The following is a 56634-nucleotide window of genomic DNA, read 5'->3' as shown; positions in this document are numbered from 1 at the left end:
CCTCGCTGACGAACCGGCACACGGCCCGCTCGGGCCCGGCCGACTACGTCGGGTTCGAGAACTACGGGCATCTGTTCAGTGAAGACCGGTTCCTCAACTCGCTGAAGAACCTCGGCGTGCTCACGGTGGCGTTCATCGTGGGCACGCTGATCTTCGGCTTGATCTGGGCACTGCTGCTGGAGAAGGGCGTGCCCGGGGAGTCGATCTTCCGGTCCGTGTTCCTGTTTCCGATGGCGATCTCGATGATCGCCTCCGGTGTGGTCTGGGGCTGGTTGCTGAATCCGTCCACCGGCGACGACGCGCGCGGCCTGAACCGGCTGTTCGCGATCCTGCACCTGAACTTCCTGGAGAATCCGTGGTGGACCGCGGGCAGCCGGTGGACGACGATGATGTCCATCGCGTTACCGGCGGTCTGGCAGATGTCCGGGTACATCATGGCGCTGTTCCTGGCCGGCTTCCGCGGCATCCCGCCGGAGCTGCGGGAGGCGGCCCGGGTGGACGGCGCGTCGGAGTTCAAGCTCTATCGGCACGTCCTGTTCCCGCAGCTGTCGCCGATCGCCTTGTCGGCCCTGATCATCCTCGGCCACATCTCGCTGAAGCTGTTCGACCTGATCTACGCGATCACCGGGCCGAACCAGTTCCGCACCGAGGTGCCGGCCATCCTGATGTGGAACACCCTGTTGCGCAGTGATCAGGCCAAGGCGGCCGCGATAGCGATCGTGATGCTCGCGGTCGTCGCCGTACTGGTCATCCCGTACCTCGCGCTGACCGTCCGGCAGGAGGAGAAGCGATGACCGCCGTCGAGGCACCGGCCGCGACCGGCAAGGCCGCTGCGGCGATCAGCCAGAAGCAGCCGCGCAGCAGGCTCAGCGAAGGGACGACCCGGCGGAGCCGGACCATCCGGTACATCCTGCTGCTGCTCTTCCTGCTGTTCGTGCTCACGCCGGTATATGTCGTCCTGATCACCAGCTTCAAGACCTCCAGCGACACCACCGCCGCCGCGCAGTGGTCGTTGCCGCAGACCTGGACGCTGGAGCCGTGGCGCAAGGCCTGGGACGTGCTGCAGCCGTACATGATCCGCTCGCTGTCGCTGGCGATCCCGGCCGCGATCATCTCCTCGATGATCGGGTCCGTGAACGGGTTCGTGCTGGCCCGCTGGCGGTTCCCGGGCGCGAACCTCGTCTTCGCGTTCATCCTGTTCGGGATGTTCATCCCCTACCAAGCGGTGATGCTGCCGCTGCGGACGACGTTCCAGGAGCTCGACGTCACCCGGGGCGTGCCGACGCTGATCGTCGCGCACTGCATCTACGGCATCCCGATTTGCACGCTGATCTTCCGCAACTACTACGCCACCATTGTGCCGGAGGAGATCATCGAGTCGGCCAGGGTGGACGGAGCCGGGCTGGTCCAGACCTACGCCCGGATCATCCTGCCGATCTCGATCTCCGGGTTCGTGGTGACGCTGATCTGGCAGTTCACCTCGGTCTGGAACGATTTCCTGTTCGCGCTGTTCCTGACCCAGCAGAACAACGGCCCGGTGACCCTGGGCCTGGCCGCGCTGTCCGGCGGTCAGAAGGTCGACTACGCGGCCAGCATGGCCGGCGCGCTGATCACCTCGTTCCCGACCCTGATCGTCTACATCCTGCTGGGCCGCTGGTTCATCGGCGGTCTGATGGCCGGAGCACTGAAGGGCTGATGTTTGCCGACTGCGGCCCGTGCCTTGATTGCACGGGCCGCGGTCAATTGGTGACGGCGTGTCTCATAACTTGTCCACAGGACGCGCGCAGGGCCCTGCGGGGGAGTGCGGCCGGACGGTAATCTCGCCAAGGTGACCAAGTCACCACGAGGGCGGGACGGACGACGCAGCCATCTCCGGCTGGTCGATTCGACCCCAGCACCGAACCACGGACCCACGGCGGGTGTCGATGTCGACACCACGCCGAGTGGCGCTGTGCTGGAAACCTTGCAGGAAACGCTGGCCATGGACCTGGCCGCCGCGCCCCGGGCGCTGTACCCGGTGATCGCGGAGGCCTCGGTCGCGCGGTCGGCCGCGATGCTCGCGGACCAGCTCTGGCCGGCCGGGCGCCCGGACGAGATCGGTGAGGTGGAGCGGTTCTTCTGGGCCGACGCCGCCCGCGTGCTCGGCGAGCGCCGCGACCCGGAATCCTTTGTCCTGCTGACCAGTCTGGCCCGTACGGTCGGCCCGGCCGGGCGGCTGCCGTTGCAGCGCGCTCATCTGTCCCGGCTGCGAACCGAGGCCGACGTGCCGGAGTGGGTGACCCGGATCGCCGGATTCCGCCTCACCAGCGCCATCGTGTCGGAGGACATCACCGGCGACGGGCTGAGCGTCGTACTGGATTACGACGACGAGCAGCATCCGCACACGGTGGTCGTCTTCATCGACAACAACCTCGGCGCGATCGTCAAGGACGTGTTCGTCGGACCGCCGGTGGACCGGGTGCTCGAGGCGTACCAGCGCGGTGGGCGGGTGACGATCCGGACGGTCCGGCCGCCGACCGCGGCGGGCATCATCCTGCAGGCGCTCGGCGAGACCAACGACTACGACGATCCGCCGGTGACCGAGGACTTCGAGTTCTTCTCCGCGCTGCTGGTGAACCGGCTGACGCAGCTGCCGGAACGCCCGATCCGGCCGCCGATCCGGCCGTTGCTGTCGCCGAAGCAGCGCGAGCAACTGGTCGACGAGTTCCTCGAGTCGACCTACGCCGTTGGCCTGTCCGACGACGCGGCGGACATCGTGCGGCTGTGGATCGACCATGCCGTCGACCACACTGTCGGTGGTCCGCTCCGGGTGAGCGCCGTACTGGTGGAGCTGTTCCTGGCACACTGGTTGCCGCGCAAGGTGCTTGCTGACAGCACCTATTTCGCGGCGGTGCCGGTGGTGGTGAAGTCGTGGCTGGAGTTCGCGGGGGAGCGGACGCAGCTCGCCCTCGACGCGATCGACGAGGCGGTCGACGCCGTGGATGTGTGGACGCCGGCGCTGGAAGCGTCCGCGATGATCGACCCGATCGGCTCGCGACCCGGCGAACGCGTCTTCCTCGACGAGACCAGCAACGACCTCGAAGATGCCTACCGAGCTCTCTCCGGGTTGGGTTCACCGCCACAACCCGACCTGCACGGCCTGGACAAGTCCCAAGCCGCCACGCTGTCGGTGCTGGCTCCGCACGCCTGGCTGATGGCCGGCGAAACCCTGGGCAACGCGTACGCTCCCGACGCCTTCGACATCGCCGAACGCCTGGTCCGCGACGCTCCCGACCTGCTCGCCAAGGCCCGCCTCTCCACCTGGCCCCGAGCCATCGTCTGGCTCCTGGCCCACCGCCACCGCCTGGTAGGCCCCGGCGAACCCCTGACTCCCTACGCCCTGGCCACCGACCTCTCCTCTTCCCCCGCCACCCTCCGCAAAACCGCCAAACTCCTCACCGACACCCTGATCCTTCCCCGCTGAATCCCAGCTGCTGATCCCTGCCGCTTGCCGGGTTGAGTGGCGGCGGAGAATGGGCGGTATGCATGTGCGTGCGCCGGAGCTCAGGGGTCGTGGGTGGTTGAACACAGGTGGGCAGGAGTTGAAGCTCGCCGACTTCCGGGGACGCTTTTTGCTTTTGGATTTTTGGGCCTTCTGCTGCATCAACTGTCTGCATGTGCTGGATGAGTTGCGGCCGTTGGAGGAGAAGTACGGCGATGCGCTGGTGATCGTGGGGGTGCATTCGCCGAAGTTCGCGCATGAGGGGGAGGAAGCGGCGGTGCGGGCTGCCGTGGAGCGGTATGAGGTCGGCCATCCGGTGCTGGACGACCCGGAGCTGGTGACATGGCAGAACTACACCGCCCGGGCCTGGCCGACGCTGGTGCTCGTGGACCCGAACGGGTACATCGTCGCGCAGTACTCGGGCGAGGGCCACGCGCACGCGCTCGACGCGCAACTGGCCGAGCTGATCGCCGAGCACGAGAAAGCCGGCACCCTGACGCGTGGCAAGTCGCCGTACGTCGCTCCGGAGCCAGAGCCGACAGATCTCCGGTTCCCCGCCAAGGTGGTTGCCACCGACAACGGCTTCCTGGTGGCCGACGCGGGCAACCACAGCATCGTCGAGCTCGCCGAGGACGCGACGACGGTCGTACGACGGTTCGGCACCGGCCTGCGCGGCCTCGCCGACGGACCCGCGGACCAGGCGAGCTTCTCCGAGCCGAACGGCCTCACCCTCCTACCGGCTGCGGTCGCGAGCAAGCTCGGGTACGACGTCGTCGTCGCCGACACGGTCAACCACGCGCTGCGCGGGATCAACCTGACGACCGGCCTGGTGACGACCTTGGTTGGCATCGGCAAGCAATGGATGGACGGCGACAGCACGGACGTACTGAGCTCGCCGTGGGATGTGGCGTGGTGGCAGGACAAGGTGTGGATCGCGATGGCCGGCGTACACCAGTTGTGGACGTACGATCCCTTCAGCCAGGTCACGGAAGTTGCCGCAGGCACCACCAACGAAGGCTTGAAGGATGGGCCACTGCAAGAGGCCTGGTTCGCGCAGACGAGCGGTCTCGCGGTCGACGGCGATCGTCTCTGGCTGGCCGACTCGGAGATCTCGGCGCTGCGCTGGATCGACACCGAGGTGCACACCGCCGTCGGCACCGGCCTGTTCGACTTCGGCTTGCGCGACGGCAAGGCCGGCGAGGCGCTGCTGCAGCATCCGCTCGGCGTGACCGTCCTGCCCGATGGTTCGATCGCGATCGCCGACACCTACAACGGCGCCGTACGGCGGTATGACCCGCGCACCGAGGTGGTCGACACGATGGCGACCGGCCTGGCCGAGCCCAGCGGAGCCGTTGTCGTGGGCAACGAGCTGCTGGTGGTCGAGTCGGCGGCGCATCGGCTGACCCGGATCCCGCTGGGCGCTTCGGCGACGGCGGACGAGTTCAGCACCCGGACGCAGCGGCCGCCGATGGACATCGCGGGCGGCGAGGTCACGCTGGAGGTGGTGTTCACGCCGCCGCCGGGGCAGAAGCTGGACGATCGCTACGGCCCGTCGACGCGGTTGCTCGTGTCGTCGACCCCGGAGAGCCTGCTGCGGGAAGGCGACGGCGACTCGACCGATCTGACCCGCCGGCTGGTGATCGACGAACGAGTCGGCGACGGCGTGCTGCACGTCGCCGTACAGGCGGCTTCCTGTGACGACTCAGCAGAAGTGGAGTTCCCGGCCTGTCACATGCACAGGCAGGACTGGGGCGTGCCGGTCCGCGTCACGCCTGACGGCGCCGCCCGCCTCGAGCTGGTGCTATCGGGAGCTACTCGATGACGTCGCGGTTGTGATGGTGCTCCTCGACGACGCGGTACTCCTCCTCGACGGCGGGGTCGATCGCGTCGGTCTCCACCCGGCGGCGCCGGTTGGTGATGTAGAAGGACAGCACGATCCCGGCCAGACCGGCGAGCATCAGGATGTAGCCGACGACAGTCAGGTTGACGGCGTCCCACGAGTCTTGGACGGCGAAGGCGAGAATCCCGCCCACGACCATCAGAAAGATCCCCACACCGATGCTCATGCGCGTCCTCGCTTCGCTCCGGGCGCGCATGAGACACGAGATGCGCTGCCCTTGATGATGAGCTCGCTCCGCTCGCTCATGTCGAGCCTCCTCGTGAAGTTCGTCTTACACCCTCGACGCTACTCCGCTCACGCGGCGTAATCCATCAATCCGCATGTCTGGTACACCACCCGGACGCCTTCTCGGTACCCCACGGCAAACCTCGTACTAGTTGGATACAAGCTCGATGTCGCCGCTGGTTGTCTTCGCCTCGATGGTGTGGCTGCCGCTGGGGTCGTCGCCGAGGCCGTTCTCGACTTCGCCGCTGCGGGTCTCGGTGTTGACGTTGTAGCTCCCGGCCGGCGCCTGCACGTCGATGTCGCTGCTGGTGCCCTTCGCTCGTACGTCGTTCGCCTCGGCCAACCCGAGCTCGATGTCGCCTGAGGTGGTCTCGGCGTTCACCGCACCGCCCCGGAGCCCCCGGGCTTCGATGTCACCGGAGGTCCCTTTGACGTCGAGCTTGCCGTTGAGCCCGTTGACGGAGACGTCGCCGGACGTGAGGTTCAGTTTCACATCGCCCTCGACGGCATGCAGTTCCCACTGGCCGGACGTCGATTCCGCGTCGACTCCGCTGACGCCCGTTATCGTGACGTCGCCGCTGCTGTTGTGGCCGGTGACCTTAGTTCCGCGCGGGACGGTGACGACGAGGTCGGCGCTGCACTGCCAGCCGCAGTCGCCGTCGAGCTTCAGTACGCCGTCGTCGACCGAATAGGTGTCGCCGTGCTTCCACAGCCAGTACTTGCGCTTCTCCTGCACGGTCGTCTTGTCGTCGTCGGACACCTTGATGGTGATGTCGGCACTCTTGGCGGCGAGCTCGACCGTGGTGATGTGGTCGTTGATCTGGTGGCTGTCGTCGGAGTCCCGATCCCCGAAGGACCAGAACGCCAGCCCTGCCGCCGCCACCAGGAGCACCGCCCCGAGTTGCTTGCTCTCCGCCATCGTCCGCCTCTTCTCGTACCCCGCCCACGTTGTCTGCTCGACCGTAGGCCGTGGGGCGGTGGTGCCGAATCCGGCAGATCCCCCGAGGCTCCCCTGAGCGCATCCTCAGGGATGCCTGAGGTCAGCGGTGGAGCTCGCCCTGGGAGATGGCCGAGGCGAGATCCTCGCCGGTCGTGCCGTAGAAGGTCCGGGCCCAGAGCGTGTCGTCGTACCAGTACGGCCCGTCGTCCCCCGGCAGCGACGCCGGCGCCTTGCCCCGCTTCAACGCCCGCTGGCAATCGGCGCACAACGGCAACGTCAGCGTCGTCCCATCGGCCTCGACGGGCCTGGGTTTCCCGGACGACCGGCCGTGCAACGGGTTGAACGCACACAGCTCCGGTACGACGTCCGCCGTACGACGAGCCACGATCGCCCGGGCGACGTCGTACTCGCGCCGTGCCTTGTCCAGCAGCACCATCGCACCGACCAGGTCGACCAGATCGGTCGAGGTATCGAGCACCTTGCCCGCCGCGGCGTGGTCGTCGAGAGCGGTCTGCTGATGGCGCAGGCCGGGGCCCTCGGTGGTGGGCAGTGCGGCCAGTTGGGAGCCGAGAGTGGTGAGCTCGTCGGTCGTCTCGCGGATCAGGCGCCGGCGCCGCTCGGCCGCGACAGTCGCCGCGACATGCGGCGGAATCCGGAACGCCTTCTCCCGCCGCGGCATCCCCCAGCCGCTGCCGCGCCGGCGCAGACCGATGACCAGGCCCAGCCCGATCAGTACGACGAGCCCAGCGCCGATCGACAACACAACGGTCCGTCCGGTCGAGTCACTATCCTCAGCCTCCGGGGCGGAGCTCGAGTCGGGGCCGGTGCTAGCGGTCGGGGTGGGCTGCGGCGTGCCCGGAGCAGCGAGCAGCTCGTACATCCGCGCCAGCACCTCGGTCGGACCCGCGTCGTACCCGGTGTCGTCGAGCGCGCGTTCCCGAGCCGCCCGGAGCTTGTCCTCGCTCAGCTGCGGCAGATTGTGCGCGTCGTACCAGGGGAACGAGCTGCCCCCGTCGACCACGACGTACAGCCCGGGTTTGCGCATGGCGTCTATCACCAAGGTGAGGACGTTGCTCTCCTCGCCTTGGAACTCGTCGCTGGGCGTGAGCGGCAGCACGATCGAGTAGACCGGGTAGCCGAGGGCCTTGGCCTTGGTACGGACGTCGGCCCGCAGCTTCTCCGGCAACGCCGACTTGTACGCCGGATCGACGTACAGCGGGTCCTTGGCCAGAGCGGCAGCGATCTCCTGAGCACGCTCGGCGGGGGTCCGCGTGGTGCCGGCCCGCGCCGGCACCGCTGTCAGTGCGATCAGCAAAGCCACCAGGAGGGTCAGGCAATACCGGGCTCTCACGCTTGTCCTCCACGTCGTCGGGCGGCGAGCGCCGCCACTCCCAGCACAATGCCCGCGAGCAGCGCACCGCCCAGCAGGCCGAGCACGCCGGCACCGGCACCGCTGCTGATCGCCTTCCCCACGGTGAACCGATCCTCCGGGTACGACGACGCCGGTATCGGCGGATCTGGTTCGGTCCGAGCCGGCTTGGCGTCGTACTGGTCGCTCACCTTCAGCTCGCCGAGGTAGTCCGCGAGCTGGCCGCTCATCGCCTGATCAGGGTCGCCCAGGCTGCTGTCGGGTGCGTACGCCGCGACCTCGTGCGCGACGCCGTACGTCTCGTCGCCGTCCATCACGACGTACACACCCGGCTTTCCGTTCGAGGCGGCGAGCCAGCCGACGAGCAAGGTCGTGTCGCCCTTCTCCTGGAACCACTGGCCGGTCGGTACGACGGCCACGTAGACAGGCACCGGGGCCGCCTCGATCACCCGGAGCAGCTGGTTGCCATCCGCAACGGCTGCGAAGTCCGGATCGACGTACAGCGGCCGCGTCGGCCAGGCTTTCGTCGCGGCGGTGATGCGCGGATCCACCGGGATCGCCGCCGCCGCTGGAACGGTCACAGTGAGAAACGTTGCTACGAGCAACAGGAAGAGCCGCCTCACCGGACCTCGTCCTTCCGGCCGGCGATGCGGTCGGGCAGCTCGTCGGAGAGAGCCCCGAAGCCGGTCGCGACCATCGGGTTGTCGTCCGGATCCAAGGTCCAGTAGGGGACCTGTTCGCGATTGAGTCCGAGCACACCGGACTTGGTCCACACCTGCAGGCCGGATGGCGTGCGGCCGCTGCGGACGAGCTGCGCACACCGCCGGCAGGCAGGCACCTCGACGTCGTCCGACCAGTCGACCTGGATCGTCCCCGGTCCATGAGCTGGATCGAAGAAGCACGGTGGCTGGACGGGCCCGCCGCCGGCGACCCGAGCGGCCTGCCGGGCCAGGACGAGAGCGCCGGTGAGCGCGAGCAGATCCTCGGGCTGATCGGCGCGGAGGGTGCGGGCGGCGTCGAGGCGACGGTAGGCGTCGTCACGCTGGTCGAGCTGTCGCGCCGACTTGCCGCTCCGCGTGTCCAGCTTGGCGAGCGCCTGCTCGGCTCGCTCGATCCACTCGTCCGCCTCGCTGTGCCGCGCCCACTCGTCGACGGGTGGTTCGTCGTCGGGTTCGCTCTTCGCCCGTCGCGACCGCCGGCGCAGGCCCCGTGCCAGAGTCAGCGCGAACCCGGCGAGCGCGCCGATCCCCAGGCCGATGTAGGCGGACAGATCCTCCCGATCCGTCACGGACATCCCGTGCTCGCTGGAGTCCGGCTCCAGGTCTCCGGCCGGGATCGCGGGCAGCGGTCGGCCGTCGTACGCCGTCGCGGCCTGCTGGATCGTGCGCACGACCTGCGGGACGGGCTGGTCGTCGACAATGTCGAGGTCCTGCTTGTCGTCGAGCTGAACGCTGGTGAGGGTCCGTCCCTTCAGCCCGGCCGGACGGAACAGCTCGGCTTGGCCGGACCAGTACGCGTCCGAGACCACCTGGACGACGTACAGCCCGGGCCGTCCGACCCGGGCATGCAGCAGCGTGGGCAGCTCGGAGATGTTCTCCCGCGTGTACGGCGTCTGTGGCACGAGCGCGACGTACACGGGGAAATCGACGCCGCGGGCCGCGGTGCGGATCCGGTCCAGCTCGCCGGGAGAGCGCAGTCGCGCGTCGACGTAGATCTTGTCGCTCTGCCACGCGGCCGCGATCCGGTCCGGCAACTCCGGAGTCGCCGCCCGCGCGGGGAGGGCGGGGAGGAACGCCAGTACGGCGAACCCAGCGGCGAGCACGGTGGCGACGAGACGGGCGGGCATCGGGCTCAGCCTACGAAATGGCACGGCCCTGGCTCGGACAGGGGAAGCCAAGCCAGGGTCGCGGGTGATGCCACGGGCAGAAACGTTCCTACATTCAGTTGGTCGCTACCAGGCCAAATCGCGGGGCAACCCGGGGCAGATCCATCTGCCCCGGCCTTTCCGGAACAAACTCTGCGACTGGCGCACCTTATGTTCCGGAAAGCGCCTCCGGCTCGGCCCGCGCAAGCGGCCGAGCCGGAGGAGACAGCTCAGAAGGCGGACTCGGGGAGGTCCATCACGTCGAGGTCGGTGAGCTCGGCCTTGACCCGCTCGGCGCGGACCGACGGCATCGTCGTCCGGACGAACCACTGGGCCGCGGCGACCTTGCCGGTGTAGAAGTCCTGCTCGGACGCGGAGAGCTCGCCCCCGAGCTTGTTCAGGGCGACCTCGGCCTGTCGCAGCATCAGCCAGGAGCAGACCACGTCGCCGAGGACGTAGAGCAGCCGCGAGGTGTTCAGGCCGACCTTGTAGATGTTGCGCGGGTCGCCGTTCTCCGCCTGCGGGTTGCTCGCCATCAGCGCCTGGCCCATCACCCCGAGGATCTTCTGGGTGTCCTCCAGGCCCTTCGCCAGCAGCGCCCGCTCCTCCTTCAGCCGGCCGTTGCCGGCCTCGGAGGCGACGAAGCCCTGGATCTGCTCGGCCAGGTGGCCCAGCGCCTTGCCCTGGTCCTTGATGATCTTGCGGAAGAACAGGTCCTGGCCCTGGATCGCCGTGGTGCCTTCGTAGAGCGTGTCGATCTTGGCGTCCCGGACGTACTGCTCGATCGGGTAGTCCTGCAGGAAGCCGGAGCCGCCGAAGGTCTGCAGCGACTCGGTCCCGAGCAGGGTCCACGACTTCTCCGAGCCGTAGCCCTTGACCAGCGGGAGCAGCAGGTCGTTCACACCCTCGGCCACCACGTCGTGCTCACCGGCGTACCGGGCCTGCTCCGCGCGGTCCTGGTACGTCGCCGTGAACAACACCAGCGCCCGAAGGGCTTCGGCGTACGCCTTCTGCGTCAGCAGCGAGCGCCGCACGTCGGGGTGGTGGGTGATGGTGACTCGCGGCGCGTCCTTGGCCGGCTGGGTCAGGTCCGCGCCCTGTACCCGCTCCTTGGCGTACTCGAGCGCGTTCAGGTAGCCGGTCGACAGGGTCGCGATCGCCTTGGTTCCGACCATCATCCGCGCGTACTCGATCACCTGGAACATCTGCGCGATGCCGTCGTGCACCTCGCCGAGCAGCCAGCCCTTGGCCGGCACGCCGTCGCCGAAGGTGATCTCGCACGTGGTGGAGACCTTGATGCCCATCTTCTTCTCGACGTTCGTGACGAAGGCGCCGTTGCGCTCACCCGTCAGCTCACCGGTCTCGAGGTCGAAGTGGTGCTTCGGTACCACGAACAGGCTCAGGCCTTTGGTACCGGGACCGCCGACGCCCTCGATGCCCTGCGGCCGGGCCAGGACCAGGTGGACGATGTTCTCGGTCAGGTCGTGCTCGCCCGAGGTGATGAACCGCTTGACGCCCTCGATGTTCCAGCTGCCGTCTTCCTGCAGCGTGGCCTTGGTGCGCCCGGCGCCCACGTCGGAACCGGCGTCCGGCTCGGTCAGCACCATGGTGGCGCCCCAGCCGCGCTCGATGATGTGGTGCGCGATCTTCTTGTCCCGCTCTACGCCGTTGCGCCAGAGCACGTGCGCGAAGTTGGGGCCGGCGGCGTACATGTGCACCGGCGGGTTGGCGCCTAGCACCAGCTCGGCGGCGGCCCAGCGCAGCGACGGCGGAGTCGGCTGGCCACCCAGCTCCGGCGGCAGCTCCAGCTTGAACCACTCGGCGTCCATGTAGGCGTGGTAGCTCTTCTTGAACGCCTCGGGCATCCGGACCTCGTGCGCGTCCGCGTCGAAGACCGGCGGGTTCCGGTCCGCCTCGGTGAAGGACTCGGCCAGCTCGTGCTTGGCCAGCCGGTCGACCTCGGCCAGCACCTCACGGGCGGTGTCGACGTCCATCTCGGCGTACGGGCCCTGCCCGAGCACCTCGTCACGGCCCAGAACTTCGAGCAGGTTGAACTCGATGTCCCGCAGATTCGACTTGTAGTGGCTCACAGGGCTTCCCCTACCTCTTCGCACGGCATTACTCACGAGTAACTTCAGTATATACCGGCCGGTAACGAAGGCAAAGTGAGATTGGGTGTGAGGTTATGAAGCTGATTTACGAGACGCACTCGATCACCGTCGACAACGAGCACGGCATCGCGACCGGCTGGCTGCCAGGGGAGCTCTCTGCGGAGGGCCGAAGGGGCGCGAACGAGCTGGGTGCGCGCCGGCGAGCTGTGGATGTCGTGTTCAGCTCGGACCTACGGCGAGCCGTCCAGACTGTTGAGCTCTCCGGATTGACCGTGCCGCACTTCCAGGACTGGCGACTGCGCGAGTGCAACTACGGCGAACTGAACGGCGCGCCTCGAGCTGCCCTCGAGCCCCGGGCCGACCGGGTGGATGATCCGTTCCCGGGTGGACAGAGCTACCGCGACGTACTCGAGCTGACCCGCTCGTTCCTCGCCGACCTCAAGCGCTGGTACGACGGTCGGACGGTCCTGGTGGTCGCGCATTCCGCCAACCGCTGGTCGCTGGACCACCTCCTCGGCAGCGGTGCATCGCTGGAGGAGCTGGTCGCAGCACCCTTCGATTGGCAACCCGGCTGGGAGTACGACGTCTAGGGCGTGTAGACGGCCGTGCTGCCGTAGAGCTTGGTGGTGAACGCGGAGATGTAGGTGTGCGTGTCCGCCGCAGTTAGGTTGTAGGTGAGGAAGACGCCGTACCCCTCGTCCACTGTCCGTTGGGCCAGGCTCGCGGCGGTCGACTGGCTGGTGCCGGTGTACGACACGGCGGCGGGGGACAGCCGGGACTTCTCGCTCGGTCCGCTCGGCACGGACCACGTGCCGTAGTACGGGTTCCAGGCGTAGTCGAAGGTCTCCGCGACGCTTACGCCGTTGTAGCTCAGCCGATCCGAGGCCGGGCCGATGTCGTAGAGCGTGATCAGCTTGTTCGGCAGCTTCTGGCGGAGGGCCTGGACCAGGTAGACGAACGAGAAGTTGTTCGGCTGGCCGGTGCCGTTGTTGCCGTACTCGGCGTACTCGTCATCGAAGTCGATGCCGTCCAGCCCGTACCGGTTGACCGCGTCGGCGAGCTCCTGGGCGAAGTCGTCGGCGGCCTGCTGGGTCGGGAAGTTCGCGAAGCCGGCGCCCTGGTGGTTGCCGAGGATGGACAGCAGGACCTTGATGCCCTTCTGCTGCAGGGGGCGGACCTGGGTGGCCACGTTGTCCAGGACGTTCTGCACGTTCTCGTTGAAGTACAGGTATGCCTTGGTGCCGTCGTAGTTGATGTTGGCCGCGAAGATGACGGCGAGGTCGAAGACCTGCGCGCCGCCCTTGGCGAGCGTGTACTTCGCGGCGTTCGTCATGCTCTCGTTGTTGACCTCGACGTACACCACCGAGATCGGGCCGGTCTTCGCGCGCGGGCGCGGCTTCGCTTGTGCCTGGGTTGGCAGGACGACGCCGGCGGAAGTCGCGGCGATCGCTGACAACAGGGTTCTTCTGCGGATCGGGCTCATCGGTCAGCTCCTGGTCTGCTGGGCGGGGCAAACAACTAAACCGGTATAGCAGCCCCGATCTTCGACGGCCGGGGACACGCTGTCAAGCGGGGGTCGCGCACTGGGAATTAATAGACGAAGATGGCTGACGGGAGGGGAAAAAGTTTCGGTCGATGGGAATCCGATGAGCTCAGTTGGTCAGATCACCTCGAACCCCCGGACCAGGAGGTCTCTGGTCGCCGGGACGGTCGGGAACTTCGTCGAGTGGTACGAGTTCGGCGCCTACGGCTTCTTCGCGACCGTGATCGCCGCGAACTTCTTCAGCAGTACGTCGACCAGCGACGCCGAGAGCCTGATCAAGACCTACGCCTCGTTCGCGCTGGCCTTCTTCTTCCGGCCGATCGGTGCCGCCGTGTTCGGCCGGATCGGCGACCGGATCGGCCGGCGTCCGACGCTGATCCTGGTGTTGCTGCTGATGACCGGGTCGACCACGCTCATCGGCGTACTGCCGACGTACGCGACGGTCGGTGCGGCGGCGCCCTGGTTGCTGACCGCGGTGCGGGCGCTGCAGGGGTTGTCGGCGGGTGGCGAGTTCGGTGGCGCGGTGTCGATCATGACCGAGTTCGCCCCGAAGACGAAGCGAGGACTGTACGGCGCTTGGCAGTCGTTCACCGTGGCGCTCGGGCTGCTCACGGGGGCCGGGCTGGCGGCGATCCTCGCGACCGCGCTGAGCAAGGGCGCGCTGAACGACTGGGGCTGGCGGGTGCCGTTCCTGCTGGCGTTGCCGCTCGGTCTGGTCGCGCTGTGGTTGCGGCTCCGGCTCGACGAGACGCCGAGCTTCTCCCGGGTGTCTTCTGACCGGCAACCGGCTTCGAAGGCTGAGGTGGCGAGGGCCATCGCCCTGGGGATCGGTCGGCTGATGGGCTGGTCGGCGGCCGGATACACCTTCCTCGTGGTGATGCCGTCGTACTTGCAGGCCACGTTGAACGCGACGTTCGAGCAGGCGCTGGTGGCGACGGTGCTGGCGAATGCCGGGTTTGCGGCGTCGATCATGCCGGCCGGCTGGCTGAGTGACCGGAGCGGGCGGCGGCCGGTGATGGTGGCCGGGGCGGCGCTGGTCGTCGTACTGGCGTTTCCGTTGATGAATCTGCTGCAGGACAAGGAGTCCGGGAACGCGGCCAAGGGAATCGCCGTGTTCGTGGCCGGGCTGGTCGTCGGGCTGATGGCTGGGCCGGGTCCGGCGATGCTGGCGGAGATGTTCCCGACGCGGGCTCGCTACACCGGGCTCGGGCTGGCGTATTCGCTGTCGAACGCGGTGTTCTCGGGGTCGGCCGGACTGATCATCACCGAGTTGATCAAGCGGACCAAGAACGTGGACATCCCGGCGTACTACGTTGTGGTGACCTGCGCGGTGAGTGTGGTCGCACTGCTCACGCTGCGCGGAGACGACCATCGACGGGAGTTGCGGGACTGAAATGCGAGTGATCGGCCTGATGTCCGGGACGTCGTACGACGCCATCGACGCCGCGGCGGCGGAACTGCGGCTGGACGGGGACCGGCTGGTGCTGAGTCCGCTGGGGATGCTCAGCCGGCCGTACGACGACGGGTTGCGGGCGGCCATCGCCGGATCGTTGCCACCGGCAAGTACGTCGATGGAGGACGTGTGCCGGCTGGACACCGGGATCGGGCAGGCGTTCGCCGAGGTCGCGCGGCAGGCGGTCGAGCAGTTGTGTGGCGGGCAGGCCGATCTGATCGTGTCGCACGGGCAGACGTTGTTCCACTGGGTCGAGGGCTCGACAGTCCGCGGGACGCTGCAGCTCGGGCAGCCGGCGTGGATCGCGGAGGCGACCGGGGCGACGGTGGTGTCTGATCTGCGGGCGCGCGACGTCGCCGCCGGTGGGCAAGGTGCACCGCTGGTGAGCATCATCGACGTACTGTGGCTGCGCGGACGGTCCGGCGTACCGGTTGCGCTCAATCTCGGCGGAATCGCGAACATCACGGTGGCTCGAGACGAGCCTGTTGCGTTCGACACGGGGCCGGCGAACGCGCTGATCGATGCTGTGGTCGCGGAGCTGACCGGCCGGGCATTCGACGCGGACGGTGTGATGGCTGCGCGCGGGCAGGTGCACGCTGCGTTGTTCGAGCGGTTGCTGGCGGAGCCGTACTACGGTCGGCCCGCGCCGAAGAGCACGGGCAAGGAACTGTTCAACCTCGCTTATCTGGCCCGTTTCATGGAGGGGTTGCCTGAGATCCCGGCTGAGGACCTCGTGGCGACGGTGACTGCGCTGACCGCTCGGACGGTGGCGGACGCCGTACGGCGGTATGGCGGGACTGAGGTGATCGCGGCGGGCGGCGGGATCCGCAATCCGGTGCTGATGCGTCAGCTGGCGGCGGAGCTCGGGTCGTTGCCGTTGCGATCGACGGACGAGCTGGGGTTGCCGTCGGCGGCGAAGGAGGCGCTGGCGTTCGCCGTACTCGGGTTTCTGACCGTGCATGGGCTGGCGGGGACGGTGCCTTCGTGCACCGGTGCGCGGCATGCTCGGGTGCTCGGCTCGATCACTCCGGGCGTCCGTGGGCCGTTGGTTTTGCCGCGAGATGTGGGATCTCCGGTGAGTCTTTCGATCGAGTGACCCACACCCAGTGTCCCGCGTGCGGGGTAGCTTGGCGCTGCTGACGCCCATGCACGCACCTCGCGACCGTTGAGAAGCGTCCACGATGAACCCCGCATCGAGGACGCTTCTCAACGGCCCCGATGCACGCACCTGGACGCCACCATCGCTCAAGCTACCCCGCACGCGGGACACTATGTCTGTGACGAGGTTGTTCGTGGTGACGGGAGCGCCGGGCGCCGGGAAGACGACGGTTGTGCCGGAGCTGGTGCGGCTGAATCCGGGCGGCCTGGTCGTGATGGACATGGACGAGTTGCTGGACGATCACGGGCGGTTGCTCGGGATCGACATCGCCAGTCCGACGGCCGCGCCGATCTGGCCGGCGTACAACGCGCTCTGGTTGCGGATCACCGAGCTGATCCGCCGGTCCGGGATCGCCGTACTGCTGCTGACGCCGGGGCTGCCGGCCGAGTTGCCGGAGGGTCGCTGGCTCCATCTGGACTGTCCGGACGACGTACGGCGGAAACGTCTGGCGGTGCGCGGTTGGCGGGACGCGGAGATCGAGGAGGCGCTTGCTGATGCCGCCGAGATCCGTAAGCACGTGCCGCGGTCGGTGCGCGGCGACGTCGCGCCGGAGCGGTCCGCCAAGAAGATCCTGGAGTGGGTCCGCGGCGAGAAGCTCGGCCGCACCCTCAGCCTGCTGGGACGGCTCCGGCCTTGACCTTCGGGTTGCTTGAGGGCTGAGGGTCGACCGCATGTTGACGATCAGTGAGTTCGCCCGGCTGGTGGGTTTGGCGCCCAGCGCGCTCCGTTTCTACGACGACTGCGGCCTACTACCGCCGGCTCAAGTCGACGACAGCAACGGCTACCGCTATTACTCACCGTCGCAGGAGCCCCGAGCTCGCCTACTCCGCGACCTCCGCGAGATCGACCTTCCACTGGCCGAGGTCCGGGTCGCGCTGGACGCGACTCCGTCCGAGCTGGCGTCCCTCGTACGGGCGCATCTCCGCACCGTCGAGGCGAAGACGGCTGCCGCTCGTGCCGCGGCTGAACACCTCTTGACTCAACTGCTCGCCGATCGGACCACGGTCACTCTCGGCGGTCCGGAGCTCGCGAGCGCCTTCCGCCAGGTAACCCCCGCAGCCGCCCTCCCACCCGCCCCCACCTCCGCCTCGACCCCCGCCTCCGCCTCGACCCCCGCCTCCGCCTCGACCCCCGCCTCCGCGTCCGCCTCCGCCCCCAACCCCGCTCCGGCCTCCGCCTCCGCCCCCAACCCCGCTCCGGCCTCCGCCTCCGCCCCCAACCCCGCTCCGGCCTCCGCCTACGCCCCCAACCCCGCTCCGGCCTCCGCCTCCGCCCCCAACCCCGCTCCGGCCTCCGCCTACGCCCCCAACCCCGCTCCGGCCTCCGCCTCCGCCGATGGTGTGTCGGAGGAGTTGTTGGTGGCGCTTGAGTGTGTGTTGATCGAGCTGGCGCCGGACGAGGTGAGTCTTGTTGCGACTGACCGCTACCGGCTTTCGGTTCGCACGGTCCAGCCAGTGGACTTCAGTGGTCCTTCGGCTCGGTTGCTGGTGCAGGCGTCGGAGTTGGTCGCGTTGAGCAGGTGGGTGGCTGCGGCAGAGGTTGTGCGGATCGAGGTTGGGTCGGAGGGTGCGGCGTTCGTGCGGGACGGCGAGGTGCGAGAGCTTGCCGTCGTTTCGGCGGAGTATCCGGCGTACCAGCAGATTCTCGACGGGCTGACGCCGCCGGTGTGCCGGGTGGTGGTGGATCGGCCGGCATTGCTGGCTGTGCTCGAGGGGCGGGAAGTTGTTGCCTTCGACATCGATTCGGCGGAGTTGCGGATCGACGGTGAGGTCAAGCTCGAGGTGATCGGGTCGGGTGCGGTGCGGATCGGGTTCACCGCATCGCTGCTCGCGGCGGCTCTGGATGCGAGTGTCGGGCCCGACGTACTGCTGGAGATCTGCGCGCCCGACCGGCCTGTCGTCGTACGCTCCGCCGATCAGGGCACGTTCACCACGCTGGTGATGCCTGTCCGCCTCGACGGGTGAACCGGTCCTACTACGGCTGGCTGGCAGGTTCGGCACTCTCGGCATTCGGCGACACCGCGCTGTTCTTCGCCCTCGGCTGGGCGGCGACAGGCATCGCGCCACACGTCGCCGGGCTGGTGCTGACCGCCTTCACCCTGCCGCGCGCCGTACTCCTCCTGCTCGGCGGCGTGCTCGGCGACCGCTGGGGTCCTCGCCGCGTCCTGCTCGTCTGCTCTGCCGTCGTCGGCACGTGCTGCTTCCTGTTGTCTTTTGCCGTCCAGCTTTCCGGCACGACGGCCGGCCTGCTGCTGGTGACCGCGGCGGTCATCGGGACGGTCGACGCGTTCGCCCTACCCCGCAGCAGGCTCCTTGCCCCGCCTGTTCTTCCGCGACGACGAACTGGCGAAGCCGATGGCGCTCAACACCTCACTCAACCAACTCGTCAGGCTTGTCGGTGGACCGGTGAGCGGACTGCTCGTCGCCGCGGTCGGCTTGGTCGGGGCGCTGGTGGTCGACGGGTTGAGCTTCGTGGTCGAGTTCGTCGTCCTGCTCGCGATCAGACCGCCGTACGACGTGAGGCCTCAGCTCGAGCGGACATCGGTACTGCGGGAGGCCGCGGACGGGATGCGCGTCGCCTGGGCCGATCCGGTGCTTCGGGTTGTCCTGCTCGTGGTCGCGCTGGTCGCCGCCTTCGTCCTGCCGGTGACGTCGCTGTGCGTGCCATTGCTCGCGCGTACGCACGGATGGACGGCGATGCAGACCGGCCTCGTCGTCGGCGCATCCGTTGCCGGCGGGTTGCTCGTGACGTTGACCGTCGCCCGGCTCGGCACCTGGCAGCGCCCTGGTTTCGTCGCCGGCCTCGGCTGTCTGCTGGCGTCGGCCGGGATCGCCGTCCTCGCGTTGTCCCCAACCGTCTGGACCGCCGCGACTGCCGGGCTCGTCCAGGGAATCGGCGTCGGCATCTTCACCTCACACCTAGCCCCACTCTTCGTCCAAAGCACTCCCCGCTCCCACCTCACCCGCCTCCAGTCCCTACTGTCGCTAGCCCAAACCATTCCCCTGATCCCCTCCACCAACCTCCTGGCCGCCCTCAACCCCCACCACGCCCTAACCCTCAGCGCCACCACAACGACCCTCGCCGCCCTAGCCCTCCTCCACCTCCAACCAACCCCACTGCGGTTTCCGGAACATAAATTGCGCTGAGCGCAAACTATGTTCCGGAAAGCAGCCTCCATCGGAGGCCGATGCCGCCTGGCGCGGCTCAGCGTTCGTCCTCGCGCCCGCGGATCAGCTCCGCGGCGACGTCGATGCCATCCGGTTCGCCGAGCGGCTCCTGCAACACGGCTCGGCGCGCCGCGGCGGGTGCGAACTCGATCTCGAAGGTTGGGTAGTCGGGTTGGGGGCAGGGGAGGCCCTTGTAGCCCAGGTGTTCGTAGAAGGGGGCGGCTCGTTCGTGGTGTGCTTGCCATTCGAGCCAGCGGACTTGGGTGGCTGCCCACTCGACTACCGCGGCGACGAGGGCTCGGCCGATGCCGGTACGGCGTTGGGTTGGGTCGACGTACAGGTCGTGGAGGCGGCCCTGGTGACGGCGGCCGGCTCGTAGGTGGGGGCCGTAGTTCTGTACCGCGGCGTAGCCGAGCAGACGGCCGCCGTCGTCGTACCCGAAGATCGCCCACCGCGGATCCCCCATCAGCTCCGCGAAGACCGAACGCGCCTCCGCCTCGCCGAGTTCGGTCCCAAACCCCTGCAGCAACGGCCACAGTTCGTCCCAGTCGTCCGGTGTCACTCGTCGCACGCTCACAGCCGCAAGCGTTACAGGAGATGAACTCATTGAGCTATTGACAACATGTTGTCGTAGTGACAGCATGTTGTCTATGAGGACAGTTTATGTGGCGGTTTATGAGACGTGGGCGGACTGGGAAGTTGGGCATCTGCTGGTTGAGCTGCGGACGGGGCGGTTCACCGGGGAGCAGTGGCGAGTGGTGACGGTGGGGGAGTCGGCGGAGCCGGTGGTGAGTATGGGTGGGGTGCGGATCGTTCCGGACGTGGTGCTGGCTGAGGTCGAGCCTGAGGGTGGGGATCTGCTGGTGCTGGCTGGGTCGGCTCAGTGGGATGAAGGCGGTCACGCGGCGTTTGCGGAGCTGGCGCGGCGATTCCTGCATGCAGGCGTGCCCGTTGCGGCGATTTGTGGTGCGACGAGCGGGCTGGCGCGGGCGGGGATTCTTGACGATCGCAGGCACACGAGCGCGGCCCGGGAGTATCTGGAGTTCAGCGGTTACAAGGGCGGCGACAAGTACGTCGACGAGCGGGCTGTGGTTGATGGTGATCTGATCACGGCTGGGCCGGATTCGCCGGTGCAGTTCGCGCGGGCGGTGCTACAGCGGCTGGGCCTCGCGTCGGAGGCCAAGCTGGACGCGTACGAAGGTGTGTTCCACCGCGCCGACCCGGCCGCTTACCCGGTGCTCGTCGGCTGATGACGGTTCCCCCTCGCGACGAGTGGCCGACTCCGGAGTCGGCGTCGGAAGGTGGTGCGCTGTTGACCGACGTCATCATCGCCACCTTCCGGCTGAACGCGCGGCTGATGGAAGCCGCCCAGGACCTGGCCGCTCACGGCGGACTGACCGCCGCGTGGTGGCAGGTCCTCGGCGGCGTACTGGACCAGCCGCACACGGTGGCCGAGGTCGGCCGGACCATGGGCGTGAGCCGACAGGGCGTGCAGCGCATCGCCGACCTGCTGGTCGAGCGCGGCCTGGCGGAGTACAGGCCGAACCCAGCCCACCGCCGCGCCAAACTGCTCGCCTGCACCGAGGCCGGCTACTTGGCCATCCGGAAGATCTCTGTCGCGCAGCACCCCTGGACCACGCAGCTCAGCAAGAGCGTCGACCTGGATGAGCTGCGTACGACGCTCGCCACCATGCAGACGCTGATCACCAAGCTGGAAGAAGGCTGACCGTCAAGCTCCTTCCATACGTGTGGTGAGTGTCGAAGGTCAGCCGCGTCCCCGTCGCCGTACGCACAACCTGTACGCCGGGCGCCGCGCCCCTGAGGTACTGGCCCCAGAGGTTGACGGTGATGGTGTCGCGGGCAGTGGTGGGGTCGGAGACGGCAACGGTGACGGCGCTGGATTGGCGTTGGAGCAGGACGGATGCGGGCCCGTCGATGCTCAGACCGGGCAGGTTGTGTTGCCCCGGGGCGAAGGTGTTGGCGCCGGTCAGGCGCAAGCCGAGATGCTGGATCGCCTGCAGCCGCGGGGTGTTCGAGAGCACCACGACCCGTCCATGCTGGTAGGAACGAAGCGCGGATTCCGTTGCGTTAGGCACCAACGCGTAAGCGAGAGACCGCTTCGACCCGGCCGGCTGTGCGACGGTCAACCCGAACACCTGCTTGCTGACAGCCGTGTCCGGATTCGACGTCCGAACCACCCGCCGGCTCCGCGTCACCTGCCGCAGTTCGACCGACACCTGACTCGCCTGCAGGAAGTAATACCCGAGCGCCACCCCGCCGTTCGAGTACCGCAGCCACCGCGGATCCGTCGTACCCGTCCCGCTCCACGCACCGCCATCCCGTCGTACGCCGGTAATCGCGACGGCGTCACCAGTCGCGGCGATCCGCGTGTCGAGCGTGGTCGTCACCGGCCGGCTGTCGTCGCCGACGCCAGCGGCCAGTACGACGATCTCGTCGTCGAGCATGAACCAGGACTTGGTCGCCGAAGCGTTGCGGTAGACAACGAAATCGTCCGGCAGGATGTCGCGCGACGCATAGGCGAAGTCGCTCGACTGGATCCAGCCGGCCGTGCCATAGGCATCTAGCGTCGCGCCACCCGAGTAGGTGTTCGTGCCGACGGGGAAGTACACGTAGGCGTTCTGCGACTCCGACGACGACGTGAAGTTCAGTGGATGCGAGGGGTTGCTGTAGTACGGCGTCCCGTACAGCTCCGGGATCGTCTTGCGCACCTCGACCGGAGCGGTGACACCGCCGAGCGCGTACGGCGAAACGGTGGTGAAGTAGTCGACGCCGTACGACTGGGTCTGGTCCTGACCGGCCAGATAGAGATAGTGCGCGCCGTCGCCCTGGAACCACGGCAGCAGGTTCTCGCCGCTCATGTACTCGTACTTGCTGATCCGCTCCGAATTGCGGGCCAGCGCGAAGGCGTAACCGGGCCGGCGGTGGACGTTGCGTTCCATCGCGTTGAACGCCGTACTGCTCGAGGCCGGGTTGAGGTCGGCCGGCACGATCGCGGGGTCGGCCTTGAGGTCGGCGAACCGCGCGACACTCACCGGGGAGACGAAGTTGGCCGGGTTGATCGTCGGGCGCGCGGTGTACTTCGCGAACGACTTCAACCGGGCCGCGTCGTCGCCGGTCGCGTAGTCGGCCAGGTCGACGATCGCCTCGACGACGACCGCCACGTCGTCGTACCCGGTCGCGGTCCGGGACACCGCGCGGCCCTTGACGATCTCCATCATCCAGCCCTCGAAGATCAGCGGCGCGAACCCGTGCTCGACCCAGCCCTGGACCACGCCGACCAGGTCGTCACTTTGCGCGTACTCCGTCCCGGCGAGCACCTTGATCGTCTGCACGACCCGGCTGAGCAGGGCCTTCCCGTACGAGCCGGTGTAGGCGACGGACGAGTGCTGGATGAAGGAGCCGTCGGCGTAGTACCCATCGGTGACGCCGTGCTGGAGGTTGTACGGGTCGACGGTGGCGAAGACGGTGAACTGGTCCTGCAGCGCCTTGCGGATCCGCGCGTCGTCGCCCATCAATGCACCCTGCAGGACGCGGTTGGCGGTGATGTCGACGAGGTTCGCGCCGGTGTGGAAACGCGAGTCGAGGTCGACGTCGCCGTCCTTGCCGTTGCGCAGATAGGCGTCCATCGAGGGCACGTACTGCGTGACGAGTGCGGCCGGAGCATCGAGGAGCGCCAGCGTCTTCGACACGAAGGTGGAGATGCCGATCTCCCAGGTGAACCAGTTGCCGTAGTACCCCTTCGACTGGTCGCCGTAGTAGTTCTCGTGCAACCAGACGAGCTTCTCGGCGATCCGTTGCCGGACCTGCTCGTTGCCTTGCAGGTCGGAGGCCGGGCCCGGGCGTTTGGTCGCGAGGGCGATCTCGTAGAGGTGTTGGTACGACGCACTCAGGTTCGGATCGCTGGTCCCGAGGGGGAGCCCCGCGAACAGCTCACCGGTGCCTGCGCGATCCATCGCGCTGAGCCAGGTCCGGGCCGTCGAGTCGAGGGCGGCGAGCTTGGCGGCGACTTCCGGACGGGCGTTCGAGTCCGCCGTCCCGGCGTAGATCGCGACCGCGTTGGTCAGCAGTTGGCTCGCCATCGTCGTGGCTGAGGTGGTGGCGCGGGCGGTCGGTGCGGGGTTGACTGCGGTCAACAGAGCGGTGGCGGGGACGAACGACAGCAAGCGGCGGCGGGTGATGTCCACTGATACTCCCAGGCGGATGGGAAAAACCTCACCCCGGGAGTCAATCAGCCGGAACTATCCTTCGACAACCGTTTGCCGTTCATTTCCGGAACGGCGTGGACGGGCGGAGACCGCCGTGACATCGTTCCGCCGTGACTACACAGACCTCGCCTGACAGCCGCGTCGCGTCGGTGCTCCGGTTCAGCACCGAGTTGATTGCCTGGGTGGCGACGCCGTGGGCGCTGGCGCCGTACTCGATCGTGCTCGCCGTCGCGTCGGTCGTCGTACTGATTGGTCTGCCGAGCGTATTTCAGACGTCAGGCGACAAGGCCCGCGTTGTCGTCGCGGTGCCTGGGTTCGTCACGGTCCTGCTGGTGTTGTTGCAGCTGGTCGCGGCGGTCGTGTCGTCGTGGGTTGCTTGGCCGACTGCGGTTGCTGTCGTGGTCAGCGTGCTTGCGGTCGCGTGTGTGGTGGCCGAGCAGCCGCGGTGGCGCTGGCTGCTCGACCGAGGGTGGGGGCGCTCAGGCGCCGCCGCCGCCGACTAGCTGGCCGTCGATGGAGAGGACGCGGATCTTGCCGCCCGCTGCCTTGGTGGGGATGACCAGCGCGACCTGGTGCAGGTAGTCCTGGTACAGGCTCTGGGTGTACTTGACCATCTTGCTGAATGCGGTGACGTCACCGCTGGTCCAATAGGCGTTCGACCCCGGCTCGACCCGCTGCAGGTACTGCTCGGTGAGAGACAGAAAGACCAGCGCCTCGCCGCTCGAGGTGATGAACGTCAGCGGCTCGCCGGACATCTTGAACGTGTCGACGACGCTGGCGATGTACGACTCCTTGACGTCCCTGACCTTCGAGGTGGCCCGCTGCTGCAGGAGCTTCGTCGTACCGGGGGAAGGGGTGAACAGCGTCGCCTTCGGGGACGTCGCGCCGCCGGAGAGGTAGGTGGCGAGGTTGGCGCCGGCCGAGGCGGGCGTGCTGTACAGCTTGTCCAGGTCGGCCTGCTCCGGCGTCCGCAGTCCCTCCATCGAGGGCACGTTCATCGTCTTCAGCGGGTAAACGGAGTTGGTCAGCAGCCAGGGCGCACCCGCGCTCTGCCGCTGCCAGACGCCGAGCTCGATGTTCTCCGGCGCGGTCGAGACACCGGCGGTGACCACGAACCGCATCGGATACGAGCTGAACGCCGGCGCGCCGATCTGCGGATTGGTATAGGTGAACGGCTTGATCAGGTCCTTGCCGGCAGCATCCGTCGCTTTGCTGATCACGAAACCGGCCCGACTCTGCGCCAGCGTCGGGTTCCCCTCGATCGTTTCGGTCAGCTTGGGGTTGCGGGCCTTGTTCGCCTGGTTGTTGATCTGGTTGTACCGCTGGACGACGGCCTTCGCGTCGGCGACCGTGACGGCCGGCTTGGTCTCAGGGGTCGCGGCGCTGACCGTGTTCTTGGCCGGGAGCAGGCCGCAGCTCGTTGTCGTGAGCAACAAGGCGCCGCTGGCCAGCAGCGCGGCGGTCTTCTTCACCGCCTCGTCGCTCTTCTGGAACTCCGGCGACTCCTCCAGCGCCACCGTCTCCGGCTCTGCATCGTCCTTCTCGGACGTCTCGTCGTCGCCTGGCGTCTCGTCGTACGACGCTCGGCCTTCCTGCACCGGGATGTCGTCGTACGACGATTGGCCGTCGTACGCCGGGCGGTCGTCGTACTCGGGCTCGTCGTCGGCCACGCCGACCGCTACCAGGAACGCGGGGGACTTCGCCTTGGCCTTCGCCACGTCGGCCGGCTTCATCAGCATCGGCGCCTCGTTGATCGGCGAGGCGAGCTTCGGGACCTCTGCCTCGCGCGCTGCCACCGGCTGAATCGCTGGGGCGGCCTGGACCACTGGGATCGGCGCGGGCTGGGCCGGCGGGGCGATCACGGCCGGCCGGGCCGGCTGAGGCGCGGGCGGACGGTGGACCACAGGGGTCCGAACCGGTGCTGGAGCGACAGCGGGGCGGCGGCGGAAGGTCAGCATTAGGCCAATAGTAAGGAGCAGGATTCCGGCGCCGAACACCAGGAGGCAGATCCCGAACAGCCGGTGGACCTCGACTCCGAACCGCACCTGCGCGTCCACGGCCGGCGTGCCGTCCGCGTTCATCACGACGACGTCGTACCGGCCGTCCTGGATCGGCCAGGCGACGGATTGCTTGCCCGAGCCAACGGATTGGGCGACCCACCAGTCGAGGTCGCCGGGCGGGGTCAGCTTGGCGTCGCCGCCGCGCATGTCCTGCGTGTCGAACCGGGCCGGCATGTCGAAGCGGATCAGCCGCGTGTGCGCGGAGCCGGCCAGGTAGTCGGAGACATCCAAGTCCTGCCCGACGCCCACGAACACCGGTCTGTCGCCGGTCGCGGTGACGTGCAGGATCGGGCCGTGCCGGTCCAGCAGGTCGGGGGCGGTGATGACGGCCAGGCCCTTGCTGGTCAGCTGCTGGTTGTCGGTGGTGACGGTGTTGTCCGGTCCGACCAGCCAGAAAGCGGCTGCGGCGCCGGCGAACGTGACCACCAGACCGGCCAGCGTCAGCACCAGGCCCAAGGCGGTGCGGGCGAAACGCATTGAAGGCTCCCGTTGGTACGACGAGCCCGGCCCGCGGACGGGTGGGACCGGGCAACGAGCGCCCGCTGGGCCCGTTTTCGGGGTCCCGTCGTTCACCCGTTGCCGTGAATAACTGATCGAACAAAGATCTGTTACTGTTTCATGAATTAACGAACGGCCATTCATAAACGGGGAGGCGACGCGGTGGCTCGTCCGCGGCTGGTCAGCGACGACGCGATCCTGGACGCGACCCGCCAGGTCCTGGCCGAGCTGGGGCCGACGAAGCTCACTCTGGCGGCGGTCGGTGCCCGGGTTGGGCTGGCGCCGCCGACCCTGATGCAGCGGTTCGGCTCGAAGCGCGGTCTGTTGCTCGCGTCGGCCGCCCGTTCGCCGCTGATGGTCCTGCACGGAGTCGAGGAGGCTGACGGTCGCAACACCTCGCCGCTGGCGACCCTGCGGGACTTCGCCCTGACGGCCGTTGCCCACATCAAGCACCGCGAGGAGCTCGGCAACGGGCTCGGGTTCGTCCAGCTCGACGTCGCCGATCCCGAGTTCCGGCAGCACGCGCTGGCGCAGTCGGCCGCGATCGTGGACAGCTGCACCCGGCTCTATCGAGCCGCGCAAGAGGCCGGCGAGCTGCGTCCGGACACCGACGTACCGGCGCTCGCCCGGCACACCTTGGTCTGTTTCAACGGTGCCCTGCAGGTCTGGGCCGTGAATGGCTGGGGCTCCCTCACCGAGTTCCTCACCGAGCAACTCGACTTGATGATTTCGCCGTACCTCGTTCGGCAGTGACGTTGTTCTTGGGTGTGGTGGTCACCCACCTGAGGACCGCGCGCCTCCTGACCGAATCCGAAAAGGTGTCTGCGGCAACGATTCGTAGGTCAGGCGTTTGAGAGATGACCGATCAGGCAACATCGGCACGTAACGGGCACACGGCCGGTATCAGGTCACCAATATGACGAAGCCCCGGGTCAGAAACTTGCCTCTGACCCGGGGCTTTGCTGTGGAGCGGGTGACGGGAATCGAACCCGCACTGTCAGCTTGGGAAGCTGATGTTCTGCCATTGAACTACACCCGCAAGCCGGGCGGACCCGGCAGGCGGAGAAGAGCATAGCCGATCGGCCGAGCCGGAGCCACGCCGGGTCCGCGCGGCGGCGTCGACGTCTGTCGACTTTGTGCATGGCGTCCGTACGGCGGAGTCCGCGCGACGCGGATGTGGTGCACAAAGTCGGGAAGGTGGTAGGGGAAAAGGTCGGTACGGCGGTTTGGCGTGGGGGTTCCGGGGGAGTTTTCCACAAAGGGCACGCTCAGGACTGGGCAGTTTCGTCATCTTCTGGCAGATTAGAACGCGTTGCCGGGGGCAACATTCGACGCAACACGTGAGGATGCGGTCCTCACCAGGACCGGACAAGATGGTTGCGGGGCAACTGGATGAAGGGGTGAATGGTGGCAACAGACACGAGTGACGCGCTGGACAACCTGGAGAAGGAGCTCGTCACGTTCGGCCGGCGGCTGCGCAGTCTGCAGCGGACCTTGTCGGACGAGGCGCATCCGGACCTGGAGCCGGCGCAGTACGCGTTGCTGAACCACGTCGAGGAACTGGCACCAGTGCGGATGGCCGACCTGGTCGCCGCGCTCGAGGTGGACAAGGGGCCGGTCAGCCGGGCATGCGCGCGGCTGGAGGAGGAGGGTCTGCTGAAGCGGGCGGCCGACAAGTCGGACGCGCGGGCGACCTTGCTGACCCTGACCGCGGCGGGCAAGCGCAAGCTGGCGGCGGCCCGGAAGAAGCGGCACAAGGTGATCGAGGATCTGCTCAAGGACTGGTCGCCGGCGCAGGTGAAGACCTTCGCCAGCCAGGTGTCGCGGTTCAACAAGCTGGCCGGCTAGTTCGTTGCCTCAGGCCCCCGTTGGGTCTCCGGTGCGCCGCAACGGTGCCGGAGCTGGAGGGGCCGGAGGTGCTCGGGAAGCCCGGAGGCGTGGTCCCGCCGGAGAGCTGAGGGCTCCGGATGACTGGTCGCCGGGTACCGGGGAGCCGGTACAGGGGTGAGGCGGATACGAGGTTCAAACTGGGCGGGGAAGCAGCACGCTGCTAAGTTGCGTTCGTGCTGCTCTCCGACCGTGACATTTTGGCCGAGCTCGACGCGAAGCGGGTCCAGCTGGATCCGTTCGATGCTGCGATGGTGCAGCCGTCGAGTGTCGACGTACGGCTGGACCGGTTCTTCCGGGTGTTCGAGAACCACAAATACCCGCATATCGACCCGGCCGAGGAACAGCCCGACCTGACCCGGATGGTCGAGCCGGAGGGGGACGAGCCGTTCATCCTGCATCCCGGTGAGTTCGTGCTGGGATCGACATACGAGCAGGTCACGCTGCCCGACGACGTGGCGGCGCGGCTGGAGGGGAAGTCCTCGCTCGGCCGGCTCGGGCTGCTCACCCACTCGACCGCGGGGTTCATCGACCCCGGCTTCTCCGGGCACGTCACGCTCGAGCTGTCGAACGTGGCGACGCTGCCGATCAAGCTCTGGCCGGGGATGAAGATCGGCCAACTGTGCTTCTTCCGGCTGTCGTCGCCGGCCGAGCACCCGTACGGCTCGGCGAAGTACGGCTCCCGGTACCAAGGCCAGCGGGGTCCGACGCCATCGCGCTCGTACAAGAACTTCCATCGTACGGACGTCTGAGCACAGCCCGGTTCGAGACCGGGCCGTCAGATCAGGCAGTTCGGCACGACAAAGGCCCCGGACGAATCCGGGGCCTTTGGCAAGCTCGGCTGATCAGGCGGTCGGCGCCAGTGCGATCAGGATGGTCTGGAGGTCGTAGCTGTTGCCGCCCGCCGGCTGCAGGTAGACACCGCCGTACTGCGTGACGGCATCCGGCGACTGCGTCTTGCCGTCGTACAGCGACATGTCCGAACCGTTCGCGCTGCCCGGGTCGCTGCCCTGCGACGGCGTGCCGGTAGGAGTCGCGCCCTCGGTCGGCGTCGCGCCGGTGGTCGGAGTGGCGCCGGTGGTCGGAGTCGGCGTGGTGGTCGGTACGTCGTTACCGGTCGCCGCGTCCATCAGCACGGGCTGTGCCTCGGTCTGCGCGTAGACGATGCCGTGGAACGCCGCGGTGACTGTGGGCACCACCCGGTTCGCCGACTTGTCGGTGTATCCCCAAGCCTTCTTACCGGTGGTGTCGTCGAAGCCGAGGATCTCGCTGCCGCCGTTCCCGCCGCCTGTGCAGACCACCGCCTTGGCCTGGTCGCCCCAGCACTTGGCGTTCACGCGGTCGGTAGTGAGGGACCACTTGGTCTGGACGACGGCGCCGGTGGCGAGGTCGACCGAGTAGATGGCGCTGCTGTACTTGTCGTTGCCGACGTACATGTTCGAGGAGAGGTACGCGCGCTGGGAGCCGCTGCCGGTCGGGTTCAGGTAGTCCTGCTTGGTCGGGACCTGCTTGGTGATCTTGCCGGTCGCGCCGTCGGCGAGCACGACGGTGCCGTCGGCCGCACCTTCCTGGTTCTTGCCCTTCGCACCGGCCACGACGCCGTTCAGTACGCCGGCCGGGGTGACCAACGGGATGACGCTCGACTTCTTCGTCTTCGGGTCGGCGTAGACCGTGAAGACCTCGCCGCCCTTCTTGGCGGCCTCCTGGCCGTCGGCTCCGACACCGACCACGATCTGTCCGGTGGCGGCGTCGTACGACTGGCTCACTACGTCGTCGCCGCCTTGGCCGGGGCCGAGCACCGGCGTGAGGTCCGCGGTGACCTCGGCAACCTTCTTGCCGTCGGTCGCGTCCAGCCACTGGAACACCACCTGGCCCTTGGCCTTCTGGGTGCCGTTTCCTTCGTCCTTCTGGACGTAGGCCATCGCTACGACGTCCTTGCCGTCCAGCTGGACGCCCATCGGTGCGGTCAGGTCAAGCGTCTTGGTCGTGGCCGCGGGATTGGCCTGGGCCGTCCACGGGTCGCCTTGCGCGGCAATGTTGCGGCCCGTGACGCCGGTCTTCCCGGCGATCAGCGAGGTCTGGCCGACCATGCCGGCCTTCAGCGAGTACTCGTTGTCGTTGGGGGTGCGCGGGATGCCGAACGCGGACGCCGCAGCGAAAGCCTTGGGTGGGTCGAAGGAGGCGACTGGCGGCGCCGACGGGGTGGTGGCGGTACTCGCGCCACCTCCCTCGGGCGTCGTACTGGACTTGTCGTCCTTGCCGCCGCAACCGGCCAGCAGGACGACGGCGGCGGTGGCTGCGGTGACGACGGCCATCGGGCGCTGCATCGTTGATTACTCCCCTAGTCGACCCGGTAAATGATCGGCTCGAACGCTAGCAGTGGCTGCGGGTCCCCATGGTCACCAGACCCAGTCGTTGCAGCAAGTTGCACAGCGCGGCCGCTGGGCCGGTCATCGGACGACCGACAATCCGGTCCGGCGGTGGCGCGGCTGCGGCTCCAGCCGGTCGGCCATTTTCCGCAGCACGACGGCCAGTTCGTGCCGCGGCCCACCGACGCGGTCGGCCCTCGGTCCCTTGCGCAGTGCCCGGGCGTCGGCGGCCCGCAACTGCTCGGCGACCTTGTAGCGTGCGATTTCCTGGTGTTCGGTGATCATCGTCCTTGCTCCCCTCAGAGTGGTTTTGGCAATGCTTCGCCCAGGTCCCGCCGAGCGTGCGGCCGGCGGAACCTTCTGGCGCTTCGTGCTTCAGGCCTTGACGACGCTGATGTCGCCGGAGACCGTGCGGGCCCGCAGCATCAGTGCGCGGTCGCCCTCGGCCGGCTTCTCGCCGGGCTCCAGCTCGCACCGGATCCGCCCGGTGACGGTCTTCAGGTCCAGATAGGCCGGCAGTCCATCGGGTACGCCGATCCGGACGTCGCCGCGGGCCGTCTCGGCCTGAACGCTCGGCCCTTCGGCGCTCTCGACCGTGACGTCACCGGACCCGGAGGTGGCGACCGAGTGGTCGCGGATCCGCTCGATGGTGATGTCACCCGAGCCGACCTTGACCGTGGTCGGTCCGGCCGCGTCGCCGATCCGGACGTCACCGGAGCCGGTGCTCAGCCCGATCGCGTCGGCGGCCTCGTTGATGTCGATCGAGCCGGAGCCGGTGCCGGCCCGGAGCGCGCCGGCGACGAAGTCCACTTTGACGTCACCGCTGCCGGTGCTGACTCCGAGGTCGCCTTCGACTCGCTCGAGTCGTACGTCACCGGAGCCGGTCGACAGCCGGGCCGTGCCCAGCGACGTGTGGGCAAAGATGTCACCCGATCCGGTCTTGATGCGTGCGTCCAGGGTCTCCGGAGTAGCGATCCGGACCTGGATGTCCGGGCCGCGCCGGACGTTGCGTGGACCCTCGACGATCAGCTCGCCGTCGTGCACCTTGAAGACGACGTCCTCCTCGGAACCGCCGTCGACCTCCAGGGAGACCTCGGTCTGCTCGCCATCGGTCGGGACGATCTCGACCCGGCCGGAGCCGATCTCGATCCGGACCCGCTCGATCTCGCCGGGCTCGGCGGTCATTTGGCTGCTCGAGCTCACTGGACCCACCCCGTCATCCGCTGACCCGGGCCGTGTCCACCGTGTCCCCGGCCGCGATCCCGGCCGCGGTCACGATCCCGGCCGCGGTCGCGGTCCCGGCCACGCCGGCCGCGCTCGGGTCCGAAGACGCCCTCCTCGCCGAAAGGTCCGCCCGGGCCGAACACGCCGTCCGGTCCGAACACGCCATCGGGGCCGAGGGGACCGTTCGGGCCAAGCGGTCCGTCGGGGCCGAACACTCCGCCGCGCGGTGAGCGCGGGGGCCGGGGTGGGCGCGGGCCGCGGCGGCCGCGGTCGCTCAGCTCGGTCATCACGGTGCGCATCAGCCACGCGTTCGAGGAGATGCCCTCGGCCGCGGCGGCCTCGTCCACCTTGTTCTTCACCGACATCGGCAGCCGCAGCGTGATCCGCGCGGTCGGCTCGTCGGCCTCCGGTGCGAGCGCCTCGGTGGCCTCGGCATCGGTCTCGTCGTCGTTCAGTTCGTCGTCCGTGTCGTCGGGGCCGGTCAGCTGGCTCGGGGCCGGCGTGACCACGAACTCGGGACGGCCGCCAGCCATCCGGAGCTCGACCGAACCGGGGGACAGCTCACGGCTGATCTCCCCGGCGGCGTCGGACAGGGCTGAGATGAGGGCCAGCCGGCCCGCGTCATCCAGCGTGGCTCCGAGGCGCTGGGCCACGGAGCGAGTTTGGTCGTCGGCCAGGGCGGTCGCGTTCTCCACGCTCCGCCGTACCGACTCGAGATAGTGATCAAGTTCCATGACTGCAACTATGACGTCATCGTGACGTCACTGTCAACCCCTTCTGATGTCATCCTGCCGCCGAGGCAGAATGGGGCGCAGTCGACGAGAGGGAGAGAGCGTGTCCAGAGGGGTACTTGTCACCGGCGCCTCGAGAGGTGTCGGGGCGGCGGTCGCGAAGGTGTTCGCGCAGGCCGGCGACCGGGTTGTGCTGCATTGCCGCGGCGCGGTCGATCGAGCCGAGGAGGTGCGCTCCGGGCTTCCCGGCGACGGGCATGCGGTGGTCTCCGCCGACCTTGGCGATTCGGCCGCAATCCCTGCCCTGGTTGAGGAATCGGCCGTCGCGCTCGGACGGATCGACGTACTGGTGAACAACGCCGCGCTGTTCGTCGACGAGCCGGTTTCCGGGTCCCGCCGGATCGGGCATCCGCTGGCCGAGACGTCGTACGACGAGTGGGTGTCGACGTGGCGTCGTACGCTCGCGGTGAACCTGGAGGGAGCGGCTCACCTGACCTGGTGCGTGGCCCGGCAGATGCTCGACAAGGACCCGGCCGAGGGCGTACGGCGTGGTGCGGTGGTCAACGTGGGGTCGCGCGGGGCGTTTCGTGGCGAGCCCGACGTGCCGGCCTACGGTGCGTCGAAGGCTGGTTTGCACGCTCTGGGGCAGTCCTTGGCGGTATCGCTGGCGCCACATGACATCACCGTGACGTCAATCGCGCCCGGATTCATCGCCACCGACATGACCGAGGCGTGGCTGGCCGGGCCCGAGGGAGACTCGATCCGCGCCCAGAGCCCGTTCAACCGCGCCGCCACCGCCGAGGAGGTCGCCCAGGCGATCTACTGGCTGGCCTCCCCAGCAGCAGGCTGGTCGAGCGGCGCCGTCCTCGACTTCAACGGCGCCTCCTACCTCCACTGATCGGGTCGACATTTGACTGGTCACCCAGCCAAATGTCGGGTTCGCCCTCCGAATACTGCTGGGGAACCCACAAGCTCATGGGTGGACCCACCAAATGGGTCAGCTGGCGAAGACCTCGAGCTCGACGATGCGGGAGTAGGTGTGGTCGTTGCCGTCGAGGCAGAGGATGCGTACGGCGTCCGCCTGGGCCGGAGCGAAGGTCGACGTGACGTGCCCGACCGTGTTGCCGCGGACCTGCGCGACCGTCGTCCACGTACGCCCGTTGCGGACCTGGACGTCCCAGTCGCGCAGGCCGACGCTCTTCGCCGGGTACTTGGCCGAGTCCAGCGTGTAGAGCTCGACCCGGCTGATCGTGGCTGGCTGGAACAGCGCGACGTCGTAGGTGTCCGGGAAGGCCGCGCGGGTGCCGTCGTTCCAGCCGGTCAGGGTGTCCCAGTGCTCGGGGTCCTTGTCGCCGTCGACCGCGCCGCAGAGAAAGAAGTTGCCGTGCGTCGACGAAGCGGCCGCCTGCTCGCCGAGCGCGAGGTTGTCGCCAGGGCCCTTGGGTGGCAGGGGATTCACCGTCACCGGAACGGTCAGCTCGGTCTTGTCGACCTCGAGGTCGATGGCATAGCTGCCGGGCTGAGTGTCGCGGGGGACCCGCACCTCGACCGGAGCCGACACCGGCTGGTCGGGGTCGACCGCGGGGAGCCAGGAGGAGAAGAGCCGGCGGGACAGTTGCAACGGGCCACTCGGGTCGAGCGTCAGGTCGGCGTACCGCGCCTCGCTGCCGGTGTTGGTCATCGTCAGGTTGAGGTTGCCCGGGAAGCAGGGCAGGCCGACGACGCTCAGTTGCTCCGGCTGAACAGCGATCTGTACGTCGCTCGGTCGCTCGAGCTCGGCCGGCTCCGCGGCGGGCGCCGTACTGCCAGTTGTTGCCCCGAGCATCGAAATGGTGGTGGAGGCGACCACGGTCGCGGCGACCGAGGCGACCAGGATGAAAGCCGAACGGCGAGTGCTCATCGCTGTCTCCTCAGACGCTCTGGATTCCCGGGCGCCCGTCCTCGACGAGGAGCTTGGCGCGGGTGCTGACGGTGCCGTTCGGGACGCTGACCTTGTCGACCACGCGATAGTCGGAGATCCAGCGCTGCGGAGTGATGTTGCAACTGACGTAACCGCGCTGGAAGTTGCCGAACTTGATGTGCGGGTTCTCCTTGAGCAGGGTCAGTCCGCCCGGGTCGAGGTCCATCCCGTCGATGCCGGACGAGATCGACGTACCGACGAACTCGCTGCCGACGGTCGGGGAGTCCGGGTTGGTGAAGTCCAGCTTGAGGTCCGAGGCGACGCTGCGGTGCAGGTCGCCGGCGATCGAGACCAGGTTGCGGACGTTGCGCTGAACGGCGCCGCCGAGGACGCGGTCGCGGGACGCCTCGTAGCCGTCCCAGGTGTCCATCGGGACCAGCACCTCCGGTCCGTCCTTGGTGTCGAGGCGGGCGATCGCGGTCTGGTGTGCGAGGACGTTCCAGCGCGACTGCGAGGCCGACCAGCCGTCGAGCAGCCACTTCTCCTGGGCGTCGCCGGTGATCGTGCGCGCCGGGTCCTTGGTCTCCGGGCCGGGCGCCTTCGTGCCATCGCCGTACGCCTGGTCGGAGCGGTATTGGCGGGTGTCGAGCACGCTGAACTCGGCGAGGCGGCCGTACCGGATCCGCCGGTAGAGCTGCATGTCCGGACCGTTCGGCAACTGAGCGAACCGCAGCGGCATGTGTTCCCAGTACGCGCGGAACGCGTTGGCTCGCCGCACCAGGAACTGCGCGGGCGGTGCGCTCGGATGCGCCTCGTCGGCCCAGTTGTCGACCACCTCGTGATCGTCGAGCGTGACCACCCAGGGCGCGGCCGCATGCGCTGCCTGCAGATCGGGATCCATCTTGTACGACGCGTATCGCACTCGGTACTCGTCCAGCGTCACGGTCTGCTGGGTGATGTAGGGCTCGTTCGAATGCGGCCGGATGCCGCGGTCGATCCCGAACTCGTAGATGTAGTCGCCGAGGAAGAACACGACATCGTGGTCGCGCTTGGCCATGTCGGCGTACGCCGTGTACCAGCCCTCCCACCACGCCTGGCAGGACGCGAACGCCAGCGACATCTCCGGGACGACCGCGTTGGGCGGCGGCGCGGTCCGGGTCCGGCCGACCGGGCTGAGCTTCCCGTTCACGCGGAAGCGGTACCAGTAGTGCCGCCACGGACGGAGCCCTCGTACGTCGACGTGGACCGAGTGGCTCGACTCGGGTCGCGCGAGGGTCGTGCCCTGGCTGACGATCCGGCGGAACTGCTCGTCCTCGGCGACCTGCCACTGGACCTCGACCGGGCGACGGTCCATGCCGCCGAACGGTGCGAGCGGCTCGGGCGCGAGCCGGGTCCAGATCACCACCGCGTCCGGCAGCGGGTCGCCCGACGCGATGCCGAGGGTGTACGGATCCCGTCGGTCGACCGGGCCGGTGGCGCCGGCTTTCGCCGGTTCGACCTCGGGGAGACTGCCGGTCAGCGCCATGGCGGCCGCCGCTCCGGTCACGGTCAGGAAGCTTCGTCGAGTACTACCAACGCGCACGTTCATCGGCACCCGCCCACTCGATCATCCGAGCTGATCACTTCTCCGACAGGTAAGTTGCTACCTGACTAACGTCACGTTACGAGAACTTCTCACGAGCGCCTGTGAAATGACCGGATCCGGCCGCTCAGCGACTGACGACCTTGCTGGCCGGCGGCGCCGAGATGCTGACCGGCTTGTTGTAGTCGGACATCGTCATGACCATGGACACCCCGCTCAGGTCGAACGAGAGCCGGCGGACCAGGTGCGCCTTGTCCATCCACAGGGAGTAGGTCAGGGTCTTCGGCACACCCGCCGGCACCTTCTGTCCCTGGGCGGCGAGGGCCTTCTTGGTGTCGACCGTGACGTCGTACCGGTCGAGCTTCTGGCCGCCGATGGTCTCCGAGCGGACGAACTTCACCGTGGTCAGCGCGCTCAACGAGGAAAAGAGCTTGGTCGGGTCGCCGTTGTCGACCAGTGAACGGACCTCCTCGGCCTCGGCGCCGGTAGCCTTCGCGTACTTGCCGGCCGGAGTCACGCCCGGCATCGAGACGTAGAGCGTCTTGTTGACGAGGATGACCTTCATCTTCTTGCCACCGAACGCCTGGCCGGCAGCTTCCATCGTCATCGCCGCCGGCTTGGCGGTCTGTACACCGTCCATCGTCAGAACGGTGGCGCCGTTGGCCGTCATCGTGCCGGTGATGTGCCAGGACTTCTGCTTCGTCAGCGCGGTGTTCATCGCCGGGACGAAGGTGACCCGGTTGAGACGGACCACCGGCGCCGCCTTGAGAGGCGCGGCGGTCGTCGCGGCGGGCGCGGACGGCTTGTAGCCGGTGGCTTCAGGATTGTCGTTGCCGCAGGCGGCCAGGCCGAGGGCCAGTGGCAGCGCGGCGACGGTGGCCATGGCGGCGCGGAGCTTCATGAGCGGATTTCCTCCCCAGGTGGTGCGAGCCGATGGATCTTATGGGCTAGACCAGCTGGAGAGGAAGACCATTTGCAGCTTCTTGCAGTTAGCTTTCCCCACGCTTCACCGAAGCGAGGAGGAGTTGGGCGACGTCCTGGACCTCGACGGACTCGCGGGCCGAGCCGTCGGCCTGCTTGGCGGTGAGGCCGTCGGACAGCATCACGCGGCAGAACGGGCAGCCGGTGGCGATCTTGTCGGCGCCGGTGTCGACGGCTTCGGTGGTGCGGTTGAGGTTGATCCGGGTGCCGATCTTCTCTTCCATCCACATCCGCGCGCCGCCGGCGCCGCAGCAGAACGACTTGGTCTTGTTCCGCGGCATCTCGGCGTACTCGGCGCCGGGGATGATGTCGAGCAGTTCGCGCGGGGCGTCGTACACCTGGTTGTGGCGGCCGAGGTAGCACGGGTCGTGGTAGGTGATCTTCTGGCCGTTGAGTGAACTGTCGGTCGGGGCGACCGGGGTCAGCTTGCCCTCGCGGACCAGCCGGTTCAGCAGCTGGGTGTGATGGATGACATCGAGCTCGACGCCGAGCTGGGAGTACTCGTTCTTCAGGGTGTTGAAGCAGTGCGCGCAGGTGGAGACGACCTTCTTGGCGCCGGTCTCCTTGAACACCTCGGCGTTCTGCATCGCCAGCTGCTGGAAGACGAACTCGTTGCCGGCCCGTCGCGCCGGGTCGCCGGTGCAGGTCTCGCCATCACCCAGTACGGCGAAGCTGACGCCGGCGATGTTGAGCAGTTCGGCGACGGCCTGGGTGGTCTTCTTCGCGCGGTCCTCGAAGGCGCCGGCGCAGCCGACCCAGAACAGGTATTCGACCTCGGCCAGCGTCTCGACATCGGTACCGACCTGCTTGACCTCGAAGGGCAGGTCCTTGGCCCAGTCCATCCGGCCGGACGGGTTCATGTTCCACGGATTGCCCTTGTTCTCCAGGCCTTTGAAGAGCCCGTTCAGCTCGGACGGGAAGGACGACTCGATCAGCACCTGGTAGCGGCGCATGTCCATGATGGCGTCGACGTGCTCGATGTCGACCGGGCACTGCTGCACGCAGGCGCCGCACGACGTACAGGCCCACAGCGCTTCCTCGTCGATCACGGCGACGTCGGCCGGACCGACCAGCGGCTTGTCCTGCTCGGCCAGCACCAGCTCGGGCAGCGACTTGCGGTCGTCGTCGGAGGAGGCCAGCAGGTACGGCGCCTTGGCGTACGCGTGCTCGCGCAGGTTCATCATCACCAGCTTGGGTGACAGCGGCTTGTCGGTGTTCCAGGCCGGGCACTGCGACTGGCAGCGGCCGCACTCGGTGCAGGTGGTGAAGTCGAGCAGGCCCTTCCAGGTGAAGTCCTCGACCTTGCCGACGCCGAGGGCCGCGTCCTCGTCCAGCTCTTCGATGTTCTCGAAGTCGATCGGGGCGCCGTTGACCATGATCGGCTGCAGCCCGCCGAGCGCCGTACCGCCGTCGGCCTTGCGCTTGAACCAGATGTTCGGCCAGGCGGTGAACCGGTGCCAGGCCACACCCATGGTCGCGTTCAGCGAGATGGTGATCATCCAGGCGAACGAGATGATGATCTTCACCATCGAGACCAGGTAGATCCCGTTCTCCAGGCCGTGCTCCGACAGCCCGCCGAAGAAGGCGTCGCCGATGAAGTACGTCGTGGGGAAGTGGAACTTCGACACCCCGCTGAGTTCGTACTCGAGCCCGCGCAGCAGCAGGATGCACGCGAGTACGCCGAGAATCGTGTACTCGACGTAGTACGCCTGCCAGGCGGTCGAGCCGAAGAACCGGCTGTAGCGACCCTCGGAGCCGCGGGGCAGATGCCGCAACCGGATCAGGATCAGCGCGGCGATCGACACCAGCCCGGTGCAGGTCAGCGCCTCGCTCGCCCACTCGAAGACGAACCAATGGCCAATGATCGGCAACGCGAAGTGCGCGTCGAACAGCTGCCCGAACGCCGTCACCAGGGTGAGGAACAGCCCGATGAAGCCGAACGCGACGAACCAGTGCAGTACGCCGATATGGCTCCACTGCAGCATCCTCGTGTGGCCGAGCGTCTCCTTGACCAGTACGGCGGTGCGCTGCCCCGGCCGGTCGGTCCGGGAGACCGGCTGACCGAGCTTGATGACGGACACGATGTGCCCGATCGTCTTGCCGAACAACGCGACACCGACAGCGGCGATCGCGAGCGAGACGACGATGGCGAGGATCTGCATACCAGCGATGTTATTGGTTGGTTACTGGTCAGTCATGTCGATGCGGCCCTCATCACGCCCCGCGTGTTCCGTCTCACTCCAGCCGCTGTGATCCGGCTGTGAACGAATCGACACAGAGCGTTAGTGGAGATCTCTTGCCTCTTCACTAGACCGCTCCGTAAGTTTCTAACCACTGCGAATGCAGGAACGGGAACATTTCACCGAACTGGCGGGAGCGGGGCCATGCGTCTTCAGAGGGCAGTGGTAGCGGGTGCGTTGCTGGCAAGCGGTTTGCTGGCGCAAGGAGCGAGTACGGCGACGGCGGCGCCGGCCATGCGGGCCGGAAGTCCGGAGACCGTCGGCGTCGCGAAGAAGTGCGACACCAAGCAGGTCTACTGGTACACGCGTTATGGGCACGAGGTGTACGTCGGGACGAATCTCTACAGCAACTGGCTCGAGGGGCCCGGCCGGGTCACCTACTCCGAGACGGCGACCTCGGAGTCGAACTCGTCCTGGTCCGGCGACCTCGGCGTGAGCATTCCGCTGGTGATCGCGGAGATCCAGAACAAGTACTCCAAGACCGTCGGCAAGTCCTACTCGGTGTCCCAGGCCTGGTCCTACACCGCCGAGGTGCCGGCCGGGAAGATCCGCCGGCTGCACCAGCTGAAGCAGTCCTGGCGCGTCACGGTGGTCCGCTGGCGCTACACCACCAGCGACTGCAAGAAGACCAAGGAACTGAGCGCGAAGGTCGCCACCTTCCCGACCAAGAACCGCGACTACATGTGGATCCTCGTCGGCCGGGAGTGATCTTCGTACGGCGATTGCCACGGGGACACCGCCGTACGACGAAACCGCGAGCCGGCCGGATCAGGTTGCCGGCCGGCCCACGGTGGCTAGTCGGACAGGCGATGGAGGCGGGCAGTGACAGCGGCGCGGCGGTGGTCGGCCGGTGGGAGTACGGCGACGAGAGCTTCGAAGATCTCCAGATCCTCTGCTCCTGTCGGGGTCTGGGCGAATTGCCAGAGCAGGTCCGCGTCGGTCGAGTCGAGTACGGCGCGGCGCAAGGTCGCATCGAGTTCGTCCCGTTCGGTGCGCAGGGCGGGAGCGTCGGAGCGTTCGAGCAGCGGACCGGTGTAGAGCTCGAGGGCCGTGGCGAGGTCGCCGTCCCGCAGAGCCTTTCGTACGTCGGTGATGTCGCCGGAGACCTCGGCGATGATCCGGTACGGCTTCGTGTCGAGCACTCCACTGCCGACCAAATTGCGCAGTCGATGCATCTCCGCGCGTACGGTCGTCGGGTTGCCTTCGTCGCCGTACAGCTGAAGCATCAGTTGCTCGGCGGTGAGGCCGGACGGGTGGAGGAGAAGCAGTGCGAGTACTTCGGCCCGGCGCAGAGTGAGGGCGATCTCGCGACCACCGACGATCGCGACCGGTTGCCCGAACAGCTTCAGTCGCAACGAGGACCGGCGGACCCGCGTACCGGGGAGACGCAGCAGGAAGCCTTCGTCGAGTTGTTCGACGACGCCTTCGCGGCCGTCGCCGAGGTCGATGCGGGATGCGCCGTCCGACACGTCGAGGCGATCGGGCAACCATTCCAGTGGCTGAACGGCGAGCACCCGGCCGGTGGGGGTCAGCAGCGCGCCCGGTTCGTTGCCTAGGGCTACAAGGTGCCGCATGTTGCGGACCCGCAGCAGTTCGTCGGCCGCGGCCATCCGGACCCGTAGCTGTCCCTCTGCCAGTTGGGCGGCTGCGGTCACCAACGCGACCATCGCCGGGTGGACGGTTCGCAGCGGACCCGAGACGTCGACGGCGCCGATCAGCTTGCCCGTGTCAGGGTCGTGCACCGGCGCCGCGGCACAGGTCCATTCGTGGATCCGCCGGACCAGGTGTTCGGCTGAGTGGATTTGCACCGGCTCCCCGACCGCGAGCGCCGTACCCATACCGTTGGTGCCGATCTGGTCCTCCGACCACACCGCTCCTTCGGACAATGCGATCCGGTCGGCCTGCCGTCGTACGTCGGCAGCGCCTTCACGCCAGAGGATCATCCCCTGGGCGTCGGTGATGATCATGATGTGCGACGCCTCGTCGGCGATCGTCGTCAACGTCTGCCGCAGCACGGGCAGTACGGCGCGCAGCGGATGGCTCTCGCGGATCTCCTCGACCTGGTCGGTACCGACCACCACGGGCGGTGCGTCCAGCTCAGGATCGACGGCGGCCGCCAGTGAGCGCTCCCACGAGGCAGCGACCAGCGGGCGTGGCACCCTCGGCACCCGGCCGCCGCCGAGCACCTCGTCGTACAGCTCGCTCAACCGGCGCGCCCGCTCCGGTGCGTCCATCTGCCTCACTCGGTCCCGCGTTGCAACGTCCGTGCAACGTCGTGCCTCCTATCGTCGGTCCACCGTCAGGTTTCCGAAGGAGGACCTATGACGATCTTCGCAGCTCCGGGGCGCGATGGCAGCCCGGTCGCGTACAAATCACGGTACGAGCACTACATCGGCGGCGAATGGGTGCCGCCGGTCAAAGGCGGATACTTCGAGAATCCGTCCCCGGTCACCGGCGAGACCTTCACCGAAATCGCTCGCGGTACGGCGGATGACGTCGAGCGCGCCCTCGACGCCGCCCACGGTGCCGCGCCGGGCTGGGGACGGACGTCACCGGCCGAACGGGCGAACCTCCTGAACCAGATCGCCGACCGGATCGAAGCCAACCTCGAGGCGCTGGCGGTCGCCGAGACCTGGGACAACGGCAAGGCGGTGCGCGAGACGCTGGCCGCGGACCTGCCGCTGGCGATCGACCACTTCCGGTACTTCGCCGGCGCGCTCCGGGCCCAGGAGGGGTCGGTCTCGGTCATCGACGACGACACCATCGCGTATCACTTCCACGAACCGCTCGGCGTGGTCGGGCAGATCATCCCGTGGAACTTCCCGATCCTGATGGCGACCTGGAAGCTGGCTCCCGCGCTGGCGGCCGGTAATGCCGTCGTACTGAAGCCGGCCGAGCAGACACCGGCGTCGATCCACGTACTGCTCGAACTGATCCACGACCTGCTGCCGCCGGGTGTGCTGAACGTGGTCAACGGGTTCGGCGTCGAGGCCGGCAAACCGCTTGCCTCCAGCAACAGAGTTGCCAAGGTCGCGTTCACTGGTGAGACCACGACGGGGCGGCTGATCATGCAGTACGCGTCGGAGAACATCATCCCCGTCACCCTCGAGCTCGGCGGCAAGAGCCCGAACATCTTCTTCGAGGACGTGGCGTCGGTGCGGGACGAGTTCTACGACAAGGCGCTGGAGGGCTTCACGCTGTTCGCGCTGAACCAGGGCGAGGTCTGCACCTGCCCGTCCCGGGCGCTGATCCAGTCGTCGATCTACGACGACTTCCTCGGTGACGCGGTGGCCCGGACGCAGGCGATCAAGCAGGGTCACCCGCTCGACACCGACACGATGATGGGCGCGCAGGCGAGCAACGACCAGTACGAGAAGATCCTCGCCTACATCGACATCGGCAAGGCCGAAGGCGCCCGGGTGCTCACCGGCGGGGCACGGGCCGAACTCGACGGCGAACTGGCCGGCGGCTACTACATCCAGCCGACCATCTTCGAGGGCGACAACAAGATGCGGATCTTCCAGGAGGAGATCTTCGGCCCGGTCGTCGGGGTGACGAAGTTCGACGACTACGCCGACGCGATGAAGATCGCCAACGACACCCTCTACGGGCTCGGCGCCGGGGTCTGGTCCCGCGACATCAACACGGCGTACCGGGCCGGGCGTGAGATCCAGGCCGGGCGGGTCTGGACGAACTGCTACCACGCGTATCCCGCGCACGCGGCGTTCGGCGGGTACAAGAGCTCCGGCATCGGCCGGGAGAACCACAAGATGATGCTCGACCACTACCAGCAGACCAAGAACCTGCTGGTGAGCTACAGCCCCTCGAAGCTGGGGTTCTTCTGAGCATGGTGGTCGTCGAACGAGTTGGGTTGACCGAGGCGGCGGCGGAGTTGCTTCGCCGCCTCACCGCGACGCACGGTCCGCTGATGTTCCACCAGTCCGGCGGCTGCTGCGACGGCAGTTCGCCGATGTGCTACCCGGATGGTGAGTTCAAGACTGGATCGGCGGACGTACGTCTCGGCGACCTGGTGGTCGCCGGTTTGGTCCGGCCGATCCCGTTCTGGATGTCGGCGGCGCAGTACGAGTACTGGAAGCACACGCAGCTCACCGTCGATGTGGTCAAAGGCCGCGGCAGTGGCTTCTCGGTCGAAGCCCCCGAAGGCGTCCGCTTCCTGATCCGTTCCCGCGTCTTCACCGACCAGGAGTCCGCCGCGCTCGGCCTCCTCTAAAGCGAGTGCCGACCGTCCGGTGGCGTTGCCGGGCGGCCGGCACTCTTCAACTCCTCAACCGTGCGTACGCCGTCTTCGAGTACGGCGGCGTAGATGTCGGAGCTCTCGACCTCGGGACACTGGTCCTTCAACCGCAGGATCGTGAGCCGTTGATTCTCCGGCGCATCGCGCAGCCGCTCGGCCTGCCCGACATGCGGCCGCTCAACGACATGCAGCCAGAACGTGAGGTCGATCTTCCAGGGGTCCGTGTGCAGGACGGCGTAGAACCGTTCGTCGGTGATCGCCGGAGTCGGCCGACGATCACCACGCTCATCCCGAAAGTCGACACTGCGCAGTTCGACCCGGTGGGCCAGCGCAGCCAGACCCTCGAGGACCGCGGTAGCGGTGGCATCGGGCGCGTCGAACATGACGTCAAGATCCCGCTCCACCATCAGCCCCGACAGCGCACTCCCGATCACCTGCGCCCGCCAGGGAAAGGCGCTCTGTAGTTCAAGCCGTTCCGCCAACCGCCGGGCTTCGTCCTGCAGAGCTTGTGCACGTTCGGCCAGCGACATGCCTTCGACTCTAGGCCGGGACGGTGGCGGGCTGGAACTTGAAGGAGACGGCTTCCATGAGCGGCTTGTGCTTGGTCTTCTGGACGGCCGCGATCAGCCATTGGCCGTCTTGGCGGACCAGCGTGTAGGTGGCGACTTTGCCGAGCTTGCGTGGCGTCTTCTTGGCGACCTCGCCGCGGGTTACGACGACCGCGGTATCGGCAGTCAGCATCCTGACGTCGTCGATCTCGACGAAGAGCCGAGTGCCCTTGAGGAAGCTGTCGAAGAGGGCCTGGTGGGCGCCGGTGCTGATGCACGCGCAGACGAGCGCGAAGGCCTGCGATCTCAACGCGTCGGACCTCTACGCGCTGAACATCCTCGAGCTGACCGGCCCGATGACCCCTGGTGAACTGGGCTCCCGCACAGGCCTGACCACCGGCCCGACGACCCGCCTCATCGACCGTCTCGAGGAGCACGAGTACGTACGACGTACGCCCGCGCCCGGTGACCGTCGCAAGATCCTCGTCGAACCCACCGGGCGGCCCGCCCAACTCGACCGGGTGATGGCGCCCGCGCGCAGGAAGCTCGGTGAACTCCTCGCGGGCTACTCGGACAAGGAACGCGCCGTGCTCTTCGACTACTTCAACCGCGCTGCGGACGCCTATCAGGAAGCCGCCGCCCAGGTCCGAGACGCCTGACGCCGGAAGTCACGGGGAATCCTTCACCGTTGTCACGGCGCCCGAATTTGCCGTCAGGACGCGGAAAACCAGGCCCTGCCGGTTCGGTTGTCACAGCCTGAGCCATGACATTTGTCAGGGTCCCGATCGCTGGCTTCGAACGTCGCGCCGGGCGGACGATCCTTGCACCAACTCACGCCGGTTCCGCCCCCGACCGTGAAGATCCCGACCGAGACGTTTCGGGGACGGGCCTGCCCAGCTCGAGGAGTTCTGTTGAAGCAACGGATTCTCGTGTCCGCCCTGGGCGTCGGCGCACTAGCCGTCGCAGGACTGACAGCCCAAGGGGCCGCCGCGGCCCCGACGCCGTACGCGGCCGGCAAGCACGCAGTCAAGGTCTGCTCGACCTCGACAGCGCCGCACACCGCAAGCTGCTACGCGTACAAGCTGGTGAACGACAAGGGTGTCGTGCCGGCCTCCACCACCCCGCCCTCCACCGGCCTCACCCCGTCCGGCCTGCGGGACGCCTACAAACTGAACGGGCTCAGCGCGAACGGCCGTACGGTCGCGATCGTCGACGCCTACGGCTACCCGAACCTGGAGCGCGACCTGGGCGTCTACCGGTCCCAGTTTGGCCTGTCGGCGTGCACGGTCGCCAACGGCTGCCTGCGGATCATCAACCAGACCGGCGGTACGTCGCTGCCACGCTTCAACGCCGGCTGGGCCGGTGAGCAGGCACTCGACGTCGACGCGGTATCAGCCGCGGCTCCGGACGCCAAGATCGTGGTCGTTCAGGCCAACTCCGCCAGCTTCGCCGACCTCGGTACGGCTGTCGTGACGGCGTCCAAGCAGGCCGGCGTGGTCGCGATCTCCAACAGCTACGGCGGTGGCGACGCCGCGGACTCGACGTACGGCACCTACTACAACCACCCGGGCATCGCCGTCACCGCATCCACCGGTGACAACGGCTACCAGGGCGGCAGCTACCCGGCCTCCTCGTCGTACACGACGGCTGTCGGCGGTACGTCGCTTGTTGCCGCCAGCAACTCTCGGGGCTGGAGCGAGTCCGTCTGGGACGGCGCCGGCTCGGGCTGCTCGACGTACAACACCGCGCTGAGTGCGGCCGCGAGCTTCGACACCGGCTGTGCGAAGCGGGCGATGGCGGACGTGTCCGCTGCTGCCGACCCGGGCAAGGGCGGCATGGCGATCTACTACCCGACCAGCAAGACGGCGTCGACCTGGGCGCAGTTCGGCGGCACGAGTGAGGCTGCCCCGATCATCGCCTCGGTGTACGCGCTGTCCGGCAACACCAGCGGTTACGCGAACGCGCTGCCCTACGCGCACCCGGGCTCGCTGTTCGACGTGACGAGCGGCAGCAACGGGAGCTGCCCGACCACCCAGTGGTGCAACGCCCGTACCGGCTGGGACGGCCCGACCGGTCTCGGTACGCCGAACGGCGCCGGCGCCTTCTAGCCACAGGCGCCTTCTGAGCGAACGGGCGGACCCCGCCGCGATAGGGGTCCGTCCGTTCAGGGGCAGGTAGTGCCAACCCCGCCCCCCTTCGTGGGGTTGGCACTCCTGCCCGCTGCCATTTCGGCGACACTCAGAGCGGCCACTTGGTGGCTGGGTGTCACCATTCTGGTGTCACTGCTAGTACTCTTCCGGGCACGAAGGACAACCCTCGTCTCCACGTCATTCCGGTGATTTTCCTTCCGCAGACCTGCTCCGGGCCTTAAGGTCAGCCCCGGACGGGTCGTGGAGGGCGACCCGCGCACACAACTCCATGGAGCGTTGCTGTGACCACATCACGCAGAGGGCGGGGGCTCCTGGCAGTCACTGCCGTCTCCGCTGCGACTGTTCTGGTCGTGACCGCCGCCGGCGGTGCCACGGCCGCGCAGACTGCCGACCCGAAGCCTCAGGGTAAGGCCGCCCAGGCCGAGAAGGCCGCGAGCAAGGAACGGAAGGGCAACTTCGACGCCCGGACGCCGAGCGCCCGGACCACCTACAACCGCGCCGCCAAGGTGGCCGGCAAGGAGTCCGCCGCCTCGGAGAAGTTCCGCAACTCGCTCGGTACCCAGGGCGTCGTCGAACTCGACCCGAACACCGGTACTCCGGCCCAGGTGACCAAGCTGGACGGTTTCCTGACCGGCAAGAGCGCCAAGAAGGCCAAGGACATCGCCCTGGCCTACGTCAAGGCGCACCCCGAGGTCTTCAAGCTGTCCGACGCCGACCTCGGCACTCTGAAGCTGCGCAAGGACTACGTCGACGATCTCGGCACCCACCACATCTTCTGGTCCCAGGAGGTCGACGGGATCGAGGTGTTCGGCAACGGACTGAAGGCCAACGTCACCAAGAACGGCCAGCTGATCTCGGTCATGGGCGCTCCGGTGGCCGGCCTCACCTCCCAGGCTCAGGCTCGCTCCGCCGCTCCCGCGGTCAGCGCCGACAAGGCCCGGACCACGGCCGCCGAGGATATCGGCGGTACGGCGAAGTCCGCGACCGCGAAGACCGCCGGCACCAGCGTGAAGTGGAGCAACGGCGACACCGCCAAGCAGGTCTGGTTCCACACCGCCGACGGCCTGCGCAAGGGCTGGATGACGTACGTCAACGCCGGCGGCATGAAGATCTACACGCACGTCATCGACGCCCAGACCGGCGGCCTGCTCTACCGCAAGGACCTGTCCAGCGAGGGCAACGGCGACGCGCTCGTACAGGACAACTACCCGGGTGCGGCCAAGGGTGGCACCCAGCGGGTGGAGAACCTGATCTACAACAAGTGGCTGCCGAAGAACGCGAAGACCCTGCTCGATGGCACCTCGGTCGCCGCCTGGGCGGACATCAACGACGACAACCAGCCGAACGCCGGTGAGACGGTCAAGGTGCCGGGCACCAAGATCGGCGCGGAGTACAAGCTGGTGCCGTTCCAGAGCGCGTCGAAGTTCTGCTCGACGTCGTTCATCTGCACCTGGGACCCGGCGAAGCCGGACTCCTGGAAGACGAACATGAACCAGGACGTCACCAACGCGTTCTACCTGGCCAGCAACTTCCACGACTGGCTGGCCAAGCCGCCGATCAGCTTCACCCCGGCGGCCGGCTCGTTCGACGCCGCGGGCGGCGACCCGGTGCTGCTCAACGCGCTGGACGGCGCGGCCACCGGCGCCGACGGCGGTCCGGACGCCAACCACGTGGACAACGCGAACATGTCCACCCCGCCGGACGGCACCCCGCCGACCATGCAGATGTACCTGTTCCACCAGCCGGGCGCGACCGACGAGCAGGACCCGTACGTGCCGAGCAGCTCCGCGAACGACGCGAGCATCCTCTACCACGAGTACACCCACGGTCTGTCCAACCGCCTGGTCGTCGACGCCACCGGCAACTCGACGCTGAACAGCATCCAGGCCGGCTCGATGGGCGAGGCGTGGAGCGACTTCTACGCGATGGACTACCTGGTCTCGCACAACCTGGAGACGGACACCACCGCTCCGGGCGAGGTCCTCGAGGGCAAGTACGTCAGCCACGGTGAGCTGTTCCGTACCCAGGCGATCGACTGCCGGGTCAAGGCCGTCAGCCCGAACTGCATCCAGCCGGACGGTTCGAAGGGCGGCTACACCTACGGCGACTTCCCGACCATCGGCGGTACGCCGGAGGTGCACGCCTCCGGTGAGGTCTGGGCGCAGACCCTGTGGGACCTGCGCGAGCGGTTCGGCCGGAGCTACGCGCTGAGCCTGATCACCCGCGCGATGGAGCTGTCGCCGAACGACCCGACCATGCTCGACATGCGCAACGCGATCGTGCAGGCCGACCTGGTCGCCAGCGGCGGCAAGAACGCCGGCATCATCTGGACCGTCTTCGCCAACCGCGGCATGGGCTGGTACGCCGGTGTCGTCGACGGCGGCGACGCCTACCCGGCGGAGGACTTCCACAAGCCGCCGACGGGTGCGACCACCACGCTGTCCGGGACCGTGACGGACAAGGACACCGGTGCTCCGGTGGCCGGCGCGCTGGTCTACATCGGTGGTCACGCCTCCGGCTATGCGGGTGACTACTCCGACGCCACCGATGCGACCGGCAAGTACACCATCACCGGTGTTGCCCCGGGCACCTACCCGAAGGTCGTCGTGGCCGCTCCGGGCTACGAGCTGATCGTCCAGTCGGTCAAGGTCAGCTCCGGCGTCAAGGCGAACTTCGCCCCGCGCCGGAACTGGGCCTCCGCCTCCGGCGGTGGTTCGGTGGTCGACTTCAACGGGCCGGACTACAGCGACTTCGGCTGTGGGCCGGGCGGTGCGATCGACAACGCCCAGGGCACGGGCTGGGGAAGCACGACCGGCGACAACGCGGGTACGCCGACCAACGTGATGGTCCCGAAGCACGTGGACGTCAAGCTGCCGGCGACGGTGACCATCAGCGCGTTCAACGTCGACCCGTCGAACACCTGTGGTGACCCGGGCAGCGCCTCGACCGGCAAGTACCGGATCGAGACGTCGGCCGACGGCACCACCTGGGCGACGGCGGCGGAGGGCGAGTTCACCGCGGCCAACCGGGGCAAGTACAACCTGGTCGCCCCGACCGGCAACGCCACCGGGGTCCAGTACGTGCGGTTCTGGATGCTCAGCCCGCAGGTCCCCGACTTCGCCAACAACTGCCCCGCCGGCGCCTTCGGCGGCTGCACCTTCACCGACATGACCGAACTCCAGGTCTTCGGCACCAAGTAACCCTTCCGCGAAGGCCGGCCGAGCAACCCGCTCGGCCGGCCTTCCGGCTTTCCAGCACTACCCGCCCCTGCCGCTCCCGCACCTCGCCCCGCCCCGGCGCCCGCACTTGGCTGGTTCACCCACGAAGTTGTGGGTTCCCCGCCCGTATTCAGTGGGGAGACCCACAAGCTCATGGGTGAACCCACCAAATGCGGTGGGCAAGGGTTGGTTCAGTCCGTGGAGGGTTTGGCTGGGGGGACTGTTTGGGCCCATTCGGCCCAGTCGGCTAGGGCTGTGTAGAGGCGGATGCCGGCTTCTACGGTGACTCGGAGGGACTGGGTCTGGGGGCTGTAGCCGTAGTCGCCGCGGTCTTTGGCTGCCGCGTACTGGCGGTATTGCTCGGCCAGTTTCGAATAGAACCCGGCCTCCGCGGCGAGGTGTTTCTGCAGGTCCTCGGCGTCCATCAGCCAGAAGAACAGCGACCTGAGCAGTGGCTGCAACCGCATCGTGTGGTCGACGTCCACCTCCGTCAGCCAGCGCTTGACCTCCGCCAGCCCGGACTCGGTGATCCGGTACGCCTTTCGCCGCCGCGGCCCCTCGCTCTCCACCTCGACCAAGCCTTCGCCGGCGAGTTTGCCGAGCTCGGCGTAGATCTTCGGGTGCTGCGCCGGCCAGATCGACCCGAGCACCTCGGTGAACCGCCGGGCCAGGTCGTACCCACTGGCCGGCCCCTCGGCGAGCAGCCCCAGCAGCCCGTGCCGCAACGACATGCTGCCTCCTCTTGTTCGAACCGTCGGAAGCATCTTGACATGTCCCGGCGGACATGTGCATGCTCAGATATGTCCCAAGGTACATGTCCTAAAGAACATCCCATGAGGAGCCGATATGTCTGATCGTGGAGCCGTCCTGATCACCGGATCGACCGGTGGCATCGGTACAGCGACCGTCCAGGCGCTCAGTCGTCGCGGTTTCACCGTGTACGCCGGAGCGCGCCAAACCGGCCGGATCGCGGCGGAGGCGAACGTGCGGGAGGTCGTGCTCGACGTCGCGGATCCCGAGAGTGTTGCGGCAGCGGCCAAGCAGCTCGCGGGCGAGGTGGACGGGCTGCAGGCGGTGATCAACAACGCGGGTGTGATCGTGCAGGGGCCGATCGAACTCGTCCCGGCCGAGGAGTGGCGGCGGCAGTTCGAGGTGAACACGCTCGGCCCGGCGTCCGTCGTACGGGAGTTCCTGCCACTGGTCCGCGCCGGCCACGGCCGGATTGTCAACATCAGTGCGCCGACCGGCCGGGTCGCGTTCCCGCTGCTGGGTGCGCTGTCCGCGAGCAAGGCCGGGCTCGAAGCTCTGTCCAACGCGCTGCGGCTGGAGCTTGCCGCGTGGCAGATCCCGGTCGTGATCGTGGAGCCGGGGTCGACCGCGACGGAGATCTTCGCCAAGGCGGGCGCAGCCGAGCAGGAAGCGCAGCAAGAGTCCAGTCGCGATCGGGTGGCGCTCTACCGCGCTCACCTCGATGCCTACGCCAAGGCCGGCGCCCGCTTCAAGCCCGGGCCGGTCGAGAAGGTTGCCGAGGTCATCGTCCGGGCCGTCGAGTCGCCGCGGCCGAAGCGCCGCTACACGGTCGGCGACGCGCGCACCCTGGGCGCCGTCCTCACCAGGCTGCCGGCTGGGCTCAGGGACAAAGCGCTGAGCAACACCCTCGGCCTGAACGGCATCAAGGCGTGAGTGCGCCCGCGGGGAAGACGGTGGTGCTGGTGGGTGCCACCTCTGGGATCGGGCGGCACGCCGCGCTGCGACTTGCGGCGGACGGGCATCGGCTCTTCCTCATCGGCCGGGATTCCGCCCGGGCCGCCGCTCTTGCCGGCGAGTTGCCGCAGGCAACAGTCATTGCCGCGGACGTGTCGGTGCGGTCCGGGGTGGAAAAGGTCGCGAAGGAGATCTCGGCCGCCACCGATCGGATCGACGTACTGGTGAACAATGCCGGCGTCATGACCCCGACCCGGCAGGTCAGCGCGGAAGGGATCGAGCTCAACTTCGCCGTCCATCACCTCGCGCCGTGGTCGGCGACCGCGCTCCTGCTGCCGCTCATCCCGTCCGGCGGCCGGATCGTCAACGTGAACTCCGAGGGGCACCGTTCGCCGATGCGCGGTGGCGTGGTCCGGATCGATCCGGATCGGCTGGAGGATGGCCCGGCCGAGTTCGATCCGTTCCTCACCTACAGCCGGACCAAGCTGGCGAACCTCCTCTTCAGTTACGAGCTCCAGCGCCGGCGGCCGGACCTCGGCGTCGTCGCCATACATCCCGGTGTCGTCCGCACCGACCTCGGCCGGCAGTTCCCGCGGATTCAGGTCGCGGCCATCCATGCGTTCGCGCTCTCGGCCCGCCGCGGCGCCGAGCCGGTGGTCCGGCTGGCTGTCGGCCCTGACCGGCCGACCGGCTACTACGACCGCTTCACCCAGGTCCGCTCGTCGACGATCTCGTACGACGAGGAACTGGCGCGCCGCGTCTGGACGGCGACCGAGATGCTCCGGCCGGAGTTCAACGTGAACAACAGTCCCACATAGTGGGCAACGCGCAGTAAGTGCACTGGATTGGTTTAGTTTCGATCCGTGGATGTTGGGGTTCAGAAGTCGCCGTCCCGCTCAGGTGGGCGGGCCGGCGACCGAGCCACGCTCGATCAGCTCCGGGACCACCGTCGTACGACGAACTCGGCGGTTGGTGTCGACGGCGGAAGTGACGCGGGCGACGACATCGGCGACCAGCTCCTCGAGGGGCCAGTGGAACGTCGACAGTGGCGGCGTGAGCAGCTGGGACATCGGCTGATCGTCGTACCCGAGCAGGGAGATGTCGTCCGGGACGCGGAGCCCGAGCTCGCGGCTGGCGGCGTACACGCCGAAGGCCATCGAGTCGGCGAGCGCGAGGATCCCCGTCGGTCGCGGGCGGCTGCCGAGCAGGTCGCGGGCGACCTCGGTCGCGCCGGCCAGGTCGTGTGGGCAGGAGATGATGCGCACCTTCAGCTTCAGCCCGAAGGCGATCCGCTGCGCGATCTCCTCGGCCGGTCGCTCGGTCTCGAACCGGCGCGACGGGCTGAGCACCGCCACGCTCCGATGGCCCGCCTCCGCCAGCCGCTGCAACGCCGTGCTGATGCCGCTCTCGTTGTCGAAGACGACCTCGGATTTCGCTTTCGCGCCGGGCAGTGCGTCGCCGATCGCGATCACCGGCGTCTGCTGGGCGATCGCGGCCCAGCCCTTCGCGGCCGGGTTGATCGGGATCACCACGATCGCGTCGGCGCGGTGGTCGACCAGGTGCTGGGCGAGTTCGAGCTGGCGGTCGGCGTCGCCGGCGGAGTCGATGATCCACGCGTTCCGGTCCGGCGCGAGCAGCTCCCGGCCGAGCGCGGCCGCGAGGCGCTGCTGCCACAGGTCTTCGAGCGACGCGCACAGTACGCCGATCGAGCCGCTCCGCCCGGACGCGAGCGCCCGGGCGACCGGGTCGGCCTGGTAGCCGAGCCGGTCGGCGGCGTCCTGGACCCGCTGCCGGGTCTCCGGCGTCCCGTGCAGGCCGCGGAGCGCGTAGGACACGGCCGCCATCGAGAGGCCGGTCTCCGCGGCGATGTCCTTGAGGGTTGGCCTGCGGCCGGATCCGGACATGGTCAGCACCCTAAACCGAGGTTCGGACAATTACTTGACAACGGACCCTTTGAAGCGCTTCACTCACACTATCTTGAAGCGCTTCAATCTGATCAAGTCCGGGAGGTGAAGCCGTGATCGACGTCCACCAGCACCTCTGGCCGGCCGAGTTCGTCGACCGGCTGCGCGCCCGCACGACCGCGCCGTACCTCGACGGCTGGACCCTGCACACGACGAGCGAAGCGCCGTACGACGTCGACCCGGCCGCGCACGAGCTCGGCAAACGCGTCGCCCTCGAGCAAGACGCCGGTACGACGCTCGCCGCGGTCTCCCTGTCGAGTCCGCTCGGGATCGAGCAGCTCGGCGACTCCGCGCTCCTCGACGCCTGGCACGCCGGGGCCGCCGTACTGCCGGAGCCGTTCAAGGCGTGGGCCTCGGTCAACCTGCTCGAGCCCGACCTCGAAGGGATCGAATCCCTTCTGAACAAGGGATTCCTCGGCCTCCAGCTCCCCGCGCACGTCCTCGGGACGCCGGCCGGCTGGGCCGCGCACGCAGACCTCCTCGCGCTCGCCGACCGGTTGAACAAGCCGATCTTCGTCCACCCAGGCGTGGCCGCCGCGGTCGACGACGCCCCCGGCTGGTGGGCGCCGGTCGTCGACTACACCACCCAGCTGCAGGCCGCTTGGTGGGCCTGGCATGGGTACGGCGGCCGCCGGGAGTTCCCGAGCCTCCGCCTCTGCTTCGCCGCTGCGGCCGGGCTGGCGCCCGTACATCACGAACGGCTGGCCGCGCGCGGCGGCCGGCTCGGCACCATCGACCCCAACCTGTACGTCGACACCTCGAGCTACGGTCCGCAGGGGATCGACGCGGTCGCGCGGGTCCTCGGCATCGACCAGGTCGTGCACGGCACCGACCGGCCGTACGCCGGGATCACCGACCACCGCCAAGGCGCCGCCGCGACCGCGGTGATCCGCCACGACAATCCACACCGGCTCTTCTTCGGGGCCGGGACACCATCTCCTGAGAGGGGAGTGCAGTGACTGCTCAGCCCATCACCGACGTCCCAGTCGTACCAGCGCGCCAGGCCAGCCGGCTCGTGGAGCTCAACGACTGTTTGTCGCTGGACAACCTTCCGGGCCGGGACCTCGAGCCCTCCGAGCTGGCCGAGCTCGCCGCGTCGATCGCCGCCCAGCCGCACCTGTGGGAGGACAAGGTCGCCTACAGCGACGAGGAGCGCGTCTTCGCCTCGTTGCACCGGGACGCGAACGTCGACGTCTGGCTGATCTGCTGGACGCCGGTCAACGACACCGGCTGGCACGACCACGACGTCTCGTCGGGCGCGGTCGCCGTGGCTCGCGGGAAGCTGGTGGAGCACAACCTGGCGATCGGCACCGAGTCGATCGAGACCGAGGTCAACGCCGGTGACGTCTACGGGTTCGGCCCGGACCACATCCACCGCCTGACCGGCCTGGACAAGGGCAGCGTCACCGTGCACGCCTACAGCCCGCCGCTGTGGCGGATGGGCCAGTACTCAGTCAAGGACGGCGTACTCCGCCGCGTCTCCGTCTCGTACGCCGACGAACTCCGCCCCCTGGACTGATCACGAAGACTGGTCGAGCCTGATCACCAGGCAGGCCCGGCCCAACGGTCCGGCGTCCGGAACCCACCGGTTCCGACGCCGGGCCTTTTCAATCTGCCCCGATCTGCCCCGCGATCTGCCCTGCTCCGGAGGGCGAATCGTGTCCAGACTCGCTTGTCATGACGACGCACGTGGAGCTCGAGAAGCACTACACCGAGCGATATGACGAAGCGAAACGACTGGGCTCGACCATCAAGGGACGGCTGGAGCTCGCCCGGGTCCAGGACCTGCTCAGCCGGTACCTGCCCCCACCGCCCGCGGCGGTCGCGGACATCGGCGGCGGCCCGGGTATTCACGCGAGCTGGCTGAAGGACCGTGGGTACGACGTCGAGCTGCTCGACCCGGTCGAGCGGCACGTCGACCAGGCGGCGGCCGCCGGGATCTCCGCCGTACAAGGGGATGCGCGGCGACTGCCGTGGGACAACGAGGAGTTCGACGCGGCGTTCCTGGCCGGGCCGATGTATCACCTGCCGGAGCCGTCCGAGCGGCGGCTGGCGCTGCGCGAGGCGATCCGGGTGACCAAGCTCGGCGGGTTCATCGCGGTGATCGCGATCAACCGGGCGGCCAACCTGATCGGCTCGACGCTGGCCAATACGCTGATCGAACGGCAGGGCGTGGTGACGGAGATCCTCCGCGACGGCTTCAGTCCGCGCAACGAGCGGATGGCGCATACGACGTACCACACTGTCGCGCAGCTGCGGTCCGAGCTAACCAACGTCGGGCTGCGCGGCGTGACGATCCACGGCCTGACCGGACCGGGCGGTTGGCTGACAGTGCTGATCGACGCGCACTACAACGGCCTGCCGCTGCCGGACAGCTTGAAGGAGCCGGATCCGCTGCGTACGGCGCTGGAGTGCTCGCGGCTGGCCGACAGCTACCCGGAGATGGTGCAGGCGAGCTCGCTGTTGTTCGCGGTCGGGCAGCGTGCTTGACGGTCGGCTCCGCCGGGCGCAGGTGAAGCGGTTGCGGGAGCGGGCGATCCGGTACGCCGACAACGGCTGGCCGGTCGCTCCGCTCGCCGTACCGAGTGTGGACCCTTACCTGGCCGCTGAGGTGGTCCGCACGGGCGCGGAGGCCGCCGTGGTCTGGCGCGAGTACCCGTGGGACATCGCCCTCATCGCCGAACGCTTCGAGGTGATGGAGCTCCCACCCGAGTACGGCGCTCTGCTCAACCACCAACTGAAGACGACCTGCCCCACAGCAATCGCTCCCACGCATCGACGCTGGTGGTTCTTCCTGGAGCCTGGGTCTGTCGTTCCGGAGCAGGTGCTGGCAGCCGGCGGCGTACTGCATCGGCACTGGGTGCCGGCGCCGGGCACCCGGCTGGACTCCGCCGGCCGCATCCGCTGGCTGGTGCATCCGTATCAGACCCGCTGGCAGGCCTATCGGCGTCAGGACCCGATCGACGCCGTACTGTCATTGAACGCGGGAAACCCGCGCGGTGGCTGACGTGCCTGGGGCCCACAGGCCGTCGATCACCAGGGTCTTGCCGGAGGTGTCGCGGACCTGGCCGGCGAACCGGTAGTGGCCATGCGACGTGGGCTTGAGGATGTTGATGCGGCCGTCGCCGAAGTTGCCGACGAGGAGGGTACCGGCCGGCTCACCCCAAGCGGCGGGTGCGAACGCGAGACCCCACGGGTTGCGACGGCGAGTGGATGGCCCTTCGAGCGAAGCGACATGTCACTTTCCTGTCGGTCGATGAACGGAACACCATCGATAGGGCTGGGTGGGCTAGGCGGTTCATCGATCGCAGGGTAGACATGAGCGGTGGGCGGGGAAGGTATGCCGAGTTGGAGGGGGAAGTGTGGCTGAGCTTGCGATTGGGCGGTTGAATCCGGCGGTGTTGCCGCCGGCGACGGGGAACTACACGCACGGGCTGGTGGTGGACGGGGCCGAGCGGATGGTGTTCGTCAGCGGGCAGGTGCCGTGGGGGAACGAGCAGGGGCGGGTGCCGGAGAGTTTCGAGGCGCAGTGCCGGATGGTGTGGCGGAACGTCCTCGCGGTGCTCGGTGAAGCGGGCATGGGAGTACGGAACCTGGTGAAGGTGACGACGTACCTGTCCGACCGGAAGTACCGCGCCCTCAACTCGAAGCTCCGCGAGGAAATCCTCGGCGACCACACGCCCGCGCTCACCATCATCATCTGCGACATCTACGCAGAAAACTGGCTCCTCGAAATAGACGCCGTCGCGATGGCCTAGCTCCTCCGCGTTTGATGGGTTCACCTACCAGCTTGTGGGGCGGATTCACGCGGTGGTTGCAACACCGGGTGGTTTTGACTGGTCGGATAGTAGCTTGTCGAGGGCTTCGGCGGGGGTGCGCCAGTGG

The 56634-nt window shown here is 68.0% G+C and carries 53 protein-coding genes, 1 tRNA gene and 1 pseudogene (1 of these 55 only partly in view); 31 read left to right on the top strand and 24 right to left on the bottom strand.

All coding sequences use genetic code 11. From position 1 onward, the window contains the following. From EV646_RS37665 to EV646_RS37650, 4 genes are all read left to right on the top strand, one after another. Nucleotides 1-794: the 3' portion of a carbohydrate ABC transporter permease gene (locus tag EV646_RS37665; protein ID WP_132157444.1), read on the top strand. Its footprint begins 106 nt before the window's first position; the window shows 794 of its 900 coding nt (coding positions 107-900); its start codon lies off the left edge, out of view; its stop codon occupies nt 792-794. After that, nucleotides 791-1696 (top strand): carbohydrate ABC transporter permease, encoded by a 906-nt coding sequence (locus EV646_RS37660; protein WP_132157442.1) that lies wholly within the window; start codon nt 791-793, stop codon nt 1694-1696. The genes EV646_RS37665 and EV646_RS37660 overlap by 4 nt, the downstream gene beginning before the upstream one ends. A gap of 132 nt (nt 1697-1828) precedes the next feature. Continuing rightward, nucleotides 1829-3463: a hypothetical protein gene (locus EV646_RS37655; protein ID WP_241996589.1), complete on the top strand. Its 1635-nt coding sequence runs from the start codon at nt 1829-1831 to the stop codon at nt 3461-3463. A gap of 49 nt (nt 3464-3512) precedes the next feature. Next, nucleotides 3513-5303 (top strand): NHL domain-containing thioredoxin family protein, encoded by a 1791-nt coding sequence (locus EV646_RS37650; protein ID WP_338419313.1) that lies wholly within the window; start codon nt 3513-3515, stop codon nt 5301-5303. Here EV646_RS37650 and EV646_RS37645 read toward each other — a convergent pair. The 6 genes from EV646_RS37645 to EV646_RS37620 form a co-directional block, all read right to left on the bottom strand. Then, the gene (locus EV646_RS37645) at nt 5293-5547 is read right to left on the bottom strand and encodes a DUF6458 family protein (protein ID WP_132157438.1); all 255 of its coding nucleotides are present in this window, start codon (nt 5545-5547) and stop codon (nt 5293-5295) included. The genes EV646_RS37650 and EV646_RS37645 overlap by 11 nt on opposite strands. A 207-nt stretch (nt 5548-5754) precedes the next feature. Then, complete coding sequence (locus tag EV646_RS37640) at nt 5755-6525, bottom strand: DUF4097 family beta strand repeat-containing protein (protein ID WP_132157436.1); 771 nt, start codon at nt 6523-6525, stop codon at nt 5755-5757. 121 nt (nt 6526-6646) lie between these two features. Beyond that, nucleotides 6647-7897 (bottom strand): hypothetical protein, encoded by a 1251-nt coding sequence (locus EV646_RS37635; RefSeq protein WP_132157434.1) that lies wholly within the window; start codon nt 7895-7897, stop codon nt 6647-6649. Beyond that, nucleotides 7894-8496, bottom strand: a complete 603-nt coding sequence (locus EV646_RS37630; RefSeq protein WP_241996588.1) for a hypothetical protein — start codon at nt 8494-8496, stop codon at nt 7894-7896. Before EV646_RS37630 ends, EV646_RS37635 begins: the two co-directional genes overlap by 4 nt. Before the next feature lie 38 nt (nt 8497-8534). Further along, on the bottom strand, nt 8535-9761 hold the full coding sequence (locus tag EV646_RS37625) for a hypothetical protein (RefSeq protein ID WP_132157430.1): 1227 nt from the start codon (nt 9759-9761) through the stop codon (nt 8535-8537). A 248-nt stretch (nt 9762-10009) separates the two neighbouring features. Further along, on the bottom strand, nt 10010-11869 hold the full coding sequence (locus EV646_RS37620; protein ID WP_132157428.1) for an acyl-CoA dehydrogenase: 1860 nt from the start codon (nt 11867-11869) through the stop codon (nt 10010-10012). Between the two features lie 95 nt (nt 11870-11964). Between EV646_RS37620 and EV646_RS37615 the strand changes: the two genes are divergently transcribed. Continuing rightward, entirely contained in the window at nt 11965-12480 is a 516-nt protein-coding gene (locus EV646_RS37615; RefSeq protein WP_132157426.1) for a histidine phosphatase family protein, read from the top strand. Here the strand turns inward: EV646_RS37615 and EV646_RS37610 are convergent. Then, nucleotides 12477-13373: an endo-beta-N-acetylglucosaminidase H gene (locus tag EV646_RS37610; protein ID WP_132157424.1), complete on the bottom strand. Its 897-nt coding sequence runs from the start codon at nt 13371-13373 to the stop codon at nt 12477-12479. The genes EV646_RS37615 and EV646_RS37610 overlap by 4 nt on opposite strands. A 163-nt stretch (nt 13374-13536) precedes the next feature. On the opposite strand from EV646_RS37610, the gene EV646_RS37605 reads away from it, so the two are divergent. The 6 genes and pseudogenes from EV646_RS37605 (at nt 13537) to EV646_RS37580 (ending at nt 19191) form a co-directional block, all read left to right on the top strand. Further along, nucleotides 13537-14826, top strand: a complete 1290-nt coding sequence (locus EV646_RS37605; protein WP_132157422.1) for an MFS transporter — start codon at nt 13537-13539, stop codon at nt 14824-14826. A gap of 1 nt (nt 14827) precedes the next feature. Further along, on the top strand, nt 14828-15982 hold the full coding sequence (locus EV646_RS37600; protein ID WP_132157420.1) for an anhydro-N-acetylmuramic acid kinase: 1155 nt from the start codon (nt 14828-14830) through the stop codon (nt 15980-15982). A gap of 181 nt (nt 15983-16163) precedes the next feature. Then, entirely contained in the window at nt 16164-16682 is a 519-nt protein-coding gene (locus EV646_RS37595; protein WP_241996587.1) for an AAA family ATPase, read from the top strand. Between the two features lie 34 nt (nt 16683-16716). Beyond that, the gene (locus EV646_RS37590; RefSeq protein WP_132157418.1) at nt 16717-18009 is read left to right on the top strand and encodes a DNA polymerase III subunit beta family protein; all 1293 of its coding nucleotides are present in this window, start codon (nt 16717-16719) and stop codon (nt 18007-18009) included. Beyond that, nucleotides 18006-18335 (top strand): annotated as a pseudogene (locus EV646_RS41100) (MFS transporter); the annotation flags it as partial. The gene EV646_RS37590 and the pseudogene EV646_RS41100, both read left to right, overlap by 4 nt. Before the next feature lie 22 nt (nt 18336-18357). Beyond that, nucleotides 18358-19191, top strand: a complete 834-nt coding sequence (locus EV646_RS37580) for an MFS transporter (protein WP_132157416.1) — start codon at nt 18358-18360, stop codon at nt 19189-19191. A 58-nt stretch (nt 19192-19249) separates the two neighbouring features. Here the strand turns inward: EV646_RS37580 and EV646_RS37575 are convergent, their stop codons facing one another. Continuing rightward, nucleotides 19250-19789: a GNAT family N-acetyltransferase gene (locus tag EV646_RS37575; RefSeq protein ID WP_199237473.1), complete on the bottom strand. Its 540-nt coding sequence runs from the start codon at nt 19787-19789 to the stop codon at nt 19250-19252. Nucleotides 19790-19862: 73 nt separating this feature from the next. Between EV646_RS37575 and EV646_RS37570 the strand changes: the two genes are divergently transcribed. Then, on the top strand, nt 19863-20462 hold the full coding sequence (locus EV646_RS37570; protein WP_199237471.1) for a DJ-1/PfpI family protein: 600 nt from the start codon (nt 19863-19865) through the stop codon (nt 20460-20462). After that, nucleotides 20462-20938: a MarR family winged helix-turn-helix transcriptional regulator gene (locus EV646_RS37565; protein ID WP_132157411.1), complete on the top strand. Its 477-nt coding sequence runs from the start codon at nt 20462-20464 to the stop codon at nt 20936-20938. The genes EV646_RS37570 and EV646_RS37565 overlap by 1 nt, the downstream gene beginning before the upstream one ends. Here EV646_RS37565 and EV646_RS37560 read toward each other — a convergent pair. Continuing rightward, nucleotides 20916-23417, bottom strand: coding sequence for a polysaccharide lyase family 8 super-sandwich domain-containing protein (locus tag EV646_RS37560; protein WP_132157409.1), 2502 nt, complete (start codon nt 23415-23417; stop codon nt 20916-20918). The two genes, EV646_RS37565 and EV646_RS37560, sit on opposite strands and share 23 nt — an antisense overlap. A 131-nt stretch (nt 23418-23548) precedes the next feature. Here EV646_RS37560 and EV646_RS37555 point away from each other — a divergent pair, with 131 nt between their 5' ends. After that, nucleotides 23549-23941: a hypothetical protein gene (locus EV646_RS37555; protein WP_132157407.1), complete on the top strand. Its 393-nt coding sequence runs from the start codon at nt 23549-23551 to the stop codon at nt 23939-23941. On the opposite strand, the gene EV646_RS37550 is transcribed toward EV646_RS37555, so the two are convergent. Continuing rightward, complete coding sequence (locus EV646_RS37550) at nt 23918-25975, bottom strand: DUF8094 domain-containing protein (RefSeq protein ID WP_132157405.1); 2058 nt, start codon at nt 25973-25975, stop codon at nt 23918-23920. The genes EV646_RS37555 and EV646_RS37550 overlap by 24 nt on opposite strands. Nucleotides 25976-26158: 183 nt before the next feature. Between EV646_RS37550 and EV646_RS37545 the strand changes: the two genes are divergently transcribed. Then, nucleotides 26159-26749, top strand: coding sequence for a TetR/AcrR family transcriptional regulator (locus EV646_RS37545; protein ID WP_158291124.1), 591 nt, complete (start codon nt 26159-26161; stop codon nt 26747-26749). A gap of 212 nt (nt 26750-26961) precedes the next feature. On the opposite strand, the gene EV646_RS37540 is transcribed toward EV646_RS37545, so the two are convergent. After that, nucleotides 26962-27035 (bottom strand) — tRNA-Gly (locus EV646_RS37540). A 365-nt stretch (nt 27036-27400) separates the two neighbouring features. Between EV646_RS37540 and EV646_RS37535 the strand changes: the two genes are divergently transcribed. Beyond that, nucleotides 27401-27844 carry a MarR family winged helix-turn-helix transcriptional regulator gene (locus tag EV646_RS37535; protein ID WP_241996586.1) on the top strand — a complete coding sequence of 148 codons (444 nt, stop codon included), beginning with the start codon at nt 27401-27403 and terminating at the stop codon, nt 27842-27844. A 215-nt stretch (nt 27845-28059) separates the two neighbouring features. Continuing rightward, nucleotides 28060-28635, top strand: coding sequence for a dCTP deaminase (gene dcd, locus EV646_RS37530; RefSeq protein ID WP_132157401.1), 576 nt, complete (start codon nt 28060-28062; stop codon nt 28633-28635). A 93-nt stretch (nt 28636-28728) separates the two neighbouring features. Here the strand turns inward: dcd and EV646_RS37525 are convergent, their stop codons facing one another. The 4 genes from EV646_RS37525 to EV646_RS37510 all read right to left on the bottom strand — a co-directional run bounded on the left by EV646_RS37525 (nt 28729) and on the right by EV646_RS37510 (nt 32210). After that, on the bottom strand, nt 28729-30210 hold the full coding sequence (locus EV646_RS37525; protein ID WP_132157399.1) for a PQQ-binding-like beta-propeller repeat protein: 1482 nt from the start codon (nt 30208-30210) through the stop codon (nt 28729-28731). A gap of 123 nt (nt 30211-30333) precedes the next feature. Next, nucleotides 30334-30537 carry a hypothetical protein gene (locus EV646_RS37520; RefSeq protein ID WP_132157397.1) on the bottom strand — a complete coding sequence of 68 codons (204 nt, stop codon included), beginning with the start codon at nt 30535-30537 and terminating at the stop codon, nt 30334-30336. Nucleotides 30538-30627: 90 nt separating this feature from the next. Continuing rightward, nucleotides 30628-31437 (bottom strand): DUF4097 family beta strand repeat-containing protein, encoded by an 810-nt coding sequence (locus EV646_RS37515; protein WP_241996585.1) that lies wholly within the window; start codon nt 31435-31437, stop codon nt 30628-30630. Between the two features lie 14 nt (nt 31438-31451). Then, complete coding sequence (locus EV646_RS37510; protein ID WP_132157393.1) at nt 31452-32210, bottom strand: hypothetical protein; 759 nt, start codon at nt 32208-32210, stop codon at nt 31452-31454. A gap of 100 nt (nt 32211-32310) precedes the next feature. Here EV646_RS37510 and EV646_RS37505 point away from each other — a divergent pair, with 100 nt between their 5' ends. Then, on the top strand, nt 32311-33105 hold the full coding sequence (locus tag EV646_RS37505; protein WP_241996584.1) for an SDR family NAD(P)-dependent oxidoreductase: 795 nt from the start codon (nt 32311-32313) through the stop codon (nt 33103-33105). A gap of 99 nt (nt 33106-33204) precedes the next feature. Here the strand turns inward: EV646_RS37505 and EV646_RS37500 are convergent, their stop codons facing one another. The 4 genes from EV646_RS37500 to EV646_RS37485 all read right to left on the bottom strand — a co-directional run bounded on the left by EV646_RS37500 (nt 33205) and on the right by EV646_RS37485 (nt 38832). Continuing rightward, on the bottom strand, nt 33205-34107 hold the full coding sequence (locus EV646_RS37500; RefSeq protein WP_132157389.1) for a galactose-binding domain-containing protein: 903 nt from the start codon (nt 34105-34107) through the stop codon (nt 33205-33207). Between the two features lie 10 nt (nt 34108-34117). Beyond that, the gene (locus EV646_RS37495) at nt 34118-35695 is read right to left on the bottom strand and encodes an alkaline phosphatase D family protein (RefSeq protein ID WP_132157387.1); all 1578 of its coding nucleotides are present in this window, start codon (nt 35693-35695) and stop codon (nt 34118-34120) included. Between the two features lie 121 nt (nt 35696-35816). Then, the gene (locus tag EV646_RS37490; protein ID WP_132157385.1) at nt 35817-36590 is read right to left on the bottom strand and encodes an SCO4651 family lipoprotein; all 774 of its coding nucleotides are present in this window, start codon (nt 36588-36590) and stop codon (nt 35817-35819) included. An 88-nt stretch (nt 36591-36678) separates the two neighbouring features. After that, on the bottom strand, nt 36679-38832 hold the full coding sequence (locus EV646_RS37485) for a (Fe-S)-binding protein (RefSeq protein ID WP_132157383.1): 2154 nt from the start codon (nt 38830-38832) through the stop codon (nt 36679-36681). A 222-nt stretch (nt 38833-39054) separates the two neighbouring features. Between EV646_RS37485 and EV646_RS37480 the strand changes: the two genes are divergently transcribed. Beyond that, nucleotides 39055-39618 (top strand): hypothetical protein, encoded by a 564-nt coding sequence (locus EV646_RS37480; RefSeq protein ID WP_132157381.1) that lies wholly within the window; start codon nt 39055-39057, stop codon nt 39616-39618. An 86-nt stretch (nt 39619-39704) separates the two neighbouring features. Here the strand turns inward: EV646_RS37480 and EV646_RS37475 are convergent, their stop codons facing one another. Next, complete coding sequence (locus EV646_RS37475) at nt 39705-41144, bottom strand: helix-turn-helix domain-containing protein (protein WP_132157379.1); 1440 nt, start codon at nt 41142-41144, stop codon at nt 39705-39707. A gap of 87 nt (nt 41145-41231) precedes the next feature. On the opposite strand from EV646_RS37475, the gene adh reads away from it, so the two are divergent. Further along, nucleotides 41232-42755 carry an aldehyde dehydrogenase gene (adh, locus tag EV646_RS37470; protein WP_132157377.1) on the top strand — a complete coding sequence of 508 codons (1524 nt, stop codon included), beginning with the start codon at nt 41232-41234 and terminating at the stop codon, nt 42753-42755. A gap of 2 nt (nt 42756-42757) precedes the next feature. Beyond that, nucleotides 42758-43141, top strand: coding sequence for a DUF779 domain-containing protein (locus tag EV646_RS37465; RefSeq protein WP_132157375.1), 384 nt, complete (start codon nt 42758-42760; stop codon nt 43139-43141). On the opposite strand, the gene EV646_RS37460 is transcribed toward EV646_RS37465, so the two are convergent. Beyond that, nucleotides 43138-43695: a hypothetical protein gene (locus EV646_RS37460; RefSeq protein ID WP_132157373.1), complete on the bottom strand. Its 558-nt coding sequence runs from the start codon at nt 43693-43695 to the stop codon at nt 43138-43140. The genes EV646_RS37465 and EV646_RS37460 overlap by 4 nt on opposite strands. A gap of 10 nt (nt 43696-43705) precedes the next feature. Further along, nucleotides 43706-44023 carry an SgcJ/EcaC family oxidoreductase gene (locus tag EV646_RS37455; protein WP_132157371.1) on the bottom strand — a complete coding sequence of 106 codons (318 nt, stop codon included), beginning with the start codon at nt 44021-44023 and terminating at the stop codon, nt 43706-43708. Here EV646_RS37455 and EV646_RS37450 point away from each other — a divergent pair. The 3 genes from EV646_RS37450 to EV646_RS37440 all read left to right on the top strand — a co-directional run bounded on the left by EV646_RS37450 (nt 43986) and on the right by EV646_RS37440 (nt 49063). After that, the gene (locus EV646_RS37450) at nt 43986-44372 is read left to right on the top strand and encodes a MarR family winged helix-turn-helix transcriptional regulator (RefSeq protein WP_132157369.1); all 387 of its coding nucleotides are present in this window, start codon (nt 43986-43988) and stop codon (nt 44370-44372) included. The two genes, EV646_RS37455 and EV646_RS37450, sit on opposite strands and share 38 nt — an antisense overlap. 252 nt (nt 44373-44624) lie before the next feature. After that, nucleotides 44625-45821 (top strand): S53 family peptidase, encoded by a 1197-nt coding sequence (locus tag EV646_RS37445; RefSeq protein WP_199237463.1) that lies wholly within the window; start codon nt 44625-44627, stop codon nt 45819-45821. A gap of 392 nt (nt 45822-46213) precedes the next feature. Continuing rightward, nucleotides 46214-49063, top strand: coding sequence for a M36 family metallopeptidase (locus tag EV646_RS37440; protein WP_241996582.1), 2850 nt, complete (start codon nt 46214-46216; stop codon nt 49061-49063). Nucleotides 49064-49272: 209 nt separating this feature from the next. Here EV646_RS37440 and EV646_RS37435 read toward each other — a convergent pair whose 3' ends face one another. Beyond that, on the bottom strand, nt 49273-49812 hold the full coding sequence (locus tag EV646_RS37435) for a helix-turn-helix transcriptional regulator (protein WP_132157365.1): 540 nt from the start codon (nt 49810-49812) through the stop codon (nt 49273-49275). 115 nt (nt 49813-49927) lie between these two features. Here EV646_RS37435 and EV646_RS37430 point away from each other — a divergent pair, with 115 nt between their 5' ends. Next, on the top strand, nt 49928-50764 hold the full coding sequence (locus tag EV646_RS37430; protein WP_132157363.1) for an SDR family NAD(P)-dependent oxidoreductase: 837 nt from the start codon (nt 49928-49930) through the stop codon (nt 50762-50764). After that, nucleotides 50761-51603 carry an SDR family NAD(P)-dependent oxidoreductase gene (locus EV646_RS37425; RefSeq protein ID WP_132157361.1) on the top strand — a complete coding sequence of 281 codons (843 nt, stop codon included), beginning with the start codon at nt 50761-50763 and terminating at the stop codon, nt 51601-51603. Before EV646_RS37430 ends, EV646_RS37425 begins: the two co-directional genes overlap by 4 nt. 78 nt (nt 51604-51681) lie before the next feature. Here EV646_RS37425 and EV646_RS37420 read toward each other — a convergent pair whose 3' ends face one another. Then, nucleotides 51682-52689, bottom strand: coding sequence for a LacI family DNA-binding transcriptional regulator (locus tag EV646_RS37420; RefSeq protein WP_132157359.1), 1008 nt, complete (start codon nt 52687-52689; stop codon nt 51682-51684). Between the two features lie 113 nt (nt 52690-52802). Here EV646_RS37420 and EV646_RS37415 point away from each other — a divergent pair, with 113 nt between their 5' ends. From EV646_RS37415 to EV646_RS37395, 5 genes are all read left to right on the top strand, one after another. After that, the gene (locus EV646_RS37415; RefSeq protein WP_132157357.1) at nt 52803-53708 is read left to right on the top strand and encodes an amidohydrolase family protein; all 906 of its coding nucleotides are present in this window, start codon (nt 52803-52805) and stop codon (nt 53706-53708) included. Continuing rightward, a complete protein-coding gene (locus EV646_RS37410) occupies nt 53705-54268 on the top strand; it encodes a cysteine dioxygenase (RefSeq protein WP_132157355.1) in 564 nt (187 codons plus the stop codon). Before EV646_RS37415 ends, EV646_RS37410 begins: the two co-directional genes overlap by 4 nt. A 158-nt stretch (nt 54269-54426) precedes the next feature. Further along, nucleotides 54427-55239: a class I SAM-dependent methyltransferase gene (locus EV646_RS37405; protein WP_132157353.1), complete on the top strand. Its 813-nt coding sequence runs from the start codon at nt 54427-54429 to the stop codon at nt 55237-55239. Continuing rightward, complete coding sequence (locus EV646_RS37400; RefSeq protein WP_132157351.1) at nt 55232-55756, top strand: bifunctional DNA primase/polymerase; 525 nt, start codon at nt 55232-55234, stop codon at nt 55754-55756. The genes EV646_RS37405 and EV646_RS37400 overlap by 8 nt, the downstream gene beginning before the upstream one ends. Before the next feature lie 355 nt (nt 55757-56111). After that, complete coding sequence (locus tag EV646_RS37395; RefSeq protein ID WP_132157349.1) at nt 56112-56507, top strand: RidA family protein; 396 nt, start codon at nt 56112-56114, stop codon at nt 56505-56507. The last annotated feature ends 127 nt before the right edge of the window (nt 56508-56634 follow it).

This window comes from Kribbella antiqua (assembly GCF_004345665.1).
GTDB lineage: Bacteria > Actinomycetota > Actinomycetes > Propionibacteriales > Kribbellaceae > Kribbella > Kribbella antiqua.
The sequence above is the reverse complement of the archived record's forward strand: the minus strand, read 5'-3'. Positions and strand labels throughout refer to the sequence as shown.

Excerpts from the sequence above, each read along its gene's own strand:
- EV646_RS37610 (WP_132157424.1), bottom strand. The coding sequence starts at position 13,373 with ATGAGCCCGATCCGCAGAAGAACCCTGTTGTCAGCGATCGCCGCGACT.
- EV646_RS37605 (WP_132157422.1), top strand. The coding sequence starts at position 13,537 with ATGAGCTCAGTTGGTCAGATCACCTCGAACCCCCGGACCAGGAGGTCT.
- EV646_RS37430 (WP_132157363.1), top strand. The coding sequence starts at position 49,928 with ATGTCTGATCGTGGAGCCGTCCTGATCACCGGATCGACCGGTGGCATC.
- EV646_RS37435 (WP_132157365.1), bottom strand. The coding sequence starts at position 49,812 with ATGTCGTTGCGGCACGGGCTGCTGGGGCTGCTCGCCGAGGGGCCGGCC.
- EV646_RS37625 (WP_132157430.1), bottom strand. The coding sequence starts at position 9,761 with ATGCCCGCCCGTCTCGTCGCCACCGTGCTCGCCGCTGGGTTCGCCGTA.
- EV646_RS37490 (WP_132157385.1), bottom strand. The coding sequence starts at position 36,590 with ATGAAGCTCCGCGCCGCCATGGCCACCGTCGCCGCGCTGCCACTGGCC.
- EV646_RS37480 (WP_132157381.1), top strand. The coding sequence starts at position 39,055 with ATGCGTCTTCAGAGGGCAGTGGTAGCGGGTGCGTTGCTGGCAAGCGGT.
- EV646_RS37515 (WP_241996585.1), bottom strand. The coding sequence starts at position 31,437 with ATGACCGCCGAGCCCGGCGAGATCGAGCGGGTCCGGATCGAGATCGGC.
- EV646_RS37450 (WP_132157369.1), top strand. The coding sequence starts at position 43,986 with ATGCACGCGCAGACGAGCGCGAAGGCCTGCGATCTCAACGCGTCGGAC.
- EV646_RS37485 (WP_132157383.1), bottom strand. The coding sequence starts at position 38,832 with ATGCAGATCCTCGCCATCGTCGTCTCGCTCGCGATCGCCGCTGTCGGT.
- EV646_RS37535 (WP_241996586.1), top strand. The coding sequence starts at position 27,401 with ATGGTGGCAACAGACACGAGTGACGCGCTGGACAACCTGGAGAAGGAG.
- EV646_RS37500 (WP_132157389.1), bottom strand. The coding sequence starts at position 34,107 with ATGAGCACTCGCCGTTCGGCTTTCATCCTGGTCGCCTCGGTCGCCGCG.
- EV646_RS37645 (WP_132157438.1), bottom strand. The coding sequence starts at position 5,547 with ATGAGCATCGGTGTGGGGATCTTTCTGATGGTCGTGGGCGGGATTCTC.
- EV646_RS37615 (WP_132157426.1), top strand. The coding sequence starts at position 11,965 with ATGAAGCTGATTTACGAGACGCACTCGATCACCGTCGACAACGAGCAC.
- EV646_RS37525 (WP_132157399.1), bottom strand. The coding sequence starts at position 30,210 with ATGCAGCGCCCGATGGCCGTCGTCACCGCAGCCACCGCCGCCGTCGTC.
- EV646_RS37520 (WP_132157397.1), bottom strand. The coding sequence starts at position 30,537 with ATGATCACCGAACACCAGGAAATCGCACGCTACAAGGTCGCCGAGCAG.
- EV646_RS37465 (WP_132157375.1), top strand. The coding sequence starts at position 42,758 with ATGGTGGTCGTCGAACGAGTTGGGTTGACCGAGGCGGCGGCGGAGTTG.
- EV646_RS37420 (WP_132157359.1), bottom strand. The coding sequence starts at position 52,689 with ATGTCCGGATCCGGCCGCAGGCCAACCCTCAAGGACATCGCCGCGGAG.
- EV646_RS37600 (WP_132157420.1), top strand. The coding sequence starts at position 14,828 with ATGCGAGTGATCGGCCTGATGTCCGGGACGTCGTACGACGCCATCGAC.
- EV646_RS37405 (WP_132157353.1), top strand. The coding sequence starts at position 54,427 with ATGACGACGCACGTGGAGCTCGAGAAGCACTACACCGAGCGATATGAC.
- EV646_RS37510 (WP_132157393.1), bottom strand. The coding sequence starts at position 32,210 with ATGGAACTTGATCACTATCTCGAGTCGGTACGGCGGAGCGTGGAGAAC.
- adh (WP_132157377.1), top strand. The coding sequence starts at position 41,232 with ATGACGATCTTCGCAGCTCCGGGGCGCGATGGCAGCCCGGTCGCGTAC.
- EV646_RS37650 (WP_338419313.1), top strand. The coding sequence starts at position 3,513 with ATGGGCGGTATGCATGTGCGTGCGCCGGAGCTCAGGGGTCGTGGGTGG.
- EV646_RS37550 (WP_132157405.1), bottom strand. The coding sequence starts at position 25,975 with ATGCGTTTCGCCCGCACCGCCTTGGGCCTGGTGCTGACGCTGGCCGGT.
- EV646_RS37565 (WP_132157411.1), top strand. The coding sequence starts at position 20,462 with ATGACGGTTCCCCCTCGCGACGAGTGGCCGACTCCGGAGTCGGCGTCG.
- EV646_RS37570 (WP_199237471.1), top strand. The coding sequence starts at position 19,863 with ATGAGGACAGTTTATGTGGCGGTTTATGAGACGTGGGCGGACTGGGAA.
- EV646_RS37640 (WP_132157436.1), bottom strand. The coding sequence starts at position 6,525 with ATGGCGGAGAGCAAGCAACTCGGGGCGGTGCTCCTGGTGGCGGCGGCA.
- EV646_RS37590 (WP_132157418.1), top strand. The coding sequence starts at position 16,717 with ATGTTGACGATCAGTGAGTTCGCCCGGCTGGTGGGTTTGGCGCCCAGC.
- EV646_RS37460 (WP_132157373.1), bottom strand. The coding sequence starts at position 43,695 with ATGTCGCTGGCCGAACGTGCACAAGCTCTGCAGGACGAAGCCCGGCGG.
- EV646_RS37475 (WP_132157379.1), bottom strand. The coding sequence starts at position 41,144 with ATGGACGCACCGGAGCGGGCGCGCCGGTTGAGCGAGCTGTACGACGAG.
- EV646_RS37495 (WP_132157387.1), bottom strand. The coding sequence starts at position 35,695 with ATGAACGTGCGCGTTGGTAGTACTCGACGAAGCTTCCTGACCGTGACC.
- EV646_RS37660 (WP_132157442.1), top strand. The coding sequence starts at position 791 with ATGACCGCCGTCGAGGCACCGGCCGCGACCGGCAAGGCCGCTGCGGCG.